The organism is Winogradskyella marina (assembly GCF_015645385.1).
Taxonomy (GTDB): Bacteria; Bacteroidota; Bacteroidia; order Flavobacteriales; family Flavobacteriaceae; genus Winogradskyella; species Winogradskyella marina.
The window spans coordinates 57,672-115,342 of the sequence record NZ_JADOET010000009.1 but is presented as its reverse complement, the minus strand read 5'-3'; the positions used below and the strand labels follow the sequence as shown (position 1 = coordinate 115,342).

Sequence of the window (57,671 nt, the reverse complement as noted above, 5' to 3'; positions counted from 1 at the left end):
GACTCAAATTCTATTGCCATAATTGTGAAACATCTTGTTGGTAATATGCTGAGCCGCTGGACCAACTTTTTAACCGAAGATGGCGAAAAAGAATGGCGACAACGCGATCAAGAATTTATTGACAATTTCCATTCTAAAGAAGATTTATTACAAGCCTGGAACGACGGCTGGAATTGTTTATTTTCCGCTATTAAACCCTTATCTAAAACCAATTTAGAGCAAATTATATATATTAGAAATGAAGGTCATTCTGTGACCGAAGCCATTAACAGACAAATGATGCATTATGCCTATCATGTCGGACAAATTGTGTTTATAGGAAAATTAATAAAAGGGGAACACTGGCCATCGTTGTCCATTCCAAAAGGGCAATCAAAAGTTTATAATAAAGACAAGTTTCAACAAGATAAAAGCTTGAAACATTTTACAGATGAGCTTTAAATTACAGCCGTAATTCTCAAGTTATTGGCTGTAAAAATCAACTAAAAGTAAGACAAATTAAATTTAAAGGTTTTGGATTTTGGGATTTTCTTTTCGGAATTCGTTATTTTTGTAACTTCAAAAAATTCAATAAAAAAACTTTCTCATGAGTAAATACGATATAATAGTATTAGGAAGTGGTCCAGGTGGCTACGTAACTGCAATTAGAGCATCGCAATTAGGATTTAAAACAGCTGTTGTAGAAAAAGAAAGCCTTGGTGGTGTGTGTTTAAATTGGGGTTGTATTCCAACAAAAGCCCTTTTGAAATCTGCTCAAGTATTTGAATACCTTAACCATGCGGAAGATTACGGACTTAAAGTTTCTGGTGCTGAGCACGATTTTGAAGCTGTTGTAAAACGTAGTCGTGGTGTCGCTGAAGGTATGAGTAATGGCGTAAAATTCTTAATGAAAAAGAATAAAATAGACGTTATTGAAGGTTACGGAACCCTAAAATCTGGTAAGAAAATAGATGTAGATGGAACTATTTATTCTGCTGATCATATTATAATTGCTACAGGTGCGCGCTCGCGTGAGTTACCAAGTTTACCTCAAGATGGTAAAAAAGTCATTGGTTACAGAGAAGCTATGACCCTGGAGAAGCAACCCAAAAAGATGATTGTTGTAGGTTCTGGAGCCATTGGTGTTGAGTTTGCTTATTTCTACAATGCTTTAGGAACGGAAGTTACTATTGTAGAGTACTTAGATAAAATTGTACCTGTTGAAGACGACGAGGTATCAAAGCAATTAGAACGTAGCTTTAAGAAATCTGGTATTAAGATTATGACCTCTGCAGAAGTTACTTCTGTAGATACATCTGGTGCTGGTGTAAAAGCAACAGTAAAAACTAAAAAAGGAGAAGAAGTATTAGAAGCTGATGTTGTATTATCTGCCGTTGGTATTAAATCTAATATCGAAAACATAGGCTTAGAAGACGTTGGTATCGCTGTTGATAGAGATAAAATCTTGGTTAACGATTTCTACCAAACTAACATTCCTGGTTATTATGCCATTGGTGATGTGACTCCAGGACAAGCATTAGCACACGTTGCTTCTGCCGAAGGGATTTTGTGTGTAGAAAAGATTGCAGGTCAGCATGTAGAAGCTTTAGATTACGGCAATATTCCTGGTTGTACTTATTGTTCACCAGAAGTTGCAAGTGTTGGTTTAACTGAAGCACAAGCAAAAGAACAAGGTTTTGATATTAAGGTTGGAAAATTTCCATTCTCAGCATCAGGAAAAGCAAGTGCAAGCGGAGCAAAAGATGGCTTTGTTAAAGTAATATTTGATGCCAAATATGGCGAATGGTTAGGTTGCCATATGATTGGTGCTGGTGTTACTGATATGATTGCCGAAGCTGTTTTAGGTCGTAAGTTAGAAACTACAGGTCATGAAGTACTAAAAGCTGTGCATCCTCACCCAACGATGAGTGAAGCAGTTATGGAAGCTGTTGCTGCCGCGTATGATGAAGTGATTCACCTTTAAGCTAGAAGCTAGAAGCTAGAAGCTAGAAGCTAGAAGCTAGAAGCTAGAAGCTAGAAGCTAGAAGCTAGAAGCTAGAAGCTAGAAAAAATAAAAAAGTTCCGGAATTATCCGGAACTTTTTTTTTGCTATTAATTAAGTTGACTGAATTAGAACATGAATCCTAGACCAACTTGTAAAACTTCGTTTTTACCATCTACATTTTCAAAAAGTGTATCGTCTTTAAAGATACTCGTTAATCCCATGGTGTAACGTGCACTTACAAAAAAGCCACTATCAAACTTATAAGATGTACCAAGTGCTAAACTGGTGTCAAAATCCTTAACATAAGAATCATCTTCATCTATTTCAACATCTCCACCATCTGCGTTGGGTTCAGAATCAAATTCTTCATGAATTTTGAATCCAAATTGTGGCCCAACTTCAACACTTAATCCTTTAATTAAATAGGCTTTTAATAATAATGGCACTTGTATGTAGTCTAATTGATATTCTACATCTTCACTAGTGTCAAATATTCTATCTTCACTTTGAACAATATCAAATCCTTGACCTGAATAAAATAGCTCGGGTTGGAATGAAATTCTTTCTGAAAGTGGTAGCTCTGCAATTAAACCAACATTGAAGCTTGTTCTTGCATCGACATCTTCAAAATCATCTCCAGTTAGTTTAGAAAAGTTAACACCTCCCTTTGCTCCTAACTGAACCGCTTTAGAATCTGATTGCGCATAAACTGATGTTAATGCAAACAAAAATGCTCCTGTTAAAACTATTATTTTTTTCATAATTATCATTGTTTTTATTTGGGTTACACCAACAAATCTAATAGTCTAAACAGCAGTAATAACAAGGCTTAACAGCAGTTTAACAAGCTTTAGTTTTTAGGCAAAAAACAATCGGAAAAGTAAAACACGTAGCTCAACTCTATTGCTGAAAAGATTAACTCATATGTGTAAAAAAGATGAATTTACAATTTGTAGCCTACTCCCAAAAACAAGCCATTTGGTGTTATTTCTTCAAAACCTATGGTGTATTTCATGTGTAGATCTAAACTTGAAGTTAGATTATATGCAAATCCTAAGTCTGCCCTAACCTTAAGTTTGGCATTAAAAAAATCGAAGAAATAATTAATACTTGGACCAACGAGAACATTAAAGCTTTCATTAATATTATACTTAAAATATATAGGAGCGTTTAAAAACTTAAAATCACCAAGTCTAATATACAGTAGTTCGGGTTGAAGGTTAAAACCATTTTCTATTTCAAAATCTGCAAAAATACCTGCATAAATTCCTATTTGCACATCTGTATCATCACCAAAATTAGCTTCTTCTACGTTATAAAAGGTTAAATTGAGTCCACCTTTAACACCAAAATCCGTTTGCGATTGAGCATTAACAGAAGATATTAACGCAATAGTAATTAAGAGTATTTGAACTGCATTTTTCATATAAAACAATTTAATAATTCGCTAGTAAATACAACTATAGAAACCTATTCAGTTTTTGAGCTGAATCCTGCTAGCGTTCGAGAAAACTGAAATGAATTTAAGATGAGATAAAACTCTCTATCGCCAACTCATAACTTTGCAAACCAAAGCCTAATATGACACCTTTAGCATTGGGAGAAATATAAGACTGATGCCTAAACTCTTCTCTAGAGAATGTATTAGAAATATGAACCTCTACAACCGGAGTTGTAATAGCTTTAATAGCATCGCCTATTCCTATGGACGTGTGTGTATAAGCTGCTGCGTTTAAAATAATACCATCATAAGAAAAACCGACCTCCTGAATTTTATCAATGAGTTCACCTTCTATATTAGACTGAAAATGCTCTAAAGCTACATTTGGGTATTTTTTTACAACCGTATCAAAAAACTCCATAAAGGTTAAATTACCGTATATATTGGTTTCACGCTTGCCTAATAAGTTAAGATTAGGACCATTAATGATAATTAATTTTTTCATGGTTTATATATATTGTTTTTTATGAGCACGGATTGTTTACTCATGAAACCGTGGCATAAATATAATAGTTTTGTTTTTGGCTCTAGTGATTTAGTAAATATATTAAAATATGCGCATAAAAAAACCGAAGCTAGCGCTTCGGTTTTTTTATAAAATAAATTCTTACTAGATTAGAAATGTAAAGCGAAACCTACACGGAATTCTAAGATACCTTCATCTGTAAAATCCTCATTCATAGAAAGGTTATATCTTAAACCTGGCTCAATAGAGATGTTATCAGCAACAAACCATGCATAACCACCTTGAAGACCAATCCATAATGGAGTTTCATCACCAAATACATCATCACCTGAAGCACCTGTTAAATCAACTTGTACTGGAAATTGACTAGCAATGTAATATTTTGCACCTAACTTGTAACTAAACGAAGAAGCACCATCAAGATCATTATAACCTAAACCAACTTTAACTGCTAAATCATCCATAACAAAATAACCAGCTTCACCACCTAAAGACCAAACTGTAGTATCATCAACTGAAAATAAACCAAAACCTGTATTGGCTGTATGACCGTAATCTCCAGCACCAAAACCAGTGTTAGCTTCTACTAACCAAGATCCTTTTGACAAAGCACTTCCAGTAGCTTCTTCTTGTGCACTTACACTTGTAAATCCTAATACTGCAACTGCAGCTGTAAACAATAATTTTTTCATAATTTGAGTTTAATTTTTTAATTAAATTGGTCGGCAAATGTAGACTTTAGTTCTATAATGAAAAACCTCTTTTATGTTAAAACTTTATGTATTTCATCGATATTATTAACTATTGAGCAGTAAAAATAGATAATTAGCTCATTTACAAAAGGTAAGAAATAGAAGGTAAAATTACATTTAGAAACAAATATTTTACTGAAATAGTAGCTAACCTATAGACAAAAAAAAGAGAGGCCATTGCCTCTCTTTTTTTGTTTATTGTTTCAAAAACTATAAACCAAATTCAACACCTAAAGAAAGTGCATCGAATGAACCACCATCTCGGCTTATCCCTTTATATGCTATTACAATATCTAAACTCTCAGTTATAGCATATTGTACTTTTGGAGCATAATAAAAGCCACCGTCATTGCCATCTGGGCTAATTCCAATAGCATAACCTAAGTCTAACCCAATAATAAACTTCTCAGAAGCACTAAAACGTGCAGCTCCTCCAATTGGTAAAAAACCGAAATCATCATACTCTACTGTCCCAAAAAAAGGAATTTCTTCTTCACTACCAAAGTAATGATGATAACCAGCAGCTAGACCAACATTAAATTCTTCCGATACTTCCCATAAATAATTCACATCTAAATTAACTCCAAACGAAGAAATATCTCCAGCATCACCCATTGGCAAAGCCGCACTTAAACCACCATTAAAAGATTGTGCATTTACACTAGCAAATGAACACACCGCTAAAGCAGCACATAAAAATAATTTTTTCATAATAATAAGTTTTAAATTGATTACTACAAACTAAAGCCTTTTTTTTTTAATATAAAAATTTCACCATATAGTTATTAACAATTTTATGCACTTTTTAAAATAACACTCTTATTATTAGATTTTTAAATATTAAGTTATTAACAATTTCACATTAAAACACGAAGAAATACGTCGTGTTTTTTAGTAAAACTAATACGGTAAATCACTATTTTTAACCATGAAATGGCAACAAGCAATAACGGATTATACACATTATTTAAGCATAGAACGTGGATTATCGCATAACTCTATTGAGAATTACAGTTATGATATTAAAAAATTAATGCAATACACTAAAGACCAATCTATTAAAGTCTCACCTGTTTCTATAGATACAACTACTGTTAAAGAGTTTATTTATGCGGTTTCAAAAGATATAAATCCAAGATCGCAAGCACGTTTAATTTCTGGACTTCGTAATTTTTTTGATTATCTCATTTTTGAAAATTACAGAACAACCAACCCTTTAGATTTAATTGAGTCACCGAGAATAGGTAGAAAATTGCCAGATACCTTATCGATCTCTGATATTGATAACTTAATAAGTGCCATAGATTTGAGTTACCAATATAATGGTGTTAACCTTGGTGAACGCAATAGGGCTATTATAGAAACCTTATATAGTTGTGGTTTACGCGTGAGCGAGTTGATTGATCTAAAATTATCAAATCTATTTTTTGAAGAAGGTTTTATAAAAGTGACAGGTAAAGGCGATAAACAACGCTTTGTACCTATTGGAGATACCACTCAAAAATTTATTAATATTTGGATTGGCATTAGAAATCATATTGATGTGCAACCAAACTCTAAAGATATTCTCTTTTTAAACTATAAAGGAAAGCAACTCACAAGAGCCATGATCTTTACGATTATTAAAAAGCTGGTGGAAAAGACAAACTTAAACAAAAACATATCTCCACACACGTTTAGACATTCTTTTGCTACGCATTTGTTAGAAAATGGTGCCGATTTAAGAGCCATACAAATGATGCTCGGCCACGAAAGTATAACAACAACCGAAATATATATGCACATCGATCGCTCTCATTTAAGTGAGGTTTTAAATAAATTTCACCCGAGAAAATAGGAATAAATAACTGATTTGAAACACTTAATAAATTAGCTACATTCATTAGATGTATTACCAGATTTAGCTATAATTTTTAATGGAATCAGTGAAATTCACTTTCTTATAACACACTTGCATTTACTTGTATTTTAAATAGAATTTTGTTCTAAAAAAATAGTCATAATCAGTAAAAAAATATGTGACAACCCCCTAATTCTAGTGTCTTATTTTGAAAATAACACCTATGAAATTTCCTGGAATAAATTTAATCAACTACAACTCAGCAAATAACAAAAATAAAAATATTTTAGATGGTTTTACTGAAGTGCACAAAAACGAAATAGCTTTAGAAATCTCTAATGTTGGTGTTTGGGATTGGGATATAGAAAATAATAAAACGTTCTATTCTGAAGAGTTTAAAAATATTATAAATTTTTCTGGTAAAGAATTTCAAGATACACCTAAAGCTTGGAGAGACAGAATACATCCAGACGATATCGAAGGATATTATAAAAAAATGAATCTACACTTAAAGGGGCAAATTGAGGTCTATGAACATGAGTATCGCGTATTAAGTAAAAAAGGCCGATACAAATGGATCTTGTCTAAAGGAAAAGTTGTAGAAAAAGATATAAATAATAGACCTATACGTGCCATTGGAACCATTATAGATATCACGACTATGAAACGACGTAAAGATTTAATAAAAAAGAATCTTCAGGTTATGAGTAGTGAGAATAAAAGACTTCAAAACTTTACACATATTGTATCTCATAATTTAAAAACTCATATTGGTAATTTTAATAGCATTCTTCAATTTTATGATGAAGCAAATGACGAAACAGAAAAAGCTGAACTTATTAATCATTTAAAATCAATTTCAGAATCCTTAACTACAACGATTGTAGATTTAGACGATATTATTAGCATAAAATCTAAAGCCAATTTAAACCAGTATAATGAGCATATCAACTTACATAGTTGTATCAATAAAATCACGCAAAGTTTAACATTAGATATTACAAAAAACGATGTTACCATTCACAATGCCTTAAGACAAGATGAAACTTTATTTTCAAACAGGTCTTACTTAGAAAGTGTGTTTTATAATATCATTTCTAATGGTATAAAGTATGCTGATCCTAATAAAAAATCTCAAATCATTATTCAATCGATTCATACAAAAGACACTATTAAAATTTTAATTTCGGATAATGGAATTGGTATAGATACTTCAAAGTACAAAGATCAAATATTTGACATGTATCAGACCTTTCATGGCACCGATAGAAAAGACTCTAGAGGTATTGGACTCTATATTACAAAAACTCAAGTTGAAGCCTTAAACGGTAAAATTGAATTAGAAAGCAAGCTTAATGAAGGTACTGCATTCATTCTAACGTTTAATAAACAAAAAGAACGCGCTTAAGTATAACTTAAGTCACTATTAGTTTGACTTCTTCTGGAATAACTATCCTAAAATAATATTTATTATTTCATCTTGAGTCAGAAAATTGGCATAAAAAAATCCGGTACAAAACCGGATTTTAATTATTTATATGTAATTCTAATTATTTCGCAATATTCACTGCTCTAGTTTCTCTAATTACAGTCACTTTTACTTGACCAGGATAAGTCATATCCGTTTGAATTTTTTGAGAAATCTCAAACGACAAACTTGCTGCTTTATCATCGGATACTTTTTCACTTTCTACAATAACACGTAGTTCTCTACCTGCTTGTATAGCGTACGCTTTCTTTACCCCAGTAAATCCAAAAGCAACATCTTCTAGGTCTTTTAAACGTTGAATATAAGAATCTAATACTTGACGTCTTGCGCCTGGTCTTGCACCAGAAATAGCATCACACACTTGTATAATTGGCGACAGTAAGGTTGTCATTTCAATTTCATCATGGTGCGCTCCAATGGCATTACAAACTTCTGGTTTTTCACCATGTTTTTCTGCCCATTGCATTCCTAAAATAGCGTGTGGTGTTTCAACATCTGTTTCAGATGATGGTACTTTTCCAATATCGTGTAATAATCCGGCACGTTTTGCTAACTTCGGATTTAACCCTAATTCTGCAGCCATTACACCACAAAGCTTAGCAACTTCACGAGAGTGTTGTAGTAGGTTTTGTCCGTAAGACGAACGGTATTTCATACGACCTACCATTTTAATCAACTCAGGGTGTAAACCATGAATTCCTAAATCGATAACCGTACGTTTACCAACTTCTATAATTTCTTGCTCTATTTGTTTCTCAGTTTTTCTGACAACCTCTTCTATACGCGCAGGGTGAATACGACCATCCGTTACCAACTTATGTAAGGATAAGCGTGCAATTTCACGTCTAACAGAATCAAAACAAGATAAGATAATTGCTTCTGGTGTATCATCTACAATAATCTCAACACCTGTTGCGGCTTCAATAGCTCTAATGTTTCGACCTTCTCTACCGATAATACGACCTTTAACATCATCAGATTCTATATTAAATACAGACACACAGTTATCAACGGCTTCTTCTGTTCCAATACGTTGAATAGTATTTATAATGATTTTCTTCGCCTCTTGTTGTGCTGTTAGTTTAGCTTCTTCAACATGATCTTGTATAAAAGCCATTGCATCTGTTTTGGCTTCTTCTTTTAGCGATTCTACCAACTGACTTTTTGCTTCCTCAGCAGATAAAGACGAAATTACTTCCAATTGCTTTATTTGGCTTTTGTGCGCCTTTTCTATTTCTTCTTGTTTTTTATCTAAAAACTCTAATCTAAAATCATAGTCTTTTATTTTATCTTCAAGCGATTGGTTAGATTTTTTAGATTTACTAAGTTCATTAGAAATTTGAGATTCTTTATCTCTAATGCGTTTTTCGGCTTCAGCCATTTTTTTATCTCGAGAAAAAATCACCTTTTCATGCTCTGATTTTAACTCAATAAATTTTTCTTTAGCCTGCAGTATTTTATCTTTCTTTAACGATTCTCCATCTGATTTTGCCTGTTTTAAAATAGATTTAGATTCGCTTTCTGCATTTGCAATAATTTTTGAAGCTTTTCCTTTTTCCAAAGATTTAGCTATAAAGTATCCTAGTAGTACCCCTAATATTACTCCTCCAACAATATACAAAATTGTGTTAGTGTCCATGTTTAATGTTTAGTTTTGTGAAGCTATTTAAACCTTTTCTTTTTGCGGTAAGTTTAAATCACTTCAGTGTATAAAAAAAGCCTACATCAGGTATCGGTTTTGTATAAACTCCTTAAAAACAAGTTTAGGGCTAACAAGCTGATCAAAAATCCGCCTGAGATACTGTCTTACTGAAACAAGTTCAGCACAGGCAGCACTAGCGGCACGATTTTACAACTTAAACTCACCCTTTTTAAAGAATTGATTGTTGAGTTTATCAAAAAATGTAACTAATGTAGGCAGTAACCTTATGTATTTTAAAGAACGTACGAGTTAAATATGCTCATTTAAAAGTTCGTTTAAAGCTTCTAGCTTTTCCTGAACTTCTTCATTAACATACTCTTTATCTATTGACTTTTGCTCCACTTGAGCGGCAAACTGCAAGGCACACATGGCCAAAACATCTTGCTTGTCTCTTACAGAGTAATTCTGCTCAAATTGCCCAATCATTGCCTCAATTTTTTTTGTGGCTTTACGTAAACCTTCTTCTTGGTTAGGGTTTATCGTTAACGGATAAACTCTATTTGCAATAGAAAGTTTAATTTTAAATTGTTCTGGCATTATAATCTAAATTTACAATATTATTCCGATAACTGACCAATACAATGGTCAATATCTCTAATAAGTGCATTTATTTTGAGTTTTGTTTCTCGTTTATTTTCGTCACTACCAAGCATTGAATTTGCTATTTTAAGCGTATCATGTTTTTCTACCCAAGTAGAAATTTCATCTTGCTGCTCTAAAAGCCTTTGCTGCTGTTGTTCTATTTGATCTGAGAGTTTAGCGTTGGTTTGTTTTAAAACCTCTTGCTTGTGTAAAATCTTACTGATTTTATTCTCTAATGCATCAACAATGTCTTCTATTTTACTCATTACAGCAATTCAATACTATTGAAACAAAGTTAACATACCTAATGAAAAAATACAATTCTTTTACATATATTTTTTTAAATTATAAGTTCAACGAAATTAAACCGTTAATAAAAATAATACGTTTTTATAATTTGCAAATCCCCATCAAATTAATATTTTCGCTATCTATAGTTGCTCGTATGAAACAATTTTTGCTCCTTTTTTTAATTTCATTTACAATGTTTGGACAATCGGAATATCCACAAGATTATTTTCGCCATCCATTAGATATTCCATTGGTGCTTTCTGGTACATTTGGTGAATTAAGATCAACGCATTTTCACGGTGGTTTGGATATTAAAACACAACAAAGACAGGGTTTAAAAGTATATGCTGCTGCTGAAGGTTACATTAGTAGAATAAAAATCTCTCATTTTGGTTACGGAAAAGCGATTTATATAACACATCCCAATGGTTACACAACTGTTTACGGACACCTTCAGAAATTTTCTAAACGATTAGAAGACTATATAAAGCAATGCCAATACGATAGAGAAAGTTTTGAAGTCGAAGTATTTCCTCATAGTGAAGAACTGTTAATTGAACCAGATGAAGTTATTGCGTTTTCAGGAAATACTGGCAGTTCGGGAGGACCTCATGTGCATTTTGAAATTAGAGACAACCAAGAACGCCCACTAAATCCGTTGCTCTTTGGTATGGAAGTTAAAGATTCTAAACCACCACATGTTTCTGGTGTTTTCGCTTATCCAAAAGATGAAAACGCTACCATTAATGGTAAAAACAAAAGAGTTCCGCTGCGACTAATTCCTCAAAAAACCGGAGATTATGCTGTAGAAACAATTGAAGCCTATGGTAATGTTGGCTTTGGTGTCATTTCTTTCGATAAACTAGACTATGCTCCTAATAATAATGGAGTTAGTAATATTCAAACGTTTTTTAATGGTAATAAGAGTTTAGAAATCGATTTTAAACGCATTAGTTTCGATGAAACCAAACACATTAAACGAATGGTTGATTACGAGTATTTTAAAAGTAATAAAGCCAAAATTCAAAAACTTTTTATTGAAACAAATAATCCCTTAAGTATTTATAAAGACGCCTACGATAATGGTTATGTACACATAAAAGACAGTACCTCTTCGGTTTATAAAATGAGAATACGAGATTTCCATGGTAATGAATCTTGGGTGGTTGTTCCTATAAACGGAAAACTTGAAACTATTGAGAGAGATAGTATTTTGGATCTGTCTAAAAAATCATTTGTTAGCAGTAATAAAGCGACCAAATTAACAGCAGGAAACTATACGGTTGACTTCTACCAAAACACTTTATATGACGATTCTTATATAGATTTTAAAGTGAGTTCGGACACCGTTTTTTTAGGTGATGATACTATTGCAATGCAGAAAAACTTTTACATCAATTACGACTTAAGTAATTATAAAGCAGAGCATCAAGACAAACTCTATATTGCAAGATATTACGGAAACTATTGGAAACCATACTACGTATCTACATCTCGCAAAGCTAATGTCTTAACCGCTAAAACTAAATCTTTAGGGACTTTTGCTTTAGCCACTGACAATGAACCGCCTAAAATTACACCAACCAATTTCCATGATAAAAAATGGATTAGCAACTATCGCTACCTCAAACTTAAAATCGAAGATGAGCTAACAGGTATTAGTAAATATAGAGCAACCGTTAATGGAAAGTGGATTTTAATGGAATACGATTATAAAACAAACACTTTAGTACACGATTTTAATGATAATGTCGTTAAAGATACTAAGAACGAATTTAAATTGATTGTAACAGATAATGTTGGAAATAGTTCTACATTTGAAGCAACGTTTTTTAGAAAGTAAAAAAAACAGTCTTTAGACGGCTTGCGCTTTTAGACTAAAAAACATAGATACTTAAAAGTTGCCAACAAGCCTTAAGTATAGATTTGAACATTTAGAAAATTAATAATGTAGTTACCTACTAGTATTGAATCGAGAATATTTTGATTAAAAGCCCTAAAATATGTCTTCGATAAATTGTCCCCTTGAGGGGACTTTAGGGTGTTATTTTTGGATTAAATTAAAAATATGAAGTTTGCAGAATATTAGTTTAAAAAATTAGAATTCTAAAACCTCCATTCAACCTAACTAAGAAAAAACAAAATATTTGAAACGCTTACATTTTATCCTAATTATCAGCTTACTTATTAGTGGGCTTTCCTTTTCGCAATCAGCAATTATTAGAGGTGTTATTTTAGATGAAGGTAATTTTCCTATTGAGGGTGTAAATATTACCACAAATACTAGTGAAGGAACCGCGACCAACGCTAACGGGTTTTACGAACTTAAAATCCCTTTCGGAGTCGATGTTACTGTAACGTTTACCCATGTTTCGCATAAGCGCGTAGAACAAAAATTTAATCTTAAAAATGGGCAAGAAATAGAATACAATCCTGTAATGTTAATGGATATTGAGCAAATTGCAACCGTCGTTATTAACACCAATACCAGACAATCCGTTGACGGAGTTACGTCCATATCTCCTCAGATGATTAGAACCATAAAAGGCGCACAACCAGGTGTTGAAAACATTTTAAAAACATTACCAGGAGTTAATATTTCAAATGAATTAAGTACACAATACTCTGTACGTGGTGGAAATTTTGATGAAAACTTAGTGTACGTCAATGAGATTGAAGTGTACAGACCATTCTTAATTCGCTCTGGAAATCAAGAAGGCTTAAGTTTTGTAAACACTGATATGGTACATAATGTCGATTTTTCAGCTGGTGGATTTCAAGCGAAGTATGGCGATAAATTATCATCTGTTTTAGATATCACATATCGAAACCCAGTTGATTTCGGAATACGAACTGATTTAAGTCTACTTGGTGGAAGTCTAACTGCCGAAACCGTTTCTAAAGATGGAAAATTTTCGGGAATTGCAGGTGTGCGTTATAGAGATAATAGCTTACTATTAAATAGTCTTGAAACTGAAGGAAATGTAGAACCTGTTTTTGCAGATGCGCAAACCTATTTAACGTATCGCTTTTCGAGTAAATTTCACTTGAATTTCTTGGGAAATATTTCATTAAACAAATACAATTTTCAACCCGAAAACAGACAAACCAACTTTGGAACTTTACAAGATCCTGTAGCGCTTTTAGTGTTTTATGATGGCCAAGAAAAAGATCAGTATCAAACCTATTTTGGTGCCTTTAAAGCCAATTATTTTGCAAGTGATGACTTAACGCTTAAACTTGTGGCTTCGGCATATCACACTACAGAACAAGAATATTTTGACATCTTAGCACAATATCGTTTGGGTGAAGTAAACACTAATATTGGAGATGAAAATTTAGGTGAAGTTGAATTCAGCGAAGGTATTGGCTCGCAACTCACACATGCGCGTAACGATTTAGATGCGTTTATTGTCAATGCAGAGCACAGAGGTGATTATAAAATTGATGATGAAAGTACAATAGAATGGTCTGTAAAATACACACATGAAGACATTAGAGACCGTTTAGTGGAGTATGAAGTCATTGATTCCGCTGGGTTTTCAATTCGGCCACCACGCTTCAGTGAGCCTAATCCACAACCTTACGAACCTTTTGAAGGTCCTTTAACAGCGTTCGAAAATATAAGAGCTACAAATCGCGTGCAGATTAACCGACTTCAGGCTTTTGCACAATATAGTAAACGTACGAATTGGAATGACAGCGAAGTGTTTTATAATGCTGGTGTAAGAACACATAGTTGGACCGTTGGTGGAGATGGTATTAGCAACGGCAAAACACAAACCGTAATTAGTCCACGAGCTCAGTTTGCCATAAAACCAAATTGGAATAAAGACATGCTCTTTAGGGCTGCAGCTGGATTATATTATCAACCACCTTTTTACAGAGAACTACGAGATTCATCAGGAACCGTACAGCCAAATGTAAAAGCGCAACAGTCGTTTCATGTTGTTTTAGGGAATGAATATAGTTTTAGGATTTGGGATAGACCTTTTAAGTTAGTCACCGAAGCTTATTATAAAGGCATGACGGATGTTAATCCTTACACTTTAGAGAATGTTAGAATTCGTTATAGTGCAGACAATAATGCGGAGGCTTATGCTTATGGTTTAGACTTAAGGTTAAATGGAGAATTTGTTCCAGGCACAGAGTCGTGGTTTAGTTTTGGCTATTTAAAAACCGAAGAGAACATAGATGATCGTGGTTATATTGCTAGGCCAACAGATCAACGTTTAAAATTTGGTGCCTTGTTTCAGGATTATGTACCTAATATGCCAGATTTAAAAATGTATTTAAACTTAGTTTATAATACTGGAGTTCCTGGTGGTTCGCCAAGTTATGCAGACCCTTATAACTATCAACTTAGACTGCGCGATTATAGGCGTGCCGATTTAGGAATTTCTTACGAATTAGTGAATCCTGAAAAAAAATATACGTCTAAATGGAAAGCATCTTTTAAAGAATTGTCTATTGGTTTTGAAATCTATAATATGTTTAACAACCAAAATTCTATCACCAACACATGGGTGAGAGATGTGTATAGCAAGCAACAATTTGCAATTCCAAATTTTCTAACACCACGTGTCTTTAATATAAGACTCTCTGCTCGTTTTTAGATTTTAGTCCTGTTTCTGAATGAAATGAGTATGCTTTTGGATGAATTCAGCAAAGCGAGACCGATTTATATAATTAATTTTGACTAGCTAGATCTTTTTAGATTATAGTACGCTCTTTATACTTTAGATCAAAATTTAAGAATTATGAAATTATCCCTCTATTCATTATTACTCCTTAGCTCCTACATATCTTATGCACAACTTAGTGTACAAAATGATGCCTATATTTTTGTAAAAAACCAATATGTTTTTGTTACAGACGACGTAAACATTGATGATGCCGACTCTAAAATATACCTAAGAGATGAAGCACAGCTTCTTCAAGGTGATGGAGCGACTGGAAATTCTGGTCTTGGTGAACTAAGCGTATATCAAACAGGAACTGTAAATCAATGGAGCTATAATTATTGGTGTTCACCTGTGGGGAATAATTCTGCGGCTTTTGGTAATGAAGATGCACGCGTTAATTTAATTGATGAAGCAACAGGATTAACATCTAGTGTAGATGCTCTATTTATTGGCGGTTACAATGGAAGTTCTAGCCCATTGTCTATAGCGCAACGATGGTTATGGACCTATCAAACATCAGATCAATATATCGATTGGATTTTTGTTGGATCTTCTGGAGATATTAAACCAGGTCTTGGTTTTACAATGAAAGGCAATGGCACAGCTGAAACAGGAAGCCAATTGTATGATTTTAGAGGTAAACCAAATAATGGGACAATTTCTAATGATGTTGCCAATGGTTTAAATACGTTAGTTGGTAATCCGTATCCTAGTGCTATGGATTCTGCTGCGTTTATTCATGATGCAGATAATCAAGCATCCATTAATGGCACACTACAATATTGGGAGCAAGATGGCAATGTGCCCTCGCATGTTTTACAAGATTATATTGGTGGATACGCTTTATTTACAATAGATGCTGCTGGTGGAATGATTACAAGCACTCCTGCTGTTTTCAAAACTTATGATGAACAGGATAATGTGTTTGATCTACCTCCTGGACCTGGTAGCAATGGAACAAAACAAGCGTTACGTTACATACCAATTGGGCAGGGCTTTATGGTCGAAGGTATTACCGGCACTCCTGAAACACCAGCAAAAGTATACACAAAAAACGCACACCGTGTATTTGTAAAAGAATCGGATGGTAACAGTTATTTTTTTAGAAGCAACACGAATGATTCTAATACCAATGAAACGACTGAACCTTTAGGGATTCAATACCAAGACAATGGCCTTTCTATAATACCTGAAGACTATAAGCGTTTTAGGATTAATGTCGACTTTATTGATGATGAATCACAATACACAAGACAATTGATTTTGAATTTTCATGAGTCTGCAACGGCCGGATTTGATTATGGATTAGAATTAATCCGAACAGAAAGCTATAACTCAGACGCCTATTTTTCGTTAGACGAAAAGGTGTATTCTGCTCAGGCGTTTCCTTTTGAAGAAACTCTAGTAATCCCATTATCAATAGACATTGAGCAACAACAACCGTTACGCTTTAGAATTTTTGACATTCAGAATTTTGATGCAGCACAAGGTATTTACATTCATGATAAACACAATGATTCTTATACTAATTTAAGAAGTTTAGATTATGAATTAAATATAGAACCAGGCAACTATACAGACCGTTTTGAAATTGTTTTTGCAACTGAAAGCACTTTAGGCATTGATGAATTCGATGTCACATCTTTAAATGTTTTTCAGGACAATAACAACCATCAACTTTCAGTTCAAAACCCAAATAGCTTAGATATTAAGTCCGTTGAAATTTTTGATGTGGCAGGAAAACAAATCTTAAAAGTAGATTACGATGCTGTTAAAGCACAATATAATTTATCTACCTATGGTATCAGTGATGGTGTTTATGTTGTGAATATAGTGACAGACAACAGTACAACAACAAAATCTCAAAAGATTCTGGTTAAGAATTAACAAACTTCTTTAAAACTGATACTACATAATCCAACTCTTCTTTCGTATTATAAATACTGAACGAAAAACGGACAGAAGGTTGTTTTAGTTGCTCTTCGCTTAAAAATGCAGATAACACATGCGACTGTTGGCTACTTCCACTTTGACAAGCACTCCCTTTTGAGCATGCAATACCTTTTAAATCGAGTTGAAACTGTAACATCGGAGCTTTTGCCGGTGCTATAGGCAAACAGACATTTACTAAAGTGTATGTGCTATTTTCAACAGTTTCACAACTCCCGTTAAAACTAGCCTCAGGTAAATGTGTTTTTATTTGCTGAATGAAATAGTCTTTTAAGTCCGAAACGTATTTTTTATCTTCATCAAGATTGGTATAGGCTATTTTTAAAGCTTCATCCATACCTACAATATTATGGATAGATTCCGTTCCTGCTCTATAGCCTCTCTCCTGCTCGCCTCCAAAAATTAAAGGTTTTAAACCTGACTCTTTTCGTATAAAACAAAATCCAACACCTTTTGGGCCATGGAATTTATGTGCACTTGCTGCCATAAAATCGATAGGAATTTCCTTTAAATCTATTTTGTAATGGCCTACAGATTGCACCATATCTGAATGAAATATAGCATTATGAGTTTTACATAGTTTGGCTACATTTTCGATATCTAAAATATTACCAACTTCATTGTTAATGTGCATTAAGCTAACTAACGGTTGGTTGGCAGATTGCAATAGCTGTTCTAAGTGTGTGTAATTTACCAGACCACAATCATCTAAATCCACATAGTGTAGTGTAACTTGGTACTCCTTTTGCAACTGCTCAACTGTATGTAAAACGGCATGATGTTCAATTTTAGACGTTATAATATCTGTGACTCCTAGGTCTCTAACGGCACTTCGCAAAGCTAAATTATCTGCTTCTGTTCCTCCTGATGTAAACACAATTTCTAAAGCAGAAACATTAAAATGAGCGGCTATGTTTTTTCTACATTGTTCTAAAAGCGCCTTTGACGAACGCCCAAAACTGTGTGTAGATGACGCATTTCCGTAAGTATCTTTTAGTACTTGCGTCATACGGTCAACCACTTCTGGTCGCAAAGCTGTAGTTGCTGCGTTATCTAAATAAACCTGTTTCATGCATTTATATGTATTGCTTTTATATTGTTGTAATTATAAATCGCAAAACAAAATTATTATACTCTGAAAGAAATTTGTTTCTTGAGTGATAAAAATTTGAACTTAGACAATTTACGCTGCAAAAATATTCTAAATAAAATTATTTAGTTAATGGAGCGTTATAATTTTACAAATCCATTATTTTTGTTCAAAATTGAGTCTATGATACGTCGTATTTTTATAATCTTTTGTTTTGCTTTATTTACCACTTGTGATGATGGTGATATTATAACCGTTGATCTCAATTTTGAAGGCGTATTAGAACAATGTGAAAATTTTGAAGATTATCATCTTATCTATGATACACGCAGCGAACCTAACGAAGCACTGATTTTAATTTTTCCGAAATCGCCAACTAACGATGCCTTATTTTCGTCTCCAACAGACGTAGATTCGCCATTAGAGTTAACCATTAACGCGACAAGTGTTCGTTTTATTTATAGAACCTACAATAGAGCTTTAACAGCGAGTGATATTTGCTCAGTAGTTCCTCCTGCAGATTTAATAATACGCGAAGATTATGAAGCTGGTGCTGGTAAAGTAATAATCACATCAACAATAGTCGACGATGATAATGATGGCATACCAAGTATTTTTGAATACGGTCCAGGAGGATTGGAAAACCCACAAGATTCCGATGGAGATGGCATACCTGATTACTTAGATGAGGACGATGACAACGATAATGTAAGAACACGTGATGAAATAGACAATAGTGATGGAGACGATGACCCAACGACCAATCCATTAGACACCGATGGAGATGGGATACCAGATTATTTAGATGAGGACGACGATGGAGATGATGTTTTAACACGATTAGAAGACGCCAATGGAGAGAATGGTCCAGGTGACGATCGTGCTAATAATGCCGATGGTGAATTAGTACCACACTATTTAAATCCTGATGAATCAATAGCTTATGATTTTGAACCTTACGATGCGTTTGAAAACCAATATACGAGAACTGTAAAAACGAATTTTACTGTAACAAATATTGATTTAGAGATCTTAAGAAGTACAACAGTTGATTTGGGAACTCGTACTACTGTTATTCCAAATTATATTGCGCCAGATTAAGGGTCTATATTTTGAAATACACGAACCTCTGTAGCGCCTAACCCGTAAATTTTATAATCGGCATCATAAAACGTCACGTTATTATAACGAGAAAATAACGTTTCTAACTCTTGGCGTAACACTCCTTCTCCTACTCCATGAATAAATACAATTTTAGGAATACGTTTTCTAATAGCAAATTCTAGTTGACCTCTTGCAGTATCTAATTGCAGGTTTAGCATATCAAAATTAGACATACCACGTGTCGATTTTGTTAAATGATGAATGTGTAAATCCACTTCAAATTTTGGTGCGTGACGCTCTTTTGGTTTTACGGTAGGTGCTGATTTTCTTTTTTTAGATGCTTTTTCTTTTTTTACAGCTTCAAAATCGGTGTTATAAACCGCATTTTCTAAACTATTTCCAGAAGCACTTAACATCAGCTCATTAGCTACAAACTGAAAGTTAAACCCATCAGAATCTTCAACTGTGACGGTGTTTTCTGAAATATTTGTTATTACTCCAGAGATAGCATCATCAATAGTTTCAACGGTATCACCTACTTTAAATTTCATCTTCTTTTTCTGTTTTCACAAAAGACTCTTCTTCTTTATCAAATTTACTTGGAATATTTCTAGATGTTCTATAGATACCAAACACAAGTAACATAATTCCACCTATTAATATATATGTATTCTTTTCTTCTTGTGCTTGAGCGTAAAAAGCGACGACACCACCTACTATTATACAGATAAAATTTACGAGTCTTGTTACATTCATAATTCAATAATTAAAACCAAGCACAAAAGTAAGGTTTAGAAAAATAGTAATAGCAATTACAATAGTTTTTAGCAAATTGTTAATTTAGCCAAATGAAATTACTCACAAAAGGACTTAATGATTATATGTTGCCATGTATGTGGAAGCAAACATTTAACATAGATTGCATGGGTTGTGGTATGCAAAGGTCTATTGCGCTAATTTTAGATGGAGATTTTGTTGCTGCTTTCTATATGTATCCAGCAATTTACTCACTTATTGCCATGTTTTCTTACCTTCTTTTGCATCTTAAATTTCAATTTAAAAATGGTCATCGCATTATTTTTGGGCTATTTTTATTAAATATTAGTATTATTGTAGTAAGTTTTATTTTTAAAACTTTTTTAACCAACTAAATCAACACAAAATGGAAAAACAACAAATCCCTAATGGAACGCTAATCCTAATAATGGGAATCTTATCAATTATTGGCTGTTGTTGTTATGGTGTTCCTGGATTAATTTTCGGAATCGTAGCAATTATTCTCGCTAGCAAAGCATCTAAAGTTTACATGGAAGATCCTGAAAGTTATTCAGGATACGGTAATGTAAAAGCAGGAAAAATAATGGGAATTATTGGTGTTGTATTAAGCATAATAATGGTTCTTGTTTATGTTTGGTTAATTACGTCTATTGGATGGGAAAACTTACAGGAACTTCAGGGAATTCAAGATCCAGATGAAATGCAAAGAAAAATTGAAGAACTAATGCAGCAGCAACAATAATATTAACCAAAACAAACTTATAAATGGATCAAAAACCACAAAGACCAAACAGCTATTTAGCTTTAGCTATCATCAGTACAATTTTATGCTGTTTACCAACAGGAATTGTAAGCATAGTATATGCTACACAAGTAAACAGTAATTATGAAGATGGTAATTATGAAAAAGCTATGAGCGCCTCTAAAAATGCAAAAACTTGGGGCATTGTCTCTATTGTTGCTGCTGTTATTGGTTGGATAGCTTATATCCTTATTTTCGGAATAGCTATGCTAGGATCATTAAGTAGTGGTCAATATTAAAAATACTTTACTCATAATTTTTATAGTGATAGCATTTATTTTAATGCTATCACTATATTTTTTTATAGACCCTTCTGCAACAGCATTCTTTCCTAAATGTCCCTTTTTAAGCTTTACGGGAATTTATTGTCCAGGTTGCGGGAGCCAAAGAGCAATACATCATATTTTACAAGGACAAATAATAACAGGAATAAGACACAACTATATGTTTCTGTTAGTTACCGTTGTTCTTGGCTATCAAGCTGTCATTTTTGTCATAACTAAATTTGGGACAAAAACTTATAATAACCTGTTGCATAAATCAAAAATGACCAATACTATATTAGTATTAGTCATTTTATTCTGGATATTGAGAAATATACCTTATTTTCCTTTTACGGAATTGGCACCTTAATTTTCAAATTCCTTCAGTGTCGTTGTAATAATAGAAATACAATCTAATAATTGTTCCTTGTTCATTACTAAAGGAGGTGCAAACCTAATAATGTTACCATGCGTTGGCTTAGCTAATAATCCGTTGTCTCTTAGTTTTAGACATATATTCCAAGCTGTATCGCTATCTTCGGCATCGTTTATTAAAATAGCATTTAACAAACCTTTTCCGCGTACGGCATTTACTATAGAACTCGTTTCAATAAATTTAGATAATTCTGCTCTAAATAATTGTCCTAATTCTTCTGCATTATTTGCTAAATCTTCTTTCTTAACGACTTCTAAAGCCGCAATTGCTACAGCAGCAGCAACAGGGTTTCCTCCAAACGTACTTCCGTGGTTTCCTGGACGAATAACATTCATAATAGGATCATTTGCTAAAACTGCTGATACTGGATACGCTCCACCTGATAAAGCTTTACCCAAAATTAAAATATCCGGCTTTACGTTTTCATGATCTACAGCTAAAAGTTTCCCTGTTCTTGCAATTCCTGTTTGAACTTCGTCTGCAATAAATAATACGTTGTGTTTTTCACATAAGGCTTTTGCTTTTGCTAAATAACCTTCTGTTGGCACATAAACTCCTGCTTCACCCTGAATAGGTTCTACTAAAAATCCGGCGACGTTTTTATTATTTACAATCGCTTCCTCTAGTGCTTCTAAATTATCATAGTCTATCTTAATAAAGCCTTTGGTGTACGGTCCAAAGTTTTTACGCGCTACAGGATCGTTACTAAATGAAATGATGGTTGTTGTTCTACCATGAAAATTGTTTTCACAAACAATTATTTCGGCTTCATTTTCATCAATGCCTTTTACTTCGTATGCCCATTTTCTACAGATTTTCAAAGCTGTTTCTACAGCTTCTGCTCCTGTATTCATTGGTAAAAGCTTATCGAACTTAAAAGTTTCTGACGCATATTTTTCAAACTTCCCTAACATATCATTATAGAAAGCTCTTGACGTTAAAGTCAATGTTTGTGCTTGTGAGGTCATTGCACCAACAATTTCCGGATGACAATGCCCTTGATTTACAGCAGAATATGCAGATAGAAAATCGTAATATTGTTTCCCTTCTACATCCCAAACGTGAACACCTTCTCCTCTACTTAATACTACTGGTAGTGGATGGTAATTGTGTGCACCATATTTGTTTTCTAATTCTATCGCTTGTTGCGATGTTAATTGGTCTATAACAGCCATTTTAAAACTAATTTAATAAATGAATAAAATATCCATTCCTTATCTACCTTTATCCTTTCAAAATCTCAATAGTGATTGAGACGAAAATTCAGCGTGGGAAAGAAATCATCCCTGAAGAGTTGCAATTTACGAATAATATACAGGAATTAAAATATAATTAATCTATATCATTTTACCGTTAAACCTTTCAAACACTATTAATCGACGTTTGAAATTATCGTCTTCTTTTAGATAAACAAAGTTCCATCCTTTTTATATCATACCTCTATAGCCTTTAAACGGTTTGGGTTTAAAGTGTGATATAGAATTATGTTTGCTTTAGGCCAATACTACGACTTGTACACCTATTTTAAACGCTCTACGTCTAAAATCGAAGAATTACAAAAAATGGTCATTTTACATCAAAACAACTGTTTTTTAGCTCAAAAACCTTCAAAAATGAGCAAAATCACACCAAAAATGTGACTTTTTTAGAATTTCTGTGTCGTAAACATATAACTAAACAATTAATTAACTATGGATTATATTACAAACGTATTTAACGATTTAACAGCATCATTTGGAGAAAGTCTTTCCGGAATTATTGCTGCATTATTAATTTTATTAATAGGCTGGTTTATTGCTGGTATTATTAAAAAAATTACGACGAAACTCATTAAGAAAACAGGTGTAGATAACAAACTAAAAAATGGAGCAATTACAATTTCCTCTTTTACAGGAAAGATTCTTTACTTCTTAATCATGATTTTTGTTTTCACCTTAGCCCTTGGTCAATTAGGACTAAGCGACGCATTAGGACCAATTGAAAACCTACTCAATGGTTTTACAGGTTATATTCCTAATATTATAGGAGCAGGTTTGGTCGTTTATATTGGCTATATGTTAGCAACCATAATTTCTGAACTCGTAGAGTTGTCTGGAGATACTATTCAAAAAATAGTCCCTAAGCTTAAGCTACCTGAAAACATCAACATTGTAGGCCTTTTGAAAAAAGTGGTGTTCATCTTCATTTTTATTCCATTATTAATCTCTGCGTTTCATATTTTAGATATGAAAGCGATATCTGAACCTGCAACCGAAATGCTTTCCCAGTTCTTTGAGGCCATACCACAAATCTTAGTAGCCGCATTGGTTTTAATAATCTTTATAATAATTGGTCGATTTGTGGCTAACTTATTAAAAGAACTACTAATGAATCTGAATATTGACAATTTGGTTTCTAAAATGAGTTTATCAGATTATATCGGCACAAAAAATATAGCAAATGTAATTTCAAAAATTGCTTATGCACTTATAGTCGTGTTTGGTTTGTTAACCGCATTTGAAAAACTAGAGTTTACCCAACTTACTGAAATTACAGACACGGTGTTAGATTATGCTGGTCGTATTTTATTTGGCATTGCAATTATCGGAATCGGTCTTATGGTATCTAATTTATTCTCAAAAGCTTTAAATAGTAAAAACAATCCTTTTGTAGTCTCTATTATAAAGGTTAGCATCATTGCTATTTTTCTTGCCATTGGTTTACGTGCTATGGGAATTGCAGATGAAATTGTAAACCTAGCTTTCGGAATTACGCTCGGAACCGTTGCTTTAACAGTGGTACTTTCTTTTGGTTTAGGAGGTCGTGAAGCCGCTGGAAAACAAATGAGTAAAATTCTAGAAAAATTTAACAAAAACTAAATTCACTGACTGCTTATTTTATAAAAACTGCTCAAAATTTGAGCAGTTTTTTTATGTCTTAAAATGTCTACATTCATTCCTAATCTCATCAGGTTCTCATGTCATAAAATACAACTATCTTTGCACTCAAATTTTTATAAAAATGCCAAGAAGAGAACGGAACAAATTTGTAAAACGCGGACAAATCATAGACATCTTAATAGAAGATTACGCTTTTGGTGGCAAAGGCATTGGTCGTATTAGAAATGAACATGGAGAATTCGTAGTGTTTGTTCCTAATACGTTGCCAGGTCAGCTGGTAAAAACTCAGATTAAAAAGAGTAGTAAAAAATATGCTGAAGGTAAACTTTTTGAGGTTTTAAAAGCATCGGAAGATGAAGTTGACATGCCTTACCAAAGTATTCCTGGCGCTCCATATATTAATTTACCGATTGAAAAACAGCACCACTATAAAAAGCAAAGTACACTAGAGCTATTTAAGCGTATTGGTAAAGTCGCAGATATTGAAGATAGATTTGATGAGTTTGTGACCTCCCCAAACACCTTTCATTATAGAAATAAAATGGAATATGGTTTTTCTGCGATAGGTTATAATCACGATTTAAAAACTGATGTTGATGAGTTTACGCTTGGTTTTAAAAAACGTGGTACTTGGTGGTGTGGAGATGATCTTAAAAAAGATTCTGGTTTATTTGATGCCGAATTTGAAAACCACTTAAAGGATATCAAAGCCTATTGTGTAGAAACTGGATTGGCACCTTGGCATGCGCCAAAACGTGAAGGCTTTTTTAGGTATTTTGTAGTTAGAAAATCGTTTAAAACCAACAAGCTCTTATTTAACCTGGTAACGACATCTTATGATTTACCTAAGTTTGATTTAGATAAATTTGCTAATCATTTAGTTGAATTATTTGGAGACAGAGTTGCTGGTTTATTACATACTATTAATGACGAAACAGGAGATAGAACTATTGCCACCACAGGAAGCATTTCTTTAATATATGGCGACGATAAAATTGTTGAAGAATTATTAGGCCTAAATTTTGAAATCAGTATGAAAAGCTTTTTTCAAACCAACCCCAAATGTGCTGAAAAACTATATTCTAAAGTTGTTGATTATGCTTTAGAAAACAAAGATGCTATTGACAATACAGTCGTCTTAGATTTATTTTGTGGTACCGGAACTATAGGTCAAATTATAGCTAACAAAGCAGAAAACACCAAAATAGTGGGCGTCGATATTGTCGCAGCAGCTATTAAGGATGCTAAAGAAAATGCCAAACGCAATAATATTGAAGGCTTAAAATTCTATGCAGCAGATGTTGGTAAGTTTCTAACAGAACATCCGGAATACACCAATAAAATAAGAACCATTATTTTAGATCCTGCAAGAGCTGGTATTGCGCCAAAAACTCTTAAAAAAATAATAAACCTAAATGCAGAACGTTTGGTTTATGTATCTTGTAATCCGGCAACACAAGCCAGAGATACTGAGCAATTAATGGAAGCTGGTTACACCATAAAAAAAATGAGTTTAGTCGATCAATTTCCGCATACGGCACATATTGAAACGGTTGTGCTTTTTGAAAGAGAGATGTGCGCTTAGAAATTACAAACGTAACCTACTTTGCTTTGCTCTTTGTACTTTTAACTGAAATAATATAATTTGAAACGACTCTTAATTTTTTTAAGCTTTATCACGTTAGCGATCACTAACTATAACTGCGAACGCGACGATATCTGTGCAGCAACAACGCAAACCACACCAAGATTAATTATAGAGTTTTATGATGCTTCTGATCCTGAAGAGTTATTAAACGTTCCTAGAATTACAGTTTATGGTGATGGCTTATTGGAAGAAGATGACGATGGAAATCCTATTGAACCTATTGTTGCCTCTGATGTTACTTTAAATTTTAATGAAAATATAAATATCATAGAATTGCCGCTTGTTGTTGGTGCCGAAAACGAACTGATAACAACACGTTTTATATTAGAAAGAGACACGAATTTAAGACTTGATGACGATCCACTTACAGCGTCTAATATAGATATTATAGAAGTTTCTTATGAAACAGAGTTCGTATATGTGTCTCGAGCTTGTGGTTATAAAAGTATTTTTAAAAATGTAATCGTGAGACGAATAACTGATAGCGATCAATGGATTACCAATATACAAAACGAAGACCCATTAGAACCAACCGTAGAAAATGAAAACACAACACATGTACGTATCTACCATTAGAAGCGTAATCTTAATGCTGTTGGTATCTACAATGGCTTTTGCGCAAGAAGAAGAGAAAAAAACAATCAACGATACTTTAGTTTTTAAACAAAAGTATGGACTTAGAGTTGGTACCGATTTAAGTAAACTAGCACGAACATTTTTTTCGGATAATTATACTGGCTTTGAACTTGTTGGAGATTACCGCCTTACCAATCGTATTTATATCGCTGGAGAACTTGGAAATGAAGAACGAACGCTTGAGTACGAAGTCTTAAATAACACCACAAAAGGAAGTTATTTTAAAGCTGGTGTTGATATGAATTTCTATGAAAACTGGCTCGATATGGAAAATATGATTTATGGAGGTTTCCGGATTGGTGCAAGTACATTTAGTCAAACCTTAAACAACTACACTGTTTACGATATTAATCACCAATATTGGGGTGGACGCCATTCTGTTGAAGAAGGTGAAGAATTTAGTGGTTTAACAGCACTTTGGGCAGAATTGCAAGTTGGAATGAAAGCTGAAATTTTCAATAATTTCTTTGCAGGATTCAACCTTCAACTCAAAGTATTGATTTCTGAAAAAGAAATCGATAATTACGAGAACCTTTATATTCCTGGTTACAACAGAACTTACGACAGTAGCGGGTTTGGTGGTGGTTTTGGATTTAACGTATCTTATTTAGTACCAATATTTAAGAAAGACAAAATTGTAATTCAAGAGAAAGAAGTTGAAGAATAAATAGTTTATTTCATCTTGACTCTAATAAAATGTTAGAAAACCAGCCCGATGAATCTTGGACCTTGGGACCTGAAGGGAAATGGGCTACAGGTCAGCAAACACTTCATTTAATACAAAGCATAATTCCACTGAACAATGCTTTAAGTATGCCTAAGTTTTTATTGCGTCTTAAATATGGTAAAGCCAATAGACCTGTTAGAGCTTACGACGTTATTGTAAAACGCTACAAAGAACGATTATTAGAAGCTAAAGGCAAAACGTTTAAAGGCTCTAAACACATGAAAGTTCCTAAACTAGCAGATAAACCTTATCTTTTAAACCGACTGCAAACCGAAGCAAAAAAACTTCAATATAAAACCAGACTTATCAGCGATAAAAATCTAGACACCGTAATTTTACCACATCCTTTAATGGGCAAAATGCCAGTAAGAGAAATTATAATGTGGACGGCATATCATGTTGAGCATCATACTGAGATATTGAAGAGTGGTTATCTTCAACTAAACAGCTAAACGACTAACAACTAAACTTTTTTCAAATACTCCAAAACATTAGCTTCTATCCTACCCTGAATATCACTAACATCACCTTTTACAAAGGTATCTCCTGTAATATTCTCGTACAATTCAATATAACGCTCGCTTACAGAGGCAATATATTCATCACTCATAAAAGGCACGGTTTGCCCTTCTAAGCCTTGAAAATCATTAGCAATTAACCATTGCCTCACAAATTCTTTAGACAATTGTTTTTGTGCTTCACCTCTATCCTGACGATCTTGATAACCATCGGCATAAAAATAACGTGACGAATCTGGTGTGTGGATTTCGTCTATCAATACAATTTTTCCGTCTCTAGTTTTCCCGAATTCGTATTTGGTATCCACTAAAATCAGTCCACGTTTCGCTGCTATTTCTGTTCCACGCTGAAATAATTTTCTTGTGTAATCTTCAAGCACCAGATAATCTTCCTCTGAAACAATTCCTTTCTTCAAAATATCTTCTCTAGATATATCCTCATCATGGTCTCCCATTTCTGCCTTTGTTGCAGGTGTAATAATTGGCTCTGGAAACTTGTCATTCTCTTTCATACCTTCTGGCATTTCAACTCCACAAAGCATTCGTTTTCCGGCTTTATATTCTCTAGCGGCATGGCCAGACATATAACCACGTATCACCATTTCTACTTTAAACGGCTCACATAAATGACCAATAGCAACATTTGGATCTGGAGTCGCAACCAACCAATTTGGAACCAAATCTTCAGTTTCCTTCATCATCTTGGTCGCAATCTGGTTTAAAATCTGCCCTTTGTACGGAATCCCTTTTGGCATCACCACATCAAACGCACTTAAACGATCTGTGGCAACCATAACCAATTGCTCATCGTTAATATTATAAACTGCTCTTACTTTTCCTTTATAAAAGCTCTTTTGGTTTGGAAAATTGAAATTGGTGTCTGTTATGGTATTCATGCCATCATCATTTATTATGAACTACAAATGTAATTTCTTTACTTGGGTCAGACAATAAACTCAATAAAAAAGGAGAAATAAAATTTCTCCTCTTTAATTTAACTTTTTATAATTCTAATTACTTAAATCTAATATTATAAGTAGCTCCAATACCCACCGCCTGAATATCTACATCATTCTCAGCAAAGGTATTCTGGTAATAGGCGTAAATATTCCAATCGCGATTATGGTAACCTATTTGCGGATTAATATAAAGCCCTCCTTCATTGTCATCTACTCCTGTTAAAAATCCGTAACCTAAATCAGAACCAAAGAATAAGCCATCTGGCGTAAAATAATATCGAATAAATCCTGCAAGTGGTACAATACCGAAATCATCGTAATTATCTTTTCCAAAGTAATTGTTATAACCTGTAGCGACACCAATTCCTAAGTTCGGATTGAACAAATACTGCCCTCTTAAATCCAAGCCAAGTGCAAAAGAAGACACATCACCTGCATCACTCACTGGTACTCCTGCAGTTATACCTGCTTTAAGCCACGAATTGTCTACAGTAAGGTCTATATCCTCTTCTTGCCCAAATAATGGGTTTAATCCTAATACTATTCCGATAATTAAAAATGTCTTTTTCATGTTGTTTAAATTTTAGTTATACCCCAAATTTAAACAGATAGTCATGTAAAAGATTTATACAATTTTGTGTTAATCTTATATAATCAATAGGCCAAACAACCTAACGAATTAATTAGCAAACATTTAAGCTTTACTCCCTATTTTCAATACTTTTATAGGCAGCAATCACTTTCTTAACGAGTTTATGACGAATCACATCTTTATCATCTAAATAAATCATACCGATGCCATCTACATTTTTCAACACTAAAAGCGCTTCTTTTAATCCAGAAATAGTTCGACGTGGCAAATCTACTTGACCAGGATCTCCTGTTAGTAAGAACTTCGCGTTTTTCCCCATTCTGGTTAAAAACATTTTCATTTGCGCATGTGTTGTATTTTGACCCTCATCTAAAATCACAAAGGCATTATCTAACGTTCTCCCACGCATAAATGCTAATGGAGCAATTTGAATCACCCCTTTTTCAACATAGCTTTCTAATTTTTCAGCAGGAATCATATCTCGTAACGCATCATACAAGGGTTGCATGTATGGATCTAATTTTTCCTTTAAATCACCAGGTAAAAACCCTAAATTTTCACCAGCTTCAACAGCAGGTCTTGTTAAAATAATACGCTTAACTTCCTTGTTTTTTAACGCTCTTACTGCCAAAGCAACACCTGTATACGTTTTACCTGTACCTGCTGGACCAATAGCAAAAACCATATCATTTTTGCGCATGCTTTCAACTAACTTACGTTGGTTTGCCGTTTGTGCTTTAATGAGTTTTCCACCAACACCATGAACAATAACTTCATCACTTTTAGCAGAGGTTGTGTAATCGTCGCTACTCTGACTGGTTAACACACGTTCAATAACATTTTCGTCTAACTTATTATACTTACCAAAATGTTTCATTAACATGGTCATTCTGCGGTCAAACTCTTCGAGTAAGTCTTCATCACCATAGGCCTTTAATTTATTGCCTCTAGCAACAATTTTTAATTTAGGAAAGTACTTTTTTAAAAGTACAATGTTTGCATTTTGTGCTCCAAAGAATTCCTTAGGCGATATTTCTTCGAGTTCTAGTATGAGTTCATTCAAAAGCGAGGTGTATTTAGTGTGTTAATCTGTTTTCTTTTCTTAATTTTGTAATTCTTGTGTACACACACAAAGCTAATAATTTTACAACCATAATTCTTAAAAAAATATCAACAATACATCCATGGCGATAATCACTTTAACGACTGATTTTGGAGAAAAAGATCACTTTGCAGGCGCCATAAAAGGAGCTATTTATAGTGAACTTGAGGAGATAAAAATTGTAGATATTTCACATTCCGTATCTCCTTTTAATATTTCTGAAGCGGCTTATATCATTCAAAATGCCTATAGCAGTTTTCCTAAAGGCACCATTCATTTAATAGGAATTGATTCTGAGTTAAGTCCTGAAAACAAGCACATTGCCGTTAAACTAGACGACCATTACTTTATATGCGCTAACAATGGCATTATGAGTATGATATGTGCCGAAATTGCACCAGAAAAGACTGTTGAAATAAATATACATGATCGGGTTGAATCTAATTTCCCTGTACTAGACATTTTTGTAAAAGTAGCATGCCATATTGCACGTGGAGGAACGTTAGATGTTATAGGAAAAGTTATTAACACTATTAAGCCAATAAAAAATATGATACCATTTGTCAATGACGATTATAACCAAATTATTGGCAACGTCATTTATATTGACAATTATGGTAATGTTGTCACTAATATTAAACGCAAATTTTTTGAATCTGTTCAAAAAACCAGAAACTATGAGATTTTTGCGCGTAATACTAAATTCAATAAAATCTTTAATAAGTATAGTGACATAATTGATTTTACCAAAGAAGAATCTAAACGAGATGTTGAAGGCAAAGGTTTAGTAGTTTTTAATTCTTCTGGATACTTAGAAATTGCTATTTTTAAAAGCAACCTAACTTCTGTTGGAGGAGCTTCAACATTGATGGGTTTAAATACTATGGATACTGTAACTGTTAACTTTTTAAATTGATATACGTTGTTAGTAAGAATTGTAAAAATGAGTTTTGAACCTTCTAAAATTGAAGAATTCTTGGCTAATTTTGAAAATGTTAAAGAAAAGATTCGAAATTTTGAAGGCTGTCAGTTTTTAGAACTGTATCGCGACCAGAACTCTACCAATATCTTTTTCACCTATAGTTATTGGAATTCTGAAGCAGATTTAAATAATTATAGACATTCTGAATTATTTAAGGGTGTTTGGGCAAATACAAAACCAAAATTTAATGCGAAGCCTGAAGCTTGGAGTGTGAATAAAATCGCTTCGCTCAAGTAGGCAGTCGCAGTATACAGTTTGCAGTCAGATTGAATACAAATTGATGTTATGAATAAAAAATAAACAAATTACCACGTCTCGCAATGATGCGCGAATTGTAATGACGGAACGAAACATGATAAAAATAGTCGCGCGAAGTCGCAAAAACGCAAAGAAAAAAGAAGATAGAATTGAGGTGTTAGATGTTAGATGATAGATGATAGATGATAGATGATAGAAAATCAACTTTTTACTGAAATACTGAATACTGAATACTGAATACTGAATACTGAACACTGAAATACTGAACACTGAACACTGAACACCGAACACCGAACACTAATCTATGTTAGCAATACTAAAAAAAGAGATAAACACCTTCTTCGCCTCACCAATTGGCTATTTAGTTATTGGTGTGTTTTTATTACTCAATGGCTTATTTCTTTGGGTGTTTAAAGGTGAATTCAATATTTTAGATAATGGACAAGCCAGTTTATCTTCATTCTTTTTGTTGGCTCCTTGGATTCTTATTTTTTTAGTGCCAGCCGTGACGATGCGTAGTTTTAGTGATGAAAAAAAACAAGGTACTTTAGAGTTATTAGTTACTAAACCTATTTCGCATTTTCAGATTGTGTTAGGTAAATATTTTGGTGCTTTCGCGCTTATTGTAATGGCATTGATTCCAACATTATTATATGTTTATACGGTTTCCATATTAGGAAATCCTGAAGGCAACCTCGATATGGGAAGTACCATCGGTTCCTATTTTGGACTCTTGTTTTTAGTTGGTGCATATACTGCTATTGGTGTGTTTGCTTCTACACTTTCAGACAATCAGATTGTAGCATTTATCATTGCTGTTTTTATCTGTTTCTTTTTCTATTTTGGATTTGAAGGTTTATCTAACTACAACATTTTTGATAACCTTGTTTATATGGAAAACCTTGGAATGGCTGCACATTACAACAGTATGAGTCGTGGTGTTATTGACACTAGAGATTTAGTTTATTTTATAAGTATAGCCTTAGCATTTTTATTATTCACAAAACTTAGAATCCAAAAGCAATAGTATGATTATCACACCATTATTAGTCATATTTTTAATCGTTGTATTTGTACTTCTGTTTTTGTTTTTAAACACAGTTGACAAACGTAAATGGCTTTCAGGACTAATCAGTTTAGTCCTAACACCATTTGTGTTTTTCTTTATGTTCTATCCATTTCTGAACATTATTAGCAGTTACCATCATCAGAAGTATTTTAACAGTGACGCTTGGAAAGAGAATCCAGCTTTACGCTATGAAATGATTGATAACACCATAGAATCTGATACCTTAATTGGTGTTTCAAAAGAAAGAATTACAAGCCTTTTAGGTAAAGAAGAGTGGTTAACTTGGGATGAAACTCAAAAAACACACGACACCAATAAATGGAATTACGGATTAGGAATAGAGCCTGGTGCATTTACAACTAAAAAAGAATGTGTAGAAATTACGTTTAAAGCTGATAAAGTTATTTCCTTAAAACCTTATCAAGAAGACATAACTTACGAGAATGAAAAAGAATAAATCTATACTATATATTGTCGCTATTGTTGTTGGACTCATTATTATAAATGCAATTTCGAGTTCGGTGTTTCAACGGTTCGATTTAACTAAAGACCAACGTTATACGCTTTCGGATGTTTCAAAGTCCTTAATTAGCGACTTGGATTCTCCTTTAGTTATAGATGTATTTTTAGAAGGTGATTTTCCTTCGGAGTTCAGATTACTTCAAACCGAAGTGAAACAAATTATTGAGGAATTTCAACTTGAAACTAACCAAATATTCATCAACTACATTAATCCTATTGAAGACGAATCCACACGACAACGTCATATCGATGAGCTCACAAAATCGGGATTAGAACCTTATATTAATACCGACAATAGCACAGGACAAGTAAAACAAGACATTATTTTTCCATGGGCATTTGCAAGTTATAAAGGTGAAACTGTTAAAATTCCGCTTCTAAAAAAGAGTATTACACAAGGGTTGCCAGAGCAAATTAATAACTCAGTACAATCTTTAGAATATGCTTTTGCTGATGGTTTTAATAAGCTTGTTAATGCAAAAGGAAAAAAGATTGCTATTCTTAAAGGTAATGGTCAATTAGACGACCTTTACATTGCTGATTTTCTGCAAACTATTAAACCGTATTACAATTTAGGGCAATTTACATTAGATAGCGTGGCTACTAACCCACAAGGCACACTTGATAAGTTGAAAGCATATGATTTAATCGTTTCAGCGAAACCGAGTATTGCTTTTACCGAAAATGAAAAATTAGTTTTAGACCAATATACCATGAATGGTGGTAAAAGCTTATGGCTTACGGAAGCTGTGGTAATGGATAAAGACAGTCTTTATAATGATGCTGGTACAAGTGTTTCTATTATGCGCGATTTACAACTAAAAGACTTCTTTTTTAAATACGGAGTTAGAGTGAATCCCACTTTAGTAAAAGACCTCTACTCTGCTCCAATAATGTTATCAATTGGTGAAGGAAGCCAGGCTCAAATGCAACCCATTCAATGGCAATATTCACCTTTAGCCGCCTCTAATCCTAATCATTCAATTACTAAAAACCTAAATCTCGTTAAGTTTGATTTTGCCAGTCCTATTGACACCTTAAAAAACGGCATTAAAAAATCTATATTATTACAAAGTTCACCACAATCGAAACTTGAAGGTGCTCCAACCACCATTTCATTAGCCAACGTAACCAAAGCGCCAGATGAAGCTAGTTATAATTCAGGTTCTCAGAATTTAGCTGTTCTTTTAGAAGGTGAATTTACTTCGGTTTACGACCAACGCGTATTACCTTTTAAAGTGACAGATTTTAAAGCGAAAAGCACAGCGACTAAAATGGTTGTAATTTCTGATGGCGATGTTATAAAAAATGATGTAATAAGAAACAGACCTCAAGAATTAGGCTTTGACCAACTCACCGGAAAGTCATTTGGGAATAAAGAATTTCTGCTAAATACCGTAAATTATTTATTGGACGATTCCGGACTTATAAACATAAGATCTAAAGAGATAAACGTTGCTTTTTTAAATGCTGAAAAAATAAAAGACAGCAAAGCAACTTGGCAGTTTATTAATATCGCATTGCCACTCATACTTTTAGCCATATTTGGATTTGGCTTTAATTATTTAAGAAAGCGAAAATACACATCTTAAAACTCTAACGAAGCTGCGTTGCGATTTGTGCATTTTTAAGTCGATTTTGTTAATAAGTTTGTTTTAAAAAACCCTTCGATTAAGATATATTTGTAGAACAAATTTATAGTATAAAACACATATATTCACTATGAAACATCTAACCAAATAGGTTGGATTTTATCTTCAAGTTTTACTTAAGATGTTCCATGTGACAAATACAAAAATTAATATAGAACACATGAAATTTATTGTTTCAAGCACGTATTTATTAAAGCAACTTCAGGTTTTGGGAGGCGTAATTAATAACAGTAATACGTTACCAATTTTAGATAATTTCTTATTTGAACTCAGCCAATCAAAACTAACGATTTCGGCAAGTGACTTAGAAACAACCATGTCTGCAACAATTGATGTAGAAAGTGATTCTGACGGTAGTATTGCTTTACCTGCAAGATTGTTATTAGACACGTTAAAGACTTTTCCAGAACAACCTTTAACCTTTGTTATTGAAGATAACAACACCGTTGAAATCAGTTCTAACCATGGTAAGTACGCTTTAGCTTATGCTGATGGAGCAGAATTTCCAAATGCAGTTTCTATTGAAGATGCGAGTACAACAACCATAATGGGAGATATCTTAGCAACAGCTATTAGTAAAACAATATTTGCTGCTGGTAACGATGATTTAAGACCTGTAATGAGTGGTGTATTCTTTCAGTTTTCACAAGATAATTTAACTTTTGTAGCTACTGATGCTCACAAATTGGTAAAATATACTAGAAACGATGTCAGTGCTACAGAATCGGCAGAGTTCATTATGCCTAAGAAACCTTTAAATCTTTTGAAAGGCATTTTAGCAGGAAGTGACGATGATGTTTTAGTAGAATATAACGAATCTAACGCTAAGTTTACATTTGAAAACTCCGTATTAATTTGTCGTTTAATCGATGGGAAATATCCAAATTACGAAGCGGTAATCCCTAAAGAAAACCCTAATAAGTTAGTGATTGATAGAAATCAATTTTTAAACTCGGTAAAACGTGTTAGTATTTTCTCTAACAAAACAACACACCAAATACGTTTAAAAATTGCTGGAGCAGAATTAAATATCTCTGCTGAAGATATCGATTATTCAAACAAAGCCGAGGAGCGTTTATCTTGTGATTACCAAGGTGATGATATGCAAATTGGTTTTAATTCTCGTTTCTTAACTGAGATGATTAATAACCTTAACTCAGATAACGTTCAGCTAGAAATGAGTTTACCAAACAGAGCTGGTATATTAACACCGACAGATGGTTTAGATGAAGGTGAACATGTAACGATGTTGGTAATGCCTGTGATGCTGAATAGCTAAACTTTTAATGACTCATAATATTTATTTATAAAAAAAGCTCACTACTATTAGTGAGCTTTTTTAGTTAATATAATCACTATCAATTAAGATTATTATTATCTATATAAAGAAAAGAACCTTCGTAATCTCCTGAAATCACAACACCATCTGCCCTTGTAAACGTAAACGACAATCGAATAACATCGACATCATATTCCGTTATTCTAATACTGCCATGGGTAACTTCTAAATCTGAATTACTGCCACTTTTGTAAAACTGACTAATTCCGTTGTCAAATTCACCATCAACAATAGAGCCATTTACAATGAACTCTAAACTTGAAATTTCAGACAACTCATAAGTTACTCCAGGTGTTAAATCTAAATAGCTAATTCGTGCTGTAAACATATCTACATGACTCAATGTAGTACCATCAGAAATGGCTACTATTTCGGCCTCAGAGCTATTGGTTAAACTTAAAAACACACTATTCAGTGAAGGCTCTACAATTACGGCATGCATTTCAAATACAGATTCGCCTACCGTAATATGGTTTTCATAGGCATCAGAACTATCATCATCTGAAGAACACGCTGTTAAAAGCATTGCAAAAAGTACGATCGCATAAAATTTTAAATGTTTCATTATTAAATATGTTTTGAATGATTTGGTAAAAAAAGCGCTCACAAAAGTGAGCGCTAAGAAGTTAACACAACCGCAACTTTAGTTTCTAAAGAACTTTTGGTTTACAGATGAAGAAGCGGTTTTCATTTGAATAAGGTATAATCCTGTAGACAAATTAGACACGTCAATACCGTTATTACCGGTGTGAGATGCTTTTACTAATTGCCCATTAATGTTGTAAATCGCTACACTTTCAATCTGTTCAGTAGATTGAATATATAGTTTATCACTTACAGGATTCGGGTATAGTTTTACTGCATTTGTGTTCAGAGTAAATGTATCTAACCCCAAGGCGGAATTATACTCATAAGCTCCTAAATCTATAGTCGAATTGAAAACTCTATCGTTTCCAGATAAGTCCAAATCACCAAATAAAGCCACATCATAATATGAATTATCTCCTTGGTCTATGATATAAGTTGAAGCTGATGTTGGTTTGTAATCGGCATCTAAATTTAAATCATCAGTTGCAGGATCTAAAGTGGTTAGGTCAGTAGTAGAAAACGTTCCGTAAGTTCCAGCGTTTGAAGGTACTGCTGCGATAGTATTTTTAATAAACACATCGTAAGTAGAATTCATTCCGTCGGAAATATCTCTAGTGGCTGCTGCACCATTAACAGTATTCTGCCAAAAGATAGAATTATTAACATTTAGGTTTACTTTTCCATTTCCTGAAGCCGTAATAGAATTGCCATAAGTCCCATTATAATCATTATTAACAAACGTACTGTTAGTAATAACAACATCTAAAGTATTACCATTGTTCCAATCTTCTCTGTAAATATTTAGTGCTGAAAGATTAATATCGTTATCTGCTACCAATACATTTGCCCAACGTGTAAAAATATAACCGTTTGTACTATCAGATTGTATATAAACCAATCCCATGTTTACAATGGTATTATTAATAAATTTGGTGTTTTCAATAAGTAATCCTTGATTAAATTTTCTAATTTTAAGTAAATAGCCATTAGAATAGTTATTCCTAAATACCGAATTTTTAATTTTCAAATTATTAGCATTTAAACTATTTGGTATAAAAATCACACCGTTTTCTTCTACTCCTCCAGATTGTGAGGTGTCGTAAATGTTTTCAAAAATAATACCATCAAAAGTGACATTGCTTGTTCTTAATTCAAATAATCGTTCCGCATTATCTGTTTTGTTCGATGAGAAATCCCCATCAATATCATCACCATTAATATCACCAGTAAAAATGGTTGCATTCGTAGTATGAATGGCTGTTAAGTCTCTATCAGCTAAAGTAGTTTCGGTTCCAGAAAAACCTCCAATAATATCTACTTCATTTGTATTAACAGCTATTGGCGTGTTTTTATCTGCTAAGGCATACGTTCCTTTTGCTACCCAAACAGCATCATTTAAATTGGTGAGTGCTAAAGCGTCTGTTACGCTTGTAAAAGCATTTGTCCATGAGCTACCATCATTGGCTCCTGTTGCATTAGCATCTACATAATAAATTGCTGGTATACAATTTTCGCTATAACTTGTTTGACCATCTTTAGTCCAACCTACTGCGTACTGACCACTATTTGCTGGCGGTGAAAAGCCTGCATCAACCTGAATACATGTTAAACTTGCATTACTATAGGCTTTCATGTAGATGAAATTACTGTTATTTCCGTTAGAGATTAACAACGTTTCTAATGCACTATTTTCATGACAAAACAATTCATCAATATTTGTATTTAAACGGATGTCTAAACTTGTTAAGTTATTGAAACCAGCATGTAAACGTGTTAAAGATAAATTGTTACTAACATCAATAGTAGTTAGGCTATTATTTGGTACATCTAAACGCGTTAAATTGGTAAAAGCTTCAATACCTGTTAAGTCTGCAATACCAATGCCGTCCATAATTAACTCGGTTGTAGCTTGTGCTTCTGCCAGCGTTATTTCAGAATCTCCATTTAAATTGATAGTGTTATCGCTTACTAAAAAGTTTTTAAAATTGGCATCAGGAATGTTTACTTCTTGATTAAGCGCAACACAATCGACACCATAAATTGCAGAGTTCCCTTTGGTCCAACCTTGACTGTATATTCCTTCATCTGCTGGTGGCGTAAAACCAGCATCTATTTGAATACATGATAAACTATTTCCATAGGCTTTCATCCAATTTATATTGCTGTTATTTCCATTGGCAATGTTTAATGCATATAAAACACCATTGTTATGACATTGTATATCTGTAATTAACGGATTTGCACTAATATCTAAAGTTTCTATTTGATTATCAGAACAGTGTAAACGCGTTAATGCTAAATTATTACTAACATCTAAAGCTGTTAAATTATTACTGTAACAATCTAAACGTGTAATATTTACAAATTCTTCAATACCTGTTAAATCTGAAATTGACAAGCCATTTATTAATAACTCACCCGAAAACGCTTGTGCTTCTGCTACAGAAATTTCAGAATCTGAATTTGTATTTATTGCTGAATCTGCTAATAAATAGGTTTTAAAATTAGCGTCTGGAATGTCTACGTTTTGAGCAAAAGCCGAAAACAAACCTAAACACAAGTAGGCTGTAAATAAGAGTAATGTTTTTTTCATTGTTGATAATATTTTTTATGATTAATCGACTACAAAATAACAATCAATCGTAAGGTTTTCAATTCGCTTTTTTCTGAATAGTTCTATTTTCTTTCTAAATGAAACCTAAAGTTTATACTTACATTATAGCTCATAAAAAAAGCCTGCTTTTTTAAACAGACTTTAATTAACCATAAAAACGATAACTCCTTTTACTCGCAATTCATTTTTTGTCCATAAGGCATTTGACCATGAATAATGCCACCAAATTCCGAACTACCATAACCAGAGCCGTTGTAGTGTTGCTTAATTAAAAAGCCTTGTAAGTAGCATTCGTTATTTTTATTTTTTTCGGTAAAAGCACCTTTTATCCAACGGTACAAAATGTGTCCTGTATATTTGTTTTTTACAACACTCCAATCGTTAGATTCTATATTAATTTTTAACAATTTAGCGCCATCTTTAGCAATAGTTTTAGACACATTTTCTTTAGCAAAACTCATTAATGATGTATTGCTATTCATGCTACCAGCTTTTGGCATTTTTATAGCATCTCTAGTCGATTTTGCCGCAGCATCATAATTAGCTTTTAACGTCGCTTCAAATTCTTGTACTATTGGCTTTGCTTTTTCTAGCCATTCTAGATGAAACTGTTGCTCTCCTTTACCAATGACATTCAAAATTGTAATATCTTTTTGATGCATATACGATGGTACATTAAACGCATGACCACCTTGATGCGATGCCGCGTAAATAACAAACACATCGTCTGCAATAAGCATTCCTCTGACCAGTATTGGCATTCCTGTACCAAGCTCTAACGTTTGTGATCTGTCTGCTCCGACTTTGGTTGTAAACATTCCTGAAACCAACTCGTAACCTATATAACCTTCTGGTGACATGGCTTCTAATTCTGGTGTTGTTAAAAAACGTAACCACGAATATTCCGGATCTTGTGCAGGTAATACATCTACATTATCACCCATATCTGTCATTTGGCGTCTCAACTTTACACGGTCTACACCCACAGCACTCATGCCTTTAGTCATTGCAAAAGGATAAGACATGTATAAAAAGTCGTCACTTATACTAGAGCCTGTTTTAGGTTTATTAGCTTCGGCTTCTTGTTGTTTTTTCTCAAGATATTTTTGATAGTATAAATCTTGCTTCTCTTGGTCGTTAGGGTATTTTTTAGCTAATTCTGCTTTAAATTCTTCATCAGTATATTCAGATTTAGATGAATTTTGACTAGAAGTTGAAGTATTACCAACCATTCCTGTTGAGCTTTCAGATCTTGAAGATGAACTTGTTTCCTCTTTTTTATTCATCTTCTTCTCTACTGCAGCTTTGGCTTTTTTCTTTAACATTTTGCCCAATTGTGCATTGGATGTATTGTAGCATAATGCTAAAACTAATAATAGAATTATTTTTTTCATAAGAATTGTGTTTAATAGACCTCAAAAGAAGCGACTAAACGACTATTCTTAATAGCGTTTTTTCTAAAGTTGTGGATTTTTTTTCTAAATGAAAACGAATTTTTAAACCAATATCACAAAAACGTTTCCTTAATGACTTCTAAAAACTGATCGCGTTTAGATTTAGAAATAGGTATTCGTTTTTTGTTTGTCATCAATAAATAGTCGCCATCGTCTTTCACCAATTCGTCTACGTATTTTAGGTTAATTAAATAGGAACGATGACATTTAAAAAACATGGCATTGTTTTCTAATTGTTCTACAAAATGCTTTAAGGGTTTACAAATTGTTTTTTGTTTTCCATCAATTAATTGTACGTTGGTGTACATGCTATCGGCTTCAAAATAAACAATGTCGTTATGAGACGTAAACATAATTCCTTTAGGAATTTCTAAAGCAATCTTATCTATAGATAATTGCTTTAATGAGTCGCGCAATTTATTTAATTGGTCATTTAAATTATGAGCCTCAATAGCTTGTTTTGCTTTTTCAACAGCAGCTTTTAATTCAGTAGTATCGACGGGTTTTAATAGATAATCTACCGCAGAACGCTTAAATGCTTCGATTGCATATTGGTTATACGCGGTAACAAAAATGATTTTAAAATTGATCTGATTTGGAAAGTATTCTAAAATATCTAAACCTGATTGATTTGGCATTTCAATATCTAAAAATACAATATCTGGTTTTGAAGACTTTATTAAGTCCACACCAGATGCTAAATCCTGCGCTTCATCTATACTTAAGATGCTTGTGCAAAGTTCAGTTATGAGCTTAGATAATAAATGTCTGGCGCGTTTTTCGTCGTCTATAATTATGGCTTTCATCTATTTTATATAGGCATTGTTATAACCACTTTGGTTCCTGAAGCTGTTTGATTTTCATCGTATAAATCTTCAATAGCAATGGTTATATTACGTTTTAATTTGTTTTTGTAAAGGTAAACCCGTTCTTCATTGGCTTTGGTAGCAAAAGGTTTGTGCTGTTGGTTCGGTCGTTTTAATTTTTCGGATTGTGTTCTACCTATACCATTATCTTCAATGGTAATTTGTAAGTTATTGTTTTCAATAATTTTAGCTTCAACCTTTAATTGTCGGTCATTTAGTTTATGCAATAAGCCGTGTTTTAGCGCATTTTCAACATAGGGTTGAACGAATAACGATGGTACTTTTATTTGTTGCGTTTTAAGTTGATGATCTATATGAATTTGATATTCTAACTCCTCTTCAAAACGTACTTTCTCTAATTCTAAATACAATTTTAAAGCATTTAATTCTTCTTGAAGAGTGATTTCATTTTGCTGACTGTAATCTAAATACATTCGTATTAATCGACTAAACTTTACTAAATACGAGCTTGCTAATTCTTTTTCATTCGATACAATATAATCTTGAATGGAATTTAAAGCATTGAAAATAAAATGCGGATTCATTTGCGAACGCAGATTTTCTAATCTTAAATTGGTAATTTTTTTATCGATTAAAATTTTATCAATTTCGCTAATACGTTGTTCTTCTTTTTGTTTTAAACGCCATTTGAAATACAACCAAATTAAACCAAAGATCACAAATAAAATAATTGCATAAAACCACCATGTTTCCCAAAAGGGTTTGGTAATCACAAAGGTCATCGGAGTCGCAAAAACAGCCTTTTCTGCACTTATATTTTTTGCTTTTAATTCTACGTTATAAGTTCCGCTTGCCAAACTATTAAAATTAACCACATTTGTATTTAGTGGTATGTTTTGCCAAGCAGTATCTAATTGCTGTACGCGATATTGATATTTAACGTTCTTATTGGTTTGAAAGCCATTAGAATTAAACTCCAAGGTAATTTTATTTAAGTCATAAGGCAGTTTATAATAAGACTGCACCAATGTATCACGATCGTTAATGTGTACAGCTTTAACCTCAACTTTAGAAGTTTTAAAATTCTTAAATAGACCTTCTCCTTTTGGCAGTGCATAAAGGGATTGCGGTAAACTAAGAATAATAACATCTTTAAGAACAAGAAAGTCATTTATAGCCGTATTTAACCCATCTTGCTCATTTAAAAATCTTGAAGTTTTAGTTATTGTATTATATTGATACAGTCCAGAATCCGTTGAAATCCACAGGAAATCACCATCAGATTTTAGCGTATTTATTTGTAAATTCTTAAATAAATTAGCCGAAGGTTGCATTAAAGTATTATTCTCAAACTTCATTAAGCCATTATGCTGAGTAGCAAGCCAAATTGCTTTGTTTGATGTACTCATTGCATTAACCAACAAATTATGTCCTTTAAACTGTATGCCTTTTGAAGAAAAGCTATTTAAATCATATTGAAACAAGCCATCAATATAGGATACAAAAAGTTTGTCATTATCCACCACTGAAGCCTTAACACGACTAGAACGCAAGCTCTTTTTTTCTTTTGAATTATAAGGATTATTATATACTATACCTTCTTTATAATTACCATAAAACAATAAGGTATCGTTTAATTTTGAAATAGTTTTAGCTACTGAAAATTTGTTGATGGCATCTGTAATTTTGTTATTTTTCAAATTAACTACAAAAGATTCGGAAGCATTAATACTTACAATTAATCGCTGTTGTTGGGCATCGTGAAATAGATTACCTATTATTTTCTCTCCAGGCAATTGCAATGTTTTAAAACGTTGAAGCTTGTCATAAAACAAAAGTTTACCATCGTTTGTACCTAATACATATTGATTATCTTGTAAAGCGCAAGATGCCGTAATTTTAGACTTTGTAGATGCCAAGTCTGCACGCCTAATATTTAAATTTGGAGATACAAAGACTCCATTATCCAAGGTCGCAAACCAATAATTATTATTATAATCTATCTCAACGTCCGTAATAGACTCTGTATTAAAAAGTTGTTCTTTCAGACTAAAAACCTGATCTTTAAACTCATAAACAAAAACACCTGCAGTGGTTAAAAACCAATAATCGTTGTCAAAACTTATGAGGTTATATAGAATTTTATTATTTAATTGAGGTGGAGTTTCAAGTTTTACTACTGAATTATCAACCCTATTTGTAAGATAAATTATGTTCTTATCATCACTTTTGTAAGTAAAAAATACTTCATTTTTAAAAGCGAATAATTTAGGAGACTGTATAAGTCCTAAACTTTCAATATCGAATATTTTAATCCTATGATCACCTTCTATTTTATAAATACTATTTTTATTTAAGCCTGCCTCCTCATTAATTGTAAATACATAATTACTATCGCGACTATTAGCATTACTTATGCATAGACCTTCAAAAATCTTGGTGATTTTTTTTGTAGATTTATTAACATCATAGATGCCTGTTATAGTAAACAAGCGGATATCATTTTCTAAAATAGTGTACGCTGCTAATTGCCCTTTTACTAATTGACTTGCATCTAGAAACAAGTGTAATTGGTCATTTTCTGCATAAAACAGTTGACCATATATGTTATTACACCACAGCTTACCATCATTATCTTCCTTTAATTGAAATAATGAATTTGCTTTTTGATTTGGGTGACCGTAACGCTGGTAGGTATTACCATCATATCTAAACAAACCTTTATCTGCCGCAAACCAAATATAGTGGTTGTGGTCTTCTAAAATATCATAAAACTCAACATCTGGCAGATTAGAGATATTTGCGAGATGCTCAAAAACAGGATCTTGAGCGACTACCACTTCATATAAAAAAAGTAGTATTAAAAATATAATATTTCTAAAATTTACAGGCATATACAAGGAAAAAACAAACTTAAGATATAATTATAATATCTCATTTTGATTTTTTCTGTAATAAGGATTTTTTTTTCTAAACAAAAAAAAGCCTCACCAATTGGCAAAGCTTTTTAATTTCCATTATTTAATTCCTAACTAATAAAATTAATAGACAATGGATAAGAAGGTAATTCTCCATTACTAGCTTTTATGGCGTTTACAATTGGCATTACAAAGGCTAAAATTCCGATTAATACTAACGTTACAATACCCAAACCAACAACTATAATCAAAGGAATACTGATTATTGTATAAATAAGCATGCTTAATTGAAAATTTACAATAGATTTTCCATGAGCATCCATTCCATCAACCTGTTCCTTTTGTGTTGCCCAAATAATTAATGGTGTAATAAGACCTCCAAAACCTGTAACATAAGTTAATAATTGTGATAAGTGTGTAAGGACAATTAATTGATTGTCCGAACGTTTAAGCGTGTGATAATTTGATTCCATGATTAATGATTTTACACTTATAGGACGCAAATTGATTAAAATTGTTACAGTTTTTTAGATAATTCTCTTAAACCATTACTCCTAACAATTCAATTAAAACACCCCTAAAGTCCCCTCGGGGGGACAATTAATCGATTCAAATATTAACAAGAAGAACAACTTCCTCCTTCTTTCTTTACACCCAACTTTACTAAAATAGTTTCTAACAAACACCATTTTGTAAATGCCGATTGTATTAAGTTAACTCCAATAAAAACCGTAAACCACATCCAATTTGGGTTAACGTAAACGGTTAATACGACACTCAATAGTACCATTGTACCAACTATAACTCTAAAATATGTATTTAACATTTTTTTAATTTTTTAATTTCGATTATTGTCCTGCAAGGTTTTAGATACTGAATCGAGTTCAGCACTTGTCTTGTAGGTTTGATTATTTATATACATCTTTCAATAGGAACTACAACCACTTTTATAGGATTGTTAGTTTCTAAATTTGAATTAAATTCTGTTATAACATCGAATAAAGTGTCAATGTTTTCTTCCTCCGTAAATGAGAAAAACAAACTGGACTCATTACCCGATTTTTGACCTGCAAACCAACTTGAAGTCATTAATACAGATGAACCATTCTTATATCCATCAATTTCAGAACTACTAAAGTTTTCGATATTTGCTTTTTTGAAAAGTTTCAAAACATCGTTTTGAAATTCTTCTACTGCTGTTACTATGACTAATTTCATATGTTTTTGTTTTTTTGTCCGTTCGAGCGCAGTCGAGAACCATTTAAAATTCCTTATTAATTGAAAGGTCTCGACTGCGCTCGACCAGACATATTACTTATAATTCTTCTTCTCTATCATGTAATACACCAATGGCACAACTAATAGAGTTAATACTGTTGACACAATCGTTCCGCCCATTAAAGAGATGGCTAAACCTTGGAAAATAGGGTCAAATAATATCACAAATGCTCCAATAACAACCGTTCCTGCGGTTAATAAAATAGGTGTTGTTCTTACGGCTCCTGCTTCAATAGCTGCTTGTTTTAGTGGCACTCCTTCTGCTGTTCTTAGGTTGATAAAGTCGATAAGCAATACCGAATTTCGTACCATAATTCCAGCTAAAGCAATCATACCAATAAATGATGTTGCTGTAAAGAATGCTCCCATTAGCCAGTGTCCTAGAATAATTCCGATTAAGGATAATGGAATCGCAACCATCATAACGATTGGCGCTTTAAAGTTCTGGAACCAACCTACAATTAAGATATAAATTAAGATAATAGCTCCTAAGAAAGCAATTCCTAAATCTCTAAAGACTTCTAATGTAATTTGCCATTCACCATCCCATTTTACGGTGTAATCATCTTCAAATTCTGGTTGACCTAAATACATTTCGTTAATCTCGTAGCCTACTGGCAATGGAATCTCTTTTAATTTATCTTCCATGCCTAAAATCGCATATGCAGGACTTTCCAGTTCACCAGCCATATCGGCCAAAACATGAACGACGCGTTTTTGATTTTTACGATAGATACTCTTTGCTGCGGTAGTTTCACTAATAGCTACCAAATCTGCAATTGGCACCATATTGCCTTGTTTCGATTTTACTTTTAATTGTGAAATATCTGTAATTGTCGATTTTTCCTTTTCATCTAAAGCTAATACTAAACCAATCTGGTTAACAGCATCTTCATCATACAAATGTGTAACAGCTCTGTTAGACAATGCCATATTCATGGTGTAAGCAATTTGCTGTGGTGCAACACCATATAACATGGCTTTTTCTTTATTGATGTCAAACTGATATTCAATTTGATCATCTTCAACCATCCAATCGACATCTACCACATCGTCTGTATCTCTAAGTATATTTTGAATATGATTTGCAATCTTCATCTGCTCATCGTAATCAGGTCCATAAACTTCGGCAACAATAGTCGATAATACAGGTGGTCCTGGTGGCACTTCTACCAACTTCACATTGGCATTATACTTTGAAGCAATCTTCTGAATATCTGGTCGTAGTAATTTAGCGATATCATGACTTTGTAATGAACGATCATCTTTAGCTAATAAATTCACTTGAATATCTGCCATATTAGATCCACCACGTAAATCGTAATGACGAACTAAACCATTAAAGGTTATTGGTGCAGAAGTTCCAACATAGTTTTGATAATTAACCACTTCTGGTCGTGTAGATAAATACTGTGAAATCTCTTGCGCTACAACTCCAGTCCGTTCTAGCGTTGTGCCTTCAGGCATATCAATGACAACTTGAAATTCATTCTTGTTATCAAATGGCAACATTTTTACAGCTACCGAATTGGTAAAAAACAAAGCAAACGTGCCAAGTAATACGGCAAAAGTTCCTAGTAAAAACAACCAACGTTTACCACTATTTTCTAAAAGAGGTCTTTCAAACTTATTATAGATCTTATAGATACGCGTATCTTCTATTGCTTTTTCTGGTTTTTCTTCAGCACCCTTTTTATCTTTTTCTCTCAAGAAAATATAACCTAAATAAGGTGTAATCGTTAAGGCTACAAATAAGGATAAAATCATAGCAATAGACGCTCCAATTGGCATTGGTGCCATATAAGGCCCCATTAATCCAGACACAAAAGCCATTGGTAATACCGAAGCAATTACTGTGAACGTGGCCAAAATAGTTGGGTTTCCAACTTCATTAATCGCATATAAAGCCGCTTGTTTAAAAGGCAAACGTTTCATTTTGAAATGTCGATGCATATTTTCAGCTATAATAATCGAGTCATCGACCACAATTCCTGTTACAAATACTAAAGCGAATAATGTAATTCGGTTTAGTGTGTAATCCATCATATAATAACTCAACAAGGTTAAGGCAAACGTAATTGGAACCGATAAAAACACGACCAATCCACCTCGCCAGCCCATCGCTAACATCACAACTATGGTAACCGCAACAATAGACCCAATAAGGTGTAACAATAATTCTGATACTTTATGTGATGCTGTTTCTCCGTAGTTTCTTGTGATTTCCACTTGTACATCATCTGGAATTAAAGTCGCACGTAAATGGTCAACCTTATCTATAATAACTTCAGCAATTTTCATCGCATCAGCTCCTTTTCTTTTAGCAACCGAAATAGTCACAGCAGGATACTCTGACTTATAATCTGCAGACTTTTCACTTCCTGCTCCAAAACCTAAACTCACGTAATTCTGTGGTACTTCTGGACCATCAATAATCTTAGCCACTTGCTTCAAATAAATCGGCTGATTTTGCTGCACACCAACCACTAAATTTTCAACATCTGTTACAGATTCTAAAAACGCCCCAGTATTCACAAGGAATTCTGTATCGCTTTTATCGAAACTTCCAGCACTTAATTGGCTGTTGTTTGCCTTTATCATTTCAGAAACGGACAAGAAATCTAATCCACTTGCCGCTAATTTATCTTTATCTAAAACCACACGTAACTGACGGTCCCTTCCTCCAATTTTATGTGTTGTAGAGACATCATTAACCTTTTTAATTTCGGCTTCCAACTCTAGCGCCATTTGGCTTAATTGGTAATCGTCGTAATTCTCGCTCCACAACGTTAAACCAAGCATTGGCACATCGTCAATAGCTCTCGTTTTCACTAAAGGAAACGTAACACCAGCTGGCATTTGGTCCATGTGCTTATTGATTTCGTTGTATAATTTTACAAACGAACGCTCAATATCTTCGCCCACATAAAACTGAACGATCACCATACCTTGCTCTTTCATAGACGTCGAATACACGTATTCCACACCTTTAATATTCGAAATTAATTGCTCTAATGGCTTAATCACGCGCGACTCCACTTCCGTTGGACTTGCTCCTGGATAACCAACAAAAATATCTGCCATTGGCACGTCAATTTGTGGCTCTTCCTCACGCGGAATTAAAAACGAACTATATACACCAACCACCATAAATACAATCATTAACAACACCGTTAACTTAGATTGCATAAAGACTTTGGCAATTTTTCCTGCGATACCTTCTTTCATTGATTTATTTTTTTCATTCCCACGAAAGTGGGAATCTCCATTTTATATTATTTTGAGCGTTACTTTTTAATACCTATAAGGTTTTTAGATGCTGAAATAAATTCAACTCTTCGCCTTGCAGGATACTGAAAAATGTGACTGAGACTATTTAGTGAATACTGCCTACTGCACACTTATTTTCGCTCCATTGTATAATTTCCCTTCGGCTGAAACGATATACGCTTCATCCGCATTTAAACCTGACAATACTTCTACTTGGTCTCCAAAAGTTCTTCCTAAACGCAACCAACGTAATAGTGCTGTATTACTTTCGCTTGGTGTATAAACTCCAGACAATTGACCGTTTGTTACCAAGGCTTCCGTTGGCACTAAAACCATAGCTGATTTTGCTTTTCTTTCTACTGGAAATTGAACTGTTGTAAACATACCAGACAAGATATTTGCATCTGTTTTATCTAAATCAATTTTTACTAAATATTGTCCACCTGTGTTTTTAGCAGAAGTACTTAATTCAGACACTTTTCCTTTTATGGTTTGATTAATTGATTTTACTAAAACATCAACATTTGTCCCATTTTTTATTTCAGAAATTTCAGTTTCTGGAACCATAGCCATCACTTCAAAAGTACCTGGCGTTTCTATACTTATTAATGGCACTCCTGGATTTGCCATATTTCCTGCTTCTACATTTTTACTTGTAATCGTTCCACTGAAAGGTGCTGTAATATTACTGTACGTAAATTGTGCATTGACTTCATTTTTCATTTGGTTAGCCGATTCTAATCGTGCTTTTGCCATTTCAAAATTTGCCGTCATATCATCCATTTCTTTTTGGGATGCACTATTCTCTGCAAACAAGTTTTTAAAACGATTGTAATCTTTTTGCGCATTGTTAAAAGCGGCAGTTGCTTCTGTGATGCCAGCATTTACTTGTGCTCGTTTAGCCTGTAAATCGGCATTATTAATGGATACTAATAATTGTCCTTTTCGTACTCTATCTCCAACATTAACGTGTACTTTGTTAACGTAACCCATCATTCGTGTGCTTAAATCGGCACTGTTTGCGGCTTGAATTTTTCCACTAACCGCTAAAAATGGACTGTTGCTATTCGTTTCAACGTCACTTGTTTTTACAACGATGGCTGGCGAATTGTCTTCAACAGCTTTTTTGTCTTCACTCCCGCAGCTTGTTACAAAAAATGCTGTTACTGTAAGTGTTAGTAAGTAAATATATTTTTTCATTTTATGATTTGTTTATTAATTAGGTCTCGACTGCGCTCGACCGGACAACATTCTGTCTCCTCGAGCGCAGTCGAGAGGTTTTATTCCTTTGTTAAAAATTGTACGTAAGCTTGTGCGTAATTATATTCAAAAATGGTTTGGTAATATTCTAATTGCTTTTTTGCAAATTGGGTTTCTGCGATTAGTAAATCGGATGTTTTTTCTAAACCTTCTTTAAATCTGTTCGTTCTAATTCTTAGAGATTCTTCCGATTGCTCCAAGGCTAAACTGTTTAATTTCAATTTGTTTTCAGCATCAATAAAAGCACGTTTGGCTTTATTTAATTCTAAATTACTTTGAGATACATATTGTTTGTACTCTAACTTTGATTTTTCGTATTCAGATTTACTCTTTTGTGCTTTCCCAAAACGCTTAGAGCCCTGAAAAATATCCCAACTTAATTGCGCTCCAAAGACATACCCACTAGCATCGGCTTGAAAAATTTGATTGTCATACAACTCGTAACTTCCAAAAGCATTTAATCGTGGTAAAAATGCCATTTTATCTGCCTTATTCATGGCTTCATAAGCCTCTGTTGATAATTGCATCGCTTTAATATCTGAACGATTTTCAGAAATTGTTCGGTCTTCCATTTCAACAGCTGCTAATTTTAATTCATCGGCTGGTATGTATATCACATAGGTGTCATCATTCATTAAAAACGATAAGTAATTAGACGCATTTTCCACATTACTTTTTGCCGATTGTAATTGGTTTTGAACTTCCGTAACACGTACTTCAACATTCAACACGTCTGCACGTTGCAGGTAGCCTTGTTTTAAGCTATTATCTGCTAATTCTTTATTCGCATTTGCCGCTTCTAGTGCTGTTTCTAAAACAGCAACAGCTTTATAGGCCAATTGTAATTGCATGTAAGCTTTTTCGACTTCAAACGCTAAATAATCTTGTGTACGCTCTGTCTTTAAAGACATGGCTTCCATTTTAGATTTAGCCGCTTTTCGTTGATACATACCATCCACATTTATTAATGGTTGTTGAATTTCGAATTTTGTAGCATAATTTTCAATCTGAGATGGGTCATTTAATAAGGCTGGACTAAAATCGTTTTGTGTTAGAATTCCCTGATTCAATTTAGAACCAAAGGCCATTAACGGATTGGTAGTTGCCATTGCCGTATGACTCGCCGTAATATTTGGTAAAAACACCGCATTGGTTTGTTTAAAATCTGCTTTAGCCTGTTTAAAGTCTTCCTCAGAAATTTTAATACTCGTATTATGCTCTGAAACTCGAGTTAGCACTTCACTTTTTGTGATAGCGACCTGCTCCTGACCTTGAACTTCAAGATTGTAAAACAAAGCTAAAAACAAGATTAATAACGTTACTCTTTTCATAGATTTAGTATTTCTGATACAAAAATAAAGCGAACAAAAATTGTACTTGGTAACCAATGTTACCTAACAAAAAAAAAGCACTCATTTAAAGAATGAATGCTTTTTAATAACCAACCAAAAACTGATAACCACATCAGTCTATATTATAATCCCTTAATCTCTATGAAACATCAAAATTTTCAACACTACGCCAACGTTAACTTCATTATTGGCTTTGTCGCTTCCTGATGATGATACTTCAACTATACAAAGATAGGACGATCTATTTTACGACTTGGTAACTAATGTTACTTAACAAAAACAGATCTAATTTGTTTTAAATTTTATCAGCTATAAAAGCTGAAGTTTCCTATAATGTCCTTTAATGAATGGCAAAATATTCTTAAATTTATTCTCGTTATTTTTTTAAACATTCTAAACAAAATTAGTGTCGATTAATCCAGTAATTTTGTCAACATATAATTCAAACTTTAATGAATATTACAGCTGCTTATACAGACCTTTATCAACTCACTATGGCACAAGTGTATTTTGAAACTAAACCTAAAGGACGTGCCGTTTTTGATTATTATTTTAGACATAATCCTTATAAAGGTGGGTATTCTATTTTTGCAGGCTTGGAAGATGTTTTAAAACACCTTGAAACCCTAAAGTTTTCATCTTCGGATATGACGTATTTAAAATCGAAAGGTTTTAAAAGTGATTTTTTAGACTACTTAGAGCATTTTAGCTTTAATGGCCAGATTTATTCATGTAAAGAAGGTGATGTAGTGTTTCCAAATCGGCCGATATTGCAAGTTGAAGCCAATATAATTGAAGCTCAAATTATTGAAACCTTTTTACTAAATATTCTTAATTTTCAAACTTTAATTGCAACTAAAGCCAGCCGAATACGCTACAGTGCTAAAGATGCTGTTTTACTAGATATGGGCTTACGTCGTGCACATGCCACAGGTGGTTACTACGCTTCTAGAGCTGCTGCCATTGGTGGTTTTGACAGTACTAGTAACGTAAAAGCGGCTGAGGATTACGATATTCCTTCTACAGGAACAATGGCCCACTCTTTTATACAAAGTTATGAAGACGAATTGCAAGCCTTTAGAGACTTTGCCAAAATACGACCAGAGAATTGCGTGCTTTTAATTGATACCTACAACACTTTAAAAATTGGATTGCCACATGCCATTACGGTAGCCAAAGAAATGGAAGAACGCGGTGATAAATTGTTAGGCATCCGATTAGACAGTGGTGATTTAGCGTACTTATCTAAAAAAACAAGACAACTATTAGACGATGCTAACTTAGATTATGTGAAAATTGTAGTGTCTAATCAACTCGATGAATACGTCATTAAAAGTTTGAAAGAACAAGGCGCACCTATTGACATTTATGGTGTAGGCACCAATTTAGTCACTGGAAAACCAGATGCGGCCTTAGATGGTGTCTACAAATTATCCGAATTTAATAATACTCCCAGAATTAAACTTTCTGAAAATATTATTAAAACCTCATTGCCTTTTAAAAAACAAGTTTACCGGATGATAGATGATAACGGCATGTTTTATGGTGCTGATGCCGTTGCCATGTATTCTGAAGGACAAGTTTCAAAAATGGAACATCCATTTGACATTACAAAACGTCTAGACTTAAATGCATTTAAACACCAACCTTTACTTGAACAAGTGATGAAAGATGGTAAAAGAACCGTTCCCACAAGAACCGTTGCAGAAATCTCTGAATATTCTCAATCGCGATTAGAACAGTTACCTAACGAATATAAACGTTTTCAAAATCCACATATCTATAAAATAGGACTCAGCTCTAAGCTGAAAGTAGAACGTGATGCTTTAATTACGAAAAACAGATTTTAAGTCCCAATATTTAAACATTCATTTAAAACATACCATTAATGAAAACACTCTTAGTTATTGATGTACAAAACGATTTTATGCCGAGTGGTTCACTTCCTGTACCCAAAGGGGATAGCATTGTACCAGTAATTAACAAAATTCAAGATAAGTTTGATTTAGTTCTCGCCACACAAGATTGGCACCCTATCGATCATGTGAGTTTTGCCACTAATCATAAAGGAAAATCTAATTTTGATGTCATCGAATTATATGGAAAAGCACAAACCTTATGGCCAAATCATTGTGTTCAAGGTACAGAAGGCGCTGCATTTCATCCGGATTTACATACCAATAATTTTGAAGCTATTTTTAGAAAAGGAACCGATAAAACCATTGATAGTTACAGTGCATTTTATGACAATGGCCATTTAAAGTCTACAGGATTGACGGGATACTTAAAGGAAAAGGGAATTTCCCAAGTTTATTTTTGTGGTTTAGCGGCAGACATCTGTGTTTATTTTTCTATAATCGATGCTTTTAATGAAGGTTTTGACTGTATTTTTATTGAAGATGCATCTAAAGCTCTAGATAATGAGCATTTAAAACAACTTAAAATCGAAATGATTGCTAAGGGTATAAAAGTTTTAACCTCGGAATTATTATGACAACCACGCTATAATAATATACGACTAAAAAAAGCATTCATTTAAATATGAATGCTTTTTTATTAATCAACCTCAAAAAAACTGATAACCAAATCAGTTACCATTTAATTTTTTATAATTTTATTTCACTTTCTCTCTTGTGCCTCCATGTCCTCCAGCAACAATGACCATAATTTTCACACTTAAAATTATAAACTTGAAAAACTGTAAAAATGGATTCATCATTCTAAAACGCATTCTTGGTGATATTCTTTTCATGATATATTTTTTAACACTTAATTTATTAATTACTAAATACAAGGACTTTATTCTGGAATCAACCACCAAAATGGTCTCATTTTAGCTTTATAAATAAAAGCATAATGTAACATTAACTTAAGCCAATGACCAGCCAAACCAATAGCTCCAAATGTTTTACCTAGATGTCTTCCGTGAGAATCTGGATATTTCTTAAAATCTGGCACAATAGGATATGTTGTAATACTGACTCCACTGCCTTTCCAAAAACCAAAACCAGCAGAAGCAATACAAGCAGCTCCCATATTTCCTAAAGAGCCTTTATGATCTGTAGAAGTTTTTCCATTTTTAATGGTTTCAATAATATTTTCTGCGACTAATTTTGCAGTGATACCAGATGGCATTCCTGTTCTTGGTGGCGCTGGTGAAATATCTGTTCCGTTTTTACTTTTACGAGGTTTAGAAATAGCATGTGGTGGAGCAAATGCAATACCTGGTGCAAATATGTTTTTGTAACTAGGATTCTGATAGGTTTCTGGCCAGTCTTGAACGGTCCACTCTTCATATGGTTTTGATGTATAATCAGCATCCACAATCATGAAACCTTTAAAGAGTTTTTCAGTAATATCATTTTCGTTTTTATCATAAGCTTTAAAACCGTGTCCTGAAAATGCTGGAATTAACATCGCAAAATCATAAGATTCAGTTTTATAATCCCCATCAAGAGTTTCGTAATGCGCTATACCATCTTCTATTTTATTAACGCCAGCTCCAATAATCCATTTAATGCCTCGATCTTCAAAAATCATTTCGACCAATTCACTAGATTTCATAATCATATCGTTGTAACTCATCAACACACCATCCATTCCAAAATCACCCAACTCATGCTCATTAGCAATCCAAGTGATTTCAGCCATATCTCTTACATTATGTTTTTGAAGTTCTTCTTCAACATTTAAAATATATTCAAAAGCCGCACCTTGACAAGTCGATTTTGCATGACCAGTACCAATTAAAATTTTCGCCTTTTTACCTTTCTTCATGTCCTCAATCAAAGCACTCAATCCTTCCCAAGCATGATCTGCATGCGTATACGTACAAACAGAATAGGTTTTATTCTCTCCTGGAATTAAACCTTCTGTAGCTTCAAAATTTAGCTTTGGACCTGTGGCGTTAATCAAATAATCGTAGGTTACTTTTTCCTGTTTTCCTTTGTTATCGCCTACAACATATTCTGATAAGACATAAGGTTTTTGTTCAGTACTATCGCCTTCAGGGTGAAACGATACAGCTTTGGCTTGCTTAAAACCAATTCCTTTCTTTTTGTACAAAGGTGCTAACGGGAATAATATTTTTTCGGATTTCATTCTACCAATTCCGACCCAAATATTAGATGGAATCCATTGGTAATTACTGTTAGGTGACACAACGACAACCTCGTGTTCTTTAGATAATTTTCGACGTAGGTGTGCAGCTGCAACATGGCCAGAAATACCTGCTCCTAAAATGACAATTTTAGACATTACTTATGTTTTATTATAGTAAATTTAGTTAAAGAAAATAGGCTATAAAATGATATACATCAGTACGAATAAAAAAGTACTATAAAGCCTAGATTACACAACAAAGGTTGTCATTTAGATTAAACTATACCGTAACTATTGTTACACAAACCTTTTAATTGATTTTCTTATAACTCCAAACCGCCAAACCATTCATTATAAAAGCATAAAGTGCCGTTTTTAAAAGCTGTGGAAGTATATCATTAAACCCAGAACCTTTTAGCATTACCATCCGCATCACTTCTACAAAATACTTTACTGGATTGAATTCTGTAACGATTTGAGCCCATTTAGGCATGCTTTCAATTGGCGTAAATAAGCCACTCATTAAGATGAAAATCACGACAAAAAACCATGAAATAAACATAGCTTGTTGTTGTGTATCTGTAAAGTTGGATATGAATAAACCAATACCCAAAACCACCAAAATATAAATAGAGGTATAAAAATACATGAGTGCCAAACTACCAACCATTGGAACGTTGAATATGAGTCTCGCTAAAATTAGCCCAACCGTTAACAAGCCCATTCCTATAACCCAAAATGGAAAAAGTTTTCCTATAATAAACTGACTTTTTTTAATTGGCGTAACATTAATTTGCTCTAAAGTTCCTATTTCTTTTTCGCGCACAATATTCATTCCTGAAAGGAATAAGGTAATCATGGTCACTAATAAAACCAAAATTCCAGGCACCATAAAAGTTTTATAATTTAAGGTTTGGTTATACCAAAATAGTGGAATGGATTCAATGGTAACAGGTTGAATTTGAGCATCGGAAACCTGTAATAAATCAACTTTTAAATTTTTATTAAAACGCTGAATAATTTGTGTGATATATACATTTTCTACTCCTGCTGCTGCTCCATCGATGGCATTAACGGTAACTCCTAAACTGTTGTGTTTTTCCTTTTGTAATTCGCGTTCAAAATAGTGTGGAATTTCTAAAACTACATCTATTTTTCCGTTAAGCATTTCTGAACTGGCTAATCTTTCTGATGGAAAATCTGTTAAAACATTAAAATATGTAGACGCCTTAAATTTTTCAATTAAGGCTCTAGATGTTGATGTGTGGTCGTTATCGATATAGCCAAATTTGATATTTTTCACTTCAAAAGTCGCTGCGTTTGATAAAATAACAAGTTGTAATATTGGCATAACAAAAATAATCGGCAGCATCCCTTTATTTCTAAAGATTTGCTTGAACTCTTTTTGTATA

54 protein-coding genes and 1 other RNA gene (2 of these 55 cut by a window edge) are annotated in these 57,671 nt (G+C 33.3%); 25 read left to right on the top strand and 30 right to left on the bottom strand.

What is annotated here, in order from left to right; translation table 11 throughout:
• Positions 1 to 441, top strand: the 3' portion of a protein-coding gene (locus ITJ86_RS11665; protein ID WP_195871845.1) for a DUF1572 family protein. The gene continues 114 nt to the left of window position 1, outside the view; the window shows 441 of its 555 coding nt (coding positions 115–555); the start codon falls outside the window, past its left edge; it ends in the stop codon at positions 439 to 441.
• A gap of 145 nt (positions 442 to 586) precedes the next feature.
• Entirely contained in the window at positions 587 to 1,963 is a 1,377-nt protein-coding gene (gene lpdA / locus ITJ86_RS11660) for a dihydrolipoyl dehydrogenase (protein ID WP_195871815.1), read from the top strand.
• Between the two features lie 146 nt (positions 1,964 to 2,109).
• On the opposite strand, the gene ITJ86_RS11655 is transcribed toward lpdA, so the two are convergent.
• The 5 genes from ITJ86_RS11655 to ITJ86_RS11635 form a co-directional block, all read right to left on the bottom strand.
• Positions 2,110 to 2,745, bottom strand: a complete 636-nt coding sequence (locus ITJ86_RS11655; protein ID WP_195871814.1) for a porin family protein — start codon at positions 2,743 to 2,745, stop codon at positions 2,110 to 2,112.
• Between the two features lie 182 nt (positions 2,746 to 2,927).
• Positions 2,928 to 3,410, bottom strand: coding sequence for an outer membrane beta-barrel protein (locus tag ITJ86_RS11650; RefSeq protein WP_195871813.1), 483 nt, complete (start codon positions 3,408 to 3,410; stop codon positions 2,928 to 2,930).
• A gap of 97 nt (positions 3,411 to 3,507) precedes the next feature.
• Positions 3,508 to 3,930, bottom strand: a complete 423-nt coding sequence (aroQ, locus tag ITJ86_RS11645) for a type II 3-dehydroquinate dehydratase (RefSeq protein WP_195871812.1) — start codon at positions 3,928 to 3,930, stop codon at positions 3,508 to 3,510.
• A 170-nt stretch (positions 3,931 to 4,100) separates the two neighbouring features.
• On the bottom strand, positions 4,101 to 4,643 hold the full coding sequence (locus ITJ86_RS11640) for a hypothetical protein (RefSeq protein WP_195871811.1): 543 nt from the start codon (positions 4,641 to 4,643) through the stop codon (positions 4,101 to 4,103).
• Between the two features lie 270 nt (positions 4,644 to 4,913).
• Positions 4,914 to 5,414 (bottom strand): outer membrane beta-barrel protein, encoded by a 501-nt coding sequence (locus ITJ86_RS11635; protein ID WP_195871810.1) that lies wholly within the window; start codon positions 5,412 to 5,414, stop codon positions 4,914 to 4,916.
• Between the two features lie 217 nt (positions 5,415 to 5,631).
• Between ITJ86_RS11635 and xerA the strand changes: the two genes are divergently transcribed.
• Positions 5,632 to 6,540, top strand: a complete 909-nt coding sequence (xerA, locus tag ITJ86_RS11630) for a site-specific tyrosine recombinase/integron integrase (protein WP_195871809.1) — start codon at positions 5,632 to 5,634, stop codon at positions 6,538 to 6,540.
• A gap of 226 nt (positions 6,541 to 6,766) precedes the next feature.
• Positions 6,767 to 7,951: a sensor histidine kinase gene (locus tag ITJ86_RS11625; protein ID WP_195871808.1), complete on the top strand. Its 1,185-nt coding sequence runs from the start codon at positions 6,767 to 6,769 to the stop codon at positions 7,949 to 7,951.
• Positions 7,952 to 8,093: 142 nt separating this feature from the next.
• Here ITJ86_RS11625 and rny read toward each other — a convergent pair whose 3' ends face one another.
• The 4 genes from rny to ITJ86_RS11605 form a co-directional block, all read right to left on the bottom strand.
• Entirely contained in the window at positions 8,094 to 9,671 is a 1,578-nt protein-coding gene (gene rny / locus ITJ86_RS11620; RefSeq protein WP_195871807.1) for a ribonuclease Y, read from the bottom strand.
• Between the two features lie 105 nt (positions 9,672 to 9,776).
• Positions 9,777 to 9,924, bottom strand: a non-coding RNA gene (gene ssrS / locus ITJ86_RS11615) — 6S RNA.
• A gap of 59 nt (positions 9,925 to 9,983) precedes the next feature.
• Positions 9,984 to 10,271 carry a cell division protein ZapA gene (locus tag ITJ86_RS11610; protein WP_195871806.1) on the bottom strand — a complete coding sequence of 96 codons (288 nt, stop codon included), beginning with the start codon at positions 10,269 to 10,271 and terminating at the stop codon, positions 9,984 to 9,986.
• Between the two features lie 20 nt (positions 10,272 to 10,291).
• On the bottom strand, positions 10,292 to 10,582 hold the full coding sequence (locus tag ITJ86_RS11605) for a hypothetical protein (RefSeq protein WP_195871805.1): 291 nt from the start codon (positions 10,580 to 10,582) through the stop codon (positions 10,292 to 10,294).
• Between the two features lie 179 nt (positions 10,583 to 10,761).
• Between ITJ86_RS11605 and ITJ86_RS11600 the strand changes: the two genes are divergently transcribed.
• From ITJ86_RS11600 to ITJ86_RS11590, 3 genes are all read left to right on the top strand, one after another.
• A complete protein-coding gene (locus tag ITJ86_RS11600) occupies positions 10,762 to 12,450 on the top strand; it encodes a M23 family metallopeptidase (RefSeq protein WP_195871804.1) in 1,689 nt (562 codons plus the stop codon).
• 304 nt (positions 12,451 to 12,754) lie between these two features.
• Positions 12,755 to 15,223 (top strand): TonB-dependent receptor, encoded by a 2,469-nt coding sequence (locus ITJ86_RS11595; RefSeq protein WP_195871803.1) that lies wholly within the window; start codon positions 12,755 to 12,757, stop codon positions 15,221 to 15,223.
• A 144-nt stretch (positions 15,224 to 15,367) separates the two neighbouring features.
• Positions 15,368 to 17,179 carry a T9SS type A sorting domain-containing protein gene (locus tag ITJ86_RS11590; protein ID WP_195871802.1) on the top strand — a complete coding sequence of 604 codons (1,812 nt, stop codon included), beginning with the start codon at positions 15,368 to 15,370 and terminating at the stop codon, positions 17,177 to 17,179.
• Here the strand turns inward: ITJ86_RS11590 and ITJ86_RS11585 are convergent.
• On the bottom strand, positions 17,169 to 18,314 hold the full coding sequence (locus ITJ86_RS11585) for a cysteine desulfurase family protein (RefSeq protein WP_195871801.1): 1,146 nt from the start codon (positions 18,312 to 18,314) through the stop codon (positions 17,169 to 17,171). The genes ITJ86_RS11590 and ITJ86_RS11585 overlap by 11 nt on opposite strands.
• A gap of 150 nt (positions 18,315 to 18,464) precedes the next feature.
• Here ITJ86_RS11585 and ITJ86_RS11580 point away from each other — a divergent pair, with 150 nt between their 5' ends.
• Entirely contained in the window at positions 18,465 to 19,433 is a 969-nt protein-coding gene (locus tag ITJ86_RS11580) for a hypothetical protein (RefSeq protein WP_195871800.1), read from the top strand.
• On the opposite strand, the gene ITJ86_RS11575 is transcribed toward ITJ86_RS11580, so the two are convergent.
• Both ITJ86_RS11575 and ITJ86_RS11570 read right to left on the bottom strand, forming a co-directional pair.
• Positions 19,430 to 19,987: a Smr/MutS family protein gene (locus tag ITJ86_RS11575; protein WP_195871799.1), complete on the bottom strand. Its 558-nt coding sequence runs from the start codon at positions 19,985 to 19,987 to the stop codon at positions 19,430 to 19,432. The genes ITJ86_RS11580 and ITJ86_RS11575 overlap by 4 nt on opposite strands.
• Positions 19,977 to 20,192, bottom strand: coding sequence for a hypothetical protein (locus ITJ86_RS11570; RefSeq protein ID WP_195871798.1), 216 nt, complete (start codon positions 20,190 to 20,192; stop codon positions 19,977 to 19,979). Before ITJ86_RS11570 ends, ITJ86_RS11575 begins: the two co-directional genes overlap by 11 nt.
• Positions 20,193 to 20,284: 92 nt before the next feature.
• Here ITJ86_RS11570 and ITJ86_RS11565 point away from each other — a divergent pair, with 92 nt between their 5' ends.
• The 4 genes from ITJ86_RS11565 to ITJ86_RS11550 are packed head-to-tail and all read left to right on the top strand — an operon-like array spanning position 20,285 to position 21,648.
• Positions 20,285 to 20,587, top strand: a complete 303-nt coding sequence (locus ITJ86_RS11565) for a DUF2752 domain-containing protein (protein ID WP_195871797.1) — start codon at positions 20,285 to 20,287, stop codon at positions 20,585 to 20,587.
• Between the two features lie 11 nt (positions 20,588 to 20,598).
• The gene (locus ITJ86_RS11560) at positions 20,599 to 20,955 is read left to right on the top strand and encodes a CCC motif membrane protein (RefSeq protein WP_195871796.1); all 357 of its coding nucleotides are present in this window, start codon (positions 20,599 to 20,601) and stop codon (positions 20,953 to 20,955) included.
• 23 nt (positions 20,956 to 20,978) lie between these two features.
• On the top strand, positions 20,979 to 21,254 hold the full coding sequence (locus ITJ86_RS11555) for a CD225/dispanin family protein (RefSeq protein ID WP_195871795.1): 276 nt from the start codon (positions 20,979 to 20,981) through the stop codon (positions 21,252 to 21,254).
• Between the two features lie 43 nt (positions 21,255 to 21,297).
• Positions 21,298 to 21,648 carry a DUF2752 domain-containing protein gene (locus ITJ86_RS11550; protein ID WP_195871794.1) on the top strand — a complete coding sequence of 117 codons (351 nt, stop codon included), beginning with the start codon at positions 21,298 to 21,300 and terminating at the stop codon, positions 21,646 to 21,648.
• Here ITJ86_RS11550 and rocD read toward each other — a convergent pair.
• Positions 21,645 to 22,889, bottom strand: coding sequence for an ornithine--oxo-acid transaminase (gene rocD, locus ITJ86_RS11545; RefSeq protein ID WP_195871793.1), 1,245 nt, complete (start codon positions 22,887 to 22,889; stop codon positions 21,645 to 21,647). The two genes, ITJ86_RS11550 and rocD, sit on opposite strands and share 4 nt — an antisense overlap.
• A gap of 516 nt (positions 22,890 to 23,405) precedes the next feature.
• Between rocD and ITJ86_RS11540 the strand changes: the two genes are divergently transcribed.
• From ITJ86_RS11540 to ITJ86_RS11520, 5 genes are all read left to right on the top strand, one after another.
• Complete coding sequence (locus tag ITJ86_RS11540; RefSeq protein ID WP_195871792.1) at positions 23,406 to 24,572, top strand: mechanosensitive ion channel; 1,167 nt, start codon at positions 23,406 to 23,408, stop codon at positions 24,570 to 24,572.
• A gap of 142 nt (positions 24,573 to 24,714) precedes the next feature.
• Positions 24,715 to 26,178 (top strand): 23S rRNA (uracil(1939)-C(5))-methyltransferase RlmD, encoded by a 1,464-nt coding sequence (rlmD, locus tag ITJ86_RS11535; protein ID WP_195871791.1) that lies wholly within the window; start codon positions 24,715 to 24,717, stop codon positions 26,176 to 26,178.
• Positions 26,179 to 26,238: 60 nt separating this feature from the next.
• Positions 26,239 to 26,817, top strand: coding sequence for a DUF6452 family protein (locus ITJ86_RS11530; protein ID WP_195871790.1), 579 nt, complete (start codon positions 26,239 to 26,241; stop codon positions 26,815 to 26,817).
• Positions 26,783 to 27,544, top strand: coding sequence for a DUF6048 family protein (locus tag ITJ86_RS11525; RefSeq protein ID WP_230080285.1), 762 nt, complete (start codon positions 26,783 to 26,785; stop codon positions 27,542 to 27,544). The genes ITJ86_RS11530 and ITJ86_RS11525 overlap by 35 nt, the downstream gene beginning before the upstream one ends.
• 29 nt (positions 27,545 to 27,573) lie before the next feature.
• Positions 27,574 to 28,056 (top strand): DinB family protein, encoded by a 483-nt coding sequence (locus tag ITJ86_RS11520; protein ID WP_195871789.1) that lies wholly within the window; start codon positions 27,574 to 27,576, stop codon positions 28,054 to 28,056.
• Between the two features lie 11 nt (positions 28,057 to 28,067).
• On the opposite strand, the gene ITJ86_RS11515 is transcribed toward ITJ86_RS11520, so the two are convergent.
• The 3 genes from ITJ86_RS11515 to ITJ86_RS11505 form a co-directional block, all read right to left on the bottom strand.
• Positions 28,068 to 29,018 (bottom strand): phosphoribosylaminoimidazolesuccinocarboxamide synthase, encoded by a 951-nt coding sequence (locus ITJ86_RS11515; protein WP_195871788.1) that lies wholly within the window; start codon positions 29,016 to 29,018, stop codon positions 28,068 to 28,070.
• Between the two features lie 118 nt (positions 29,019 to 29,136).
• On the bottom strand, positions 29,137 to 29,652 hold the full coding sequence (locus ITJ86_RS11510; protein ID WP_195871787.1) for a hypothetical protein: 516 nt from the start codon (positions 29,650 to 29,652) through the stop codon (positions 29,137 to 29,139).
• A gap of 130 nt (positions 29,653 to 29,782) precedes the next feature.
• Positions 29,783 to 30,736, bottom strand: a complete 954-nt coding sequence (locus tag ITJ86_RS11505) for a PhoH family protein (RefSeq protein WP_195871786.1) — start codon at positions 30,734 to 30,736, stop codon at positions 29,783 to 29,785.
• A 121-nt stretch (positions 30,737 to 30,857) separates the two neighbouring features.
• On the opposite strand from ITJ86_RS11505, the gene ITJ86_RS11500 reads away from it, so the two are divergent.
• The 6 genes from ITJ86_RS11500 to dnaN all read left to right on the top strand — a co-directional run bounded on the left by ITJ86_RS11500 (position 30,858) and on the right by dnaN (position 36,537).
• Positions 30,858 to 31,691, top strand: coding sequence for an SAM hydrolase/SAM-dependent halogenase family protein (locus ITJ86_RS11500; protein WP_195871785.1), 834 nt, complete (start codon positions 30,858 to 30,860; stop codon positions 31,689 to 31,691).
• Between the two features lie 6 nt (positions 31,692 to 31,697).
• Positions 31,698 to 31,994: a putative quinol monooxygenase gene (locus ITJ86_RS11495; protein ID WP_195871784.1), complete on the top strand. Its 297-nt coding sequence runs from the start codon at positions 31,698 to 31,700 to the stop codon at positions 31,992 to 31,994.
• A 325-nt stretch (positions 31,995 to 32,319) separates the two neighbouring features.
• Complete coding sequence (gene gldF / locus ITJ86_RS11490; RefSeq protein WP_195871783.1) at positions 32,320 to 33,042, top strand: gliding motility-associated ABC transporter permease subunit GldF; 723 nt, start codon at positions 32,320 to 32,322, stop codon at positions 33,040 to 33,042.
• A 1-nt stretch (position 33,043) separates the two neighbouring features.
• A complete protein-coding gene (locus tag ITJ86_RS11485) occupies positions 33,044 to 33,541 on the top strand; it encodes a hypothetical protein (protein ID WP_195871782.1) in 498 nt (165 codons plus the stop codon).
• Positions 33,528 to 35,198: a gliding motility-associated ABC transporter substrate-binding protein GldG gene (gene gldG / locus ITJ86_RS11480; protein ID WP_195871781.1), complete on the top strand. Its 1,671-nt coding sequence runs from the start codon at positions 33,528 to 33,530 to the stop codon at positions 35,196 to 35,198. Before ITJ86_RS11485 ends, gldG begins: the two co-directional genes overlap by 14 nt.
• A gap of 220 nt (positions 35,199 to 35,418) precedes the next feature.
• Positions 35,419 to 36,537 (top strand): DNA polymerase III subunit beta, encoded by a 1,119-nt coding sequence (gene dnaN / locus ITJ86_RS11475; protein ID WP_195871780.1) that lies wholly within the window; start codon positions 35,419 to 35,421, stop codon positions 36,535 to 36,537.
• Positions 36,538 to 36,616: 79 nt separating this feature from the next.
• Here dnaN and ITJ86_RS11470 read toward each other — a convergent pair whose 3' ends face one another.
• From ITJ86_RS11470 to ITJ86_RS11420, 11 genes are all read right to left on the bottom strand, one after another.
• Positions 36,617 to 37,162, bottom strand: a complete 546-nt coding sequence (locus ITJ86_RS11470) for a hypothetical protein (RefSeq protein ID WP_195871779.1) — start codon at positions 37,160 to 37,162, stop codon at positions 36,617 to 36,619.
• A 78-nt stretch (positions 37,163 to 37,240) separates the two neighbouring features.
• Entirely contained in the window at positions 37,241 to 39,778 is a 2,538-nt protein-coding gene (locus tag ITJ86_RS11465; protein WP_195871778.1) for a T9SS type A sorting domain-containing protein, read from the bottom strand.
• Between the two features lie 191 nt (positions 39,779 to 39,969).
• The gene (locus ITJ86_RS11460; protein ID WP_195871777.1) at positions 39,970 to 41,193 is read right to left on the bottom strand and encodes a hypothetical protein; all 1,224 of its coding nucleotides are present in this window, start codon (positions 41,191 to 41,193) and stop codon (positions 39,970 to 39,972) included.
• A gap of 113 nt (positions 41,194 to 41,306) precedes the next feature.
• A complete protein-coding gene (locus ITJ86_RS11455; protein ID WP_195871776.1) occupies positions 41,307 to 42,059 on the bottom strand; it encodes a LytR/AlgR family response regulator transcription factor in 753 nt (250 codons plus the stop codon).
• A gap of 5 nt (positions 42,060 to 42,064) precedes the next feature.
• A complete protein-coding gene (locus ITJ86_RS11450; protein WP_195871775.1) occupies positions 42,065 to 44,974 on the bottom strand; it encodes a sensor histidine kinase in 2,910 nt (969 codons plus the stop codon).
• A gap of 134 nt (positions 44,975 to 45,108) precedes the next feature.
• Positions 45,109 to 45,471, bottom strand: coding sequence for a DUF4870 domain-containing protein (locus tag ITJ86_RS11445; RefSeq protein ID WP_195871774.1), 363 nt, complete (start codon positions 45,469 to 45,471; stop codon positions 45,109 to 45,111).
• Between the two features lie 143 nt (positions 45,472 to 45,614).
• The gene (locus tag ITJ86_RS11440) at positions 45,615 to 45,824 is read right to left on the bottom strand and encodes a YgaP family membrane protein (RefSeq protein WP_195871773.1); all 210 of its coding nucleotides are present in this window, start codon (positions 45,822 to 45,824) and stop codon (positions 45,615 to 45,617) included.
• A gap of 86 nt (positions 45,825 to 45,910) precedes the next feature.
• The gene (locus tag ITJ86_RS11435; protein WP_072349326.1) at positions 45,911 to 46,216 is read right to left on the bottom strand and encodes a hypothetical protein; all 306 of its coding nucleotides are present in this window, start codon (positions 46,214 to 46,216) and stop codon (positions 45,911 to 45,913) included.
• Positions 46,217 to 46,309: 93 nt separating this feature from the next.
• A complete protein-coding gene (locus ITJ86_RS11430; RefSeq protein ID WP_195871772.1) occupies positions 46,310 to 49,504 on the bottom strand; it encodes an efflux RND transporter permease subunit in 3,195 nt (1,064 codons plus the stop codon).
• 162 nt (positions 49,505 to 49,666) lie between these two features.
• Complete coding sequence (locus ITJ86_RS11425; protein ID WP_195871771.1) at positions 49,667 to 50,746, bottom strand: efflux RND transporter periplasmic adaptor subunit; 1,080 nt, start codon at positions 50,744 to 50,746, stop codon at positions 49,667 to 49,669.
• Positions 50,747 to 50,826: 80 nt separating this feature from the next.
• Positions 50,827 to 52,137, bottom strand: coding sequence for a TolC family protein (locus ITJ86_RS11420; RefSeq protein WP_195871770.1), 1,311 nt, complete (start codon positions 52,135 to 52,137; stop codon positions 50,827 to 50,829).
• Between the two features lie 473 nt (positions 52,138 to 52,610).
• On the opposite strand from ITJ86_RS11420, the gene ITJ86_RS11415 reads away from it, so the two are divergent.
• Both ITJ86_RS11415 and pncA read left to right on the top strand, forming a co-directional pair.
• Positions 52,611 to 54,008: a nicotinate phosphoribosyltransferase gene (locus tag ITJ86_RS11415; RefSeq protein ID WP_195871769.1), complete on the top strand. Its 1,398-nt coding sequence runs from the start codon at positions 52,611 to 52,613 to the stop codon at positions 54,006 to 54,008.
• A gap of 38 nt (positions 54,009 to 54,046) precedes the next feature.
• Entirely contained in the window at positions 54,047 to 54,652 is a 606-nt protein-coding gene (pncA, locus tag ITJ86_RS11410) for a bifunctional nicotinamidase/pyrazinamidase (RefSeq protein ID WP_195871768.1), read from the top strand.
• 120 nt (positions 54,653 to 54,772) lie between these two features.
• Here pncA and ITJ86_RS11405 read toward each other — a convergent pair whose 3' ends face one another.
• The 3 genes from ITJ86_RS11405 to ITJ86_RS11395 form a co-directional block, all read right to left on the bottom strand.
• Positions 54,773 to 54,910 (bottom strand): hypothetical protein, encoded by a 138-nt coding sequence (locus ITJ86_RS11405; protein WP_195871847.1) that lies wholly within the window; start codon positions 54,908 to 54,910, stop codon positions 54,773 to 54,775.
• 47 nt (positions 54,911 to 54,957) lie between these two features.
• Positions 54,958 to 56,415 carry an NAD(P)/FAD-dependent oxidoreductase gene (locus ITJ86_RS11400; protein ID WP_195871767.1) on the bottom strand — a complete coding sequence of 486 codons (1,458 nt, stop codon included), beginning with the start codon at positions 56,413 to 56,415 and terminating at the stop codon, positions 54,958 to 54,960.
• Positions 56,416 to 56,569: 154 nt separating this feature from the next.
• Positions 56,570 to 57,671, bottom strand: the 3' portion of a protein-coding gene (locus tag ITJ86_RS11395) for an ABC transporter permease (RefSeq protein ID WP_195871766.1). It continues 20 nt past the right edge of the window; 1,102 of the gene's 1,122 nt are visible here — the last part of the coding sequence; its start codon lies beyond the right edge, outside the window; it ends in the stop codon at positions 56,570 to 56,572.

Excerpts from the sequence above, each read along its gene's own strand:
- lpdA (WP_195871815.1), top strand. The coding sequence starts at position 587 with ATGAGTAAATACGATATAATAGTATTAGGAAGTGGTCCAGGTGGCTAC.
- ITJ86_RS11655 (WP_195871814.1), bottom strand. The coding sequence starts at position 2,745 with ATGAAAAAAATAATAGTTTTAACAGGAGCATTTTTGTTTGCATTAACA.
- ITJ86_RS11650 (WP_195871813.1), bottom strand. The coding sequence starts at position 3,410 with ATGAAAAATGCAGTTCAAATACTCTTAATTACTATTGCGTTAATATCT.
- aroQ (WP_195871812.1), bottom strand. The coding sequence starts at position 3,930 with ATGAAAAAATTAATTATCATTAATGGTCCTAATCTTAACTTATTAGGC.
- ITJ86_RS11640 (WP_195871811.1), bottom strand. The coding sequence starts at position 4,643 with ATGAAAAAATTATTGTTTACAGCTGCAGTTGCAGTATTAGGATTTACA.
- ITJ86_RS11635 (WP_195871810.1), bottom strand. The coding sequence starts at position 5,414 with ATGAAAAAATTATTTTTATGTGCTGCTTTAGCGGTGTGTTCATTTGCT.
- xerA (WP_195871809.1), top strand. The coding sequence starts at position 5,632 with ATGAAATGGCAACAAGCAATAACGGATTATACACATTATTTAAGCATA.
- ITJ86_RS11625 (WP_195871808.1), top strand. The coding sequence starts at position 6,767 with ATGAAATTTCCTGGAATAAATTTAATCAACTACAACTCAGCAAATAAC.
- rny (WP_195871807.1), bottom strand. The coding sequence starts at position 9,671 with ATGGACACTAACACAATTTTGTATATTGTTGGAGGAGTAATATTAGGG.
- ITJ86_RS11610 (WP_195871806.1), bottom strand. The coding sequence starts at position 10,271 with ATGCCAGAACAATTTAAAATTAAACTTTCTATTGCAAATAGAGTTTAT.
- ITJ86_RS11605 (WP_195871805.1), bottom strand. The coding sequence starts at position 10,582 with ATGAGTAAAATAGAAGACATTGTTGATGCATTAGAGAATAAAATCAGT.
- ITJ86_RS11600 (WP_195871804.1), top strand. The coding sequence starts at position 10,762 with ATGAAACAATTTTTGCTCCTTTTTTTAATTTCATTTACAATGTTTGGA.
- ITJ86_RS11590 (WP_195871802.1), top strand. The coding sequence starts at position 15,368 with ATGAAATTATCCCTCTATTCATTATTACTCCTTAGCTCCTACATATCT.
- ITJ86_RS11585 (WP_195871801.1), bottom strand. The coding sequence starts at position 18,314 with ATGAAACAGGTTTATTTAGATAACGCAGCAACTACAGCTTTGCGACCA.
- ITJ86_RS11580 (WP_195871800.1), top strand. The coding sequence starts at position 18,465 with ATGGAGCGTTATAATTTTACAAATCCATTATTTTTGTTCAAAATTGAG.
- ITJ86_RS11575 (WP_195871799.1), bottom strand. The coding sequence starts at position 19,987 with ATGAAATTTAAAGTAGGTGATACCGTTGAAACTATTGATGATGCTATC.
- ITJ86_RS11570 (WP_195871798.1), bottom strand. The coding sequence starts at position 20,192 with ATGAATGTAACAAGACTCGTAAATTTTATCTGTATAATAGTAGGTGGT.
- ITJ86_RS11565 (WP_195871797.1), top strand. The coding sequence starts at position 20,285 with ATGAAATTACTCACAAAAGGACTTAATGATTATATGTTGCCATGTATG.
- ITJ86_RS11560 (WP_195871796.1), top strand. The coding sequence starts at position 20,599 with ATGGAAAAACAACAAATCCCTAATGGAACGCTAATCCTAATAATGGGA.
- ITJ86_RS11555 (WP_195871795.1), top strand. The coding sequence starts at position 20,979 with ATGGATCAAAAACCACAAAGACCAAACAGCTATTTAGCTTTAGCTATC.
- ITJ86_RS11550 (WP_195871794.1), top strand. The coding sequence starts at position 21,298 with ATGCTATCACTATATTTTTTTATAGACCCTTCTGCAACAGCATTCTTT.
- rocD (WP_195871793.1), bottom strand. The coding sequence starts at position 22,889 with ATGGCTGTTATAGACCAATTAACATCGCAACAAGCGATAGAATTAGAA.
- ITJ86_RS11540 (WP_195871792.1), top strand. The coding sequence starts at position 23,406 with ATGGATTATATTACAAACGTATTTAACGATTTAACAGCATCATTTGGA.
- rlmD (WP_195871791.1), top strand. The coding sequence starts at position 24,715 with ATGCCAAGAAGAGAACGGAACAAATTTGTAAAACGCGGACAAATCATA.
- ITJ86_RS11525 (WP_230080285.1), top strand. The coding sequence starts at position 26,783 with ATGAAAACACAACACATGTACGTATCTACCATTAGAAGCGTAATCTTA.
- ITJ86_RS11520 (WP_195871789.1), top strand. The coding sequence starts at position 27,574 with ATGTTAGAAAACCAGCCCGATGAATCTTGGACCTTGGGACCTGAAGGG.
- ITJ86_RS11515 (WP_195871788.1), bottom strand. The coding sequence starts at position 29,018 with ATGAATACCATAACAGACACCAATTTCAATTTTCCAAACCAAAAGAGC.
- ITJ86_RS11510 (WP_195871787.1), bottom strand. The coding sequence starts at position 29,652 with ATGAAAAAGACATTTTTAATTATCGGAATAGTATTAGGATTAAACCCA.
- ITJ86_RS11500 (WP_195871785.1), top strand. The coding sequence starts at position 30,858 with ATGGCGATAATCACTTTAACGACTGATTTTGGAGAAAAAGATCACTTT.
- gldF (WP_195871783.1), top strand. The coding sequence starts at position 32,320 with ATGTTAGCAATACTAAAAAAAGAGATAAACACCTTCTTCGCCTCACCA.
- ITJ86_RS11485 (WP_195871782.1), top strand. The coding sequence starts at position 33,044 with ATGATTATCACACCATTATTAGTCATATTTTTAATCGTTGTATTTGTA.
- gldG (WP_195871781.1), top strand. The coding sequence starts at position 33,528 with ATGAAAAAGAATAAATCTATACTATATATTGTCGCTATTGTTGTTGGA.
- dnaN (WP_195871780.1), top strand. The coding sequence starts at position 35,419 with ATGAAATTTATTGTTTCAAGCACGTATTTATTAAAGCAACTTCAGGTT.
- ITJ86_RS11470 (WP_195871779.1), bottom strand. The coding sequence starts at position 37,162 with ATGAAACATTTAAAATTTTATGCGATCGTACTTTTTGCAATGCTTTTA.
- ITJ86_RS11465 (WP_195871778.1), bottom strand. The coding sequence starts at position 39,778 with ATGAAAAAAACATTACTCTTATTTACAGCCTACTTGTGTTTAGGTTTG.
- ITJ86_RS11460 (WP_195871777.1), bottom strand. The coding sequence starts at position 41,193 with ATGAAAAAAATAATTCTATTATTAGTTTTAGCATTATGCTACAATACA.
- ITJ86_RS11455 (WP_195871776.1), bottom strand. The coding sequence starts at position 42,059 with ATGAAAGCCATAATTATAGACGACGAAAAACGCGCCAGACATTTATTA.
- ITJ86_RS11450 (WP_195871775.1), bottom strand. The coding sequence starts at position 44,974 with ATGCCTGTAAATTTTAGAAATATTATATTTTTAATACTACTTTTTTTA.
- ITJ86_RS11445 (WP_195871774.1), bottom strand. The coding sequence starts at position 45,471 with ATGGAATCAAATTATCACACGCTTAAACGTTCGGACAATCAATTAATT.
- ITJ86_RS11440 (WP_195871773.1), bottom strand. The coding sequence starts at position 45,824 with ATGTTAAATACATATTTTAGAGTTATAGTTGGTACAATGGTACTATTG.
- ITJ86_RS11435 (WP_072349326.1), bottom strand. The coding sequence starts at position 46,216 with ATGAAATTAGTCATAGTAACAGCAGTAGAAGAATTTCAAAACGATGTT.
- ITJ86_RS11430 (WP_195871772.1), bottom strand. The coding sequence starts at position 49,504 with ATGAAAGAAGGTATCGCAGGAAAAATTGCCAAAGTCTTTATGCAATCT.
- ITJ86_RS11425 (WP_195871771.1), bottom strand. The coding sequence starts at position 50,746 with ATGAAAAAATATATTTACTTACTAACACTTACAGTAACAGCATTTTTT.
- ITJ86_RS11420 (WP_195871770.1), bottom strand. The coding sequence starts at position 52,137 with ATGAAAAGAGTAACGTTATTAATCTTGTTTTTAGCTTTGTTTTACAAT.
- ITJ86_RS11415 (WP_195871769.1), top strand. The coding sequence starts at position 52,611 with ATGAATATTACAGCTGCTTATACAGACCTTTATCAACTCACTATGGCA.
- pncA (WP_195871768.1), top strand. The coding sequence starts at position 54,047 with ATGAAAACACTCTTAGTTATTGATGTACAAAACGATTTTATGCCGAGT.
- ITJ86_RS11405 (WP_195871847.1), bottom strand. The coding sequence starts at position 54,910 with ATGAAAAGAATATCACCAAGAATGCGTTTTAGAATGATGAATCCATTT.
- ITJ86_RS11400 (WP_195871767.1), bottom strand. The coding sequence starts at position 56,415 with ATGTCTAAAATTGTCATTTTAGGAGCAGGTATTTCTGGCCATGTTGCA.